Genomic DNA, 57,671 nt, shown 5'->3' with positions numbered 1-57,671 from the left:
CCACAAAACAGATGGGTTGCTAAAGCACAAAAAGAATTGCTAACTTTACTGGAACAAAATGAATTTAATAACGCTGCCAGTAGCATATTAAATGCCCATTATACAGAACCAAAAATCATCCGTAGTATTTGGGAAATGCTATCGCGCATAGGATTTACAGGAGGCAGAATCTTAGAACCAGCTTGCGGTACTGGTTTATTCTTTGGATTAATGCCAGAAGATATACGCTGCAACTCAAAACTATTTGGAATTGAATTAGATAAAACACCCGCTACTATAGCCAAACATTTATATCCCGAAGCTCAAATCTATAATCAGGGATTTGAAGAAGTCAGCTTCCCAGAAGGATATTTTGATTTGGTATGTGGGAATTTTCCCTTTGGTGACTATGGAGTAAATGATTCAAAATATAACTTTCTGGGAGTCAGCATTCATAACTATTTTCTGGCCAAATCTGCCGACTTAGTGAGAGAAGGAGGGTTAATTGCAGTCATTACTTCTACGTACACTTTAGATGCTCCAAGTTCTCAAAAGTTCCGGGCTTGGTTAGGACAAAAACTAGAACTGGTAACAGCCGTAAGACTTCCTAGTGGAGTATTTAACACCATAGCTAGAACTCAAGTTAGTCCCATTCTACTAATCTTTCAAAGAGTCAAAAATCCTCGTCATGCTAATACATCAAAATGGATAAATACTCAAGAAGTGCAAATTGTTCCTCAAGATTGGGGTAATGAAGGTGACAAAACTAAAGCTCATCTCAACGAATATTTTCTAAGTGAATTTCAAGGCAGAAGTTTTGATAAATATTATCAAGACCAACTGCAAAAATCTCCCCAATACACACATTTACAACAGAGAATCTATCCTCATGTACATCACTTACTAGGTACACCAAGCATTAATAAACTGTACGGTGAAGGTTTTGCTCTATTAGATGACGGCAGAGATTTATCTGAATCCCTGTGCAAAATACCTCTCAATGTAAACTACTCTCCTAGAAAGGAAACTGAAGAGCTTCTGTTAGTTCCCCCTGAACTGCAACATATTAAAGAAATGGCTTTTTGTATTCATGAAAACCAAATTTATCAAAGAGCGAAAAGCCATTTAGTTTTAGTAGAAACTGTAGAGAGAAATCGAATTGAAGATTTTTGGCAACTACGTAGTTGTTTAATAAAAGTTATCAATGCCCAACAAACAGTAAATGATGAGGAATTAATACAACTCCAACAAGAACTTAAAAACAGCTACAACTCATTCATTCGCAAATGGGGGAGAATCAATAGTAAATACAACCTAATACATCTGGGAAAAGATCCCAACTATTATTTAGTCAGAACTCTAGAAAAGAGCAATTACAAATTAGCTGATATTTTCTCTAAACGAGTCTGTCGTTCATATTCTGCTCCCACAAAAGTTAATTCAGCCCAAGATGCTTTAACACATTCTCTGAATATCAAAGGTTGCCTAGATTTGGATTATATCTCAGAAATTAGCAACCTGAGTCAAGAGGAAATTATTCAAGAACTCGATGCTGATAATCTCATCTTTTATAATCCAATTCACCAGAAATGGGAACTCGCTGCTCAATATTTATCTGGTAACGTCTACAGAAAACTGCAAGAAGCGATTGCAGCTAATTTAGCCAAAAACATAGAAGCACTCAAAGCAGTTCAACCGTTACCAATGCTTCCAGATGCTACAGAAGATATCAAACTTGCTTGTCTAGAAACATCAAATATTGATTGGAATTCTCTCACAGATTCCCAAAAAGATAAAATCTTGAACAAGAAAATTCACATAATGCTGGGTACAAACTGGATTAAACCAGAAATTTACCAGCAGTTTGCGAAGGAGATATTGAAAATCAAAGTAACGATATCTCACATTACTTCATCTAGTACATCTTTTTGGACAATAGGAGGGAATTCTGACGACCTTACAGAATATGGCACAAGTTATATAGATAGTGCCAAACTTTTGGAAAAAGGATTAAATCGTCAAGACCCCAGAATCATTATTTACGAAAGCAAGGATACCATTAATACTTTAGCATCTAATGAAGCAACAGAAGAAGCCAGAGCTAAATTAGAAGTGATCAAATTTGCTTTTAGAAATTGGATTTGGGAGAATCAACAAAGATGTGTGGAACTGTATACATATTACAACACACAAATTAATGTTTTCTCTGCTCGAAAATATAATGGTAATTACCTCCAACTTCCGGGTAGTAATCCTCATGTGCAATTAAACTATTGGCAATTAGATGGTGTTTCTAGAATCCTTGAAGAAAATGCCACTTTTCTAGCCCATGATGTAGGACTTGGTAAAACATATACCATGATTGCATCTATCATGGAATGTCGGAGATTAGGATTAGCTAACAAGCCAATGTTAGTTGTGTTGAATGGCACTGAAAAACAAATTGAAGAGAGTTTTAGATATCTCTATCCAATGGCAAACTTATTAGTTCCTGAAAAGCTAGATGCCGAAGGTAGAAAAATTTTCACTGCTGCCATTCAAACAGGGGATTTTGATTGCACTATCATTACTCATTCTCAATTCTTTAGTTTAGCATTATCGGAGGATTATCAATTAGCGTTCCACAATCAAGAAAAAGAAATTCTCCAAGCTTTCTTGAGAAACGAGTCAAATGACAGAATCACCTCTAAACAATTGAAAAAGGCGTTAAAAAGCTTAGAATATAAAATCAACAAGGTAACAGAATCAACAAGAAAAGACAATCACATCGACTTTGATAATTTGACAGATATGTTGGTGATAGATGAGGTTCATGAATTTAAGAATCTCTCGATTATTACCAAGATGTACAACATCAGAGGTATTCCCAAAAATTGGAGTCAACGTGCTAGTGATACCTACATGAAGATTCTGCATATTCTGGGAGATATGCTCACAGAAACTTGTTCCCAATTTACAGGAAAGGTAATTGGTGCAACGGGTACAATTCTGTCCAATACTATGGCAGAATTATTTAACTGGATGCGGATGTTTCAACTTCCTAAATTACGAGAATTGGGAATAGAAACTTTCGATGAATGGGCTAGTCAATTTGCCGAACCTACTTCTTCGGCTGAAGTTACTGCTAGTGGTAAATATAAAGTAGTGACTCGGTTTAAGAGTTTCTGCAATATCCAAGCTCTCCGAGGGCTGATGGATCAGTTTGTTGACCTCCGCACAAATGATAACATTGGTGATGTTTTAAAACGTCCCAAACCTAAGTTTATTGATGTTGTTGTAGACCCATCTCCAGCACAGTTACAATTTCTTAGGGATGCTCTCAAAAGGTCTGAGAAAATTTACACTCGGCAAGTTGCACCCAGCATTGATAATATGCTGAAGGTAACAACGGATCTCACAAAAGCTGCTTTAACTATGCGCTTATTGGGAGAAACTAAAGAAGCAGATATCAGTAAGTTGCATGAATGTGTTTGGAATAGTTGGCAAGTTTGGAAGCTAACGAATACTGTCAAGGGAACTCAATTGATATTCTGTGATGCTAGTATTCCTAAAACAGATAAATACAGTACCTATTTGTATTTGAAAATGCTGTTTATAGCATTAGGAATTCCAGAATCACAAATTGCGTTTGTTCATGATTTTAATAAATCCAAACGAACTAAACTGTTTGAGTTAATTGATTCTGGTGCGGTGCGTATTTTATTGGGAAGCACGAAGAAATTAGGTACTGGTTGCAATGTCCACCGTCGCGGATTATGGGCTATACACCACCTAGATGCCCCTTGGCGACCTTCTGACTTAACTCAAAGGGAGGGAAGAGGTATCAGGCAGGGAAATGGGGAATTTATGGGTTTTACCCTACCTTTTGTATGGATATTTAGGTATATTACTGAACGTCTAGATGCTCTCAGATGGCAGACTTTGCAATGGAAGCAGGAAATGACTGCTAAATTCCTCAATGGTGAGGATTTGGATAATGTTGAAGATTGTGATCAGGGGGTTTATTCCTATGCTCAAATTAAGTCAATGGCTACAGGAAATTCTCTGTTAATTGAGGAGTCTAATTTGCGTAGTGAGTTGAATTCTCTACTCATTCAACAAAGGAGTCATCAAAGACAACAATTTAGTTTGGGCTGGAATATAGATAACTGGAATCGCAAAATTCAAGACTTAGAACGCAAGATTGACTGGCTTCAGGAAGATTTGAAAATAATCAAGCCAGTTTTCAAGCAAATAAAAGCAGCGCAAATTTCTAAACGAATATCTCTGGAGTGCAAAGAGATTTTCCAGAATCAAAATACTTCGACAAGAAAGGTTGCTAATTACCGAGGTTTTGATGTGTATGCTTATTATCGTCCTGGTAATAGTAAGTTAGGTGTTTACATCAAATGTTGTGGAAATGAGTATTATTTCCCCTGGGTTATTGACAACAAAAAAGGAAGTATTGAGTTTCAACGTTCTCATCCTTTAATCAGTCTTGATACTATGATAGATTCATTACCGGAATATCTACCAAGATTGCAGGAAGAATTGGAAAATGCAAAGGTTGAAAAAGCAAGATTAGAATCTCTTGTAGGACAATCTTTTCCACATTCAGAGAGGATTGATGATGTCTCCAAACGATTGCAGGAAATTGATGCTATTTTACAAGAAGATGAAGCTGCTTTGGATACATCAGAATTATCTTCTAATGATGAGAATGGTGAAGACAGTGATGATGATTTCTGGCTAAATGATGAAAGGTGTATTCAAGAATGCCATATTCACCCAGGAATAGTAGATAAATTGTTTAGTCGCAGCACGGAAGATATTGAATGGATTAGTGATATTTCTCAAGTTGTCAAGACTATCAAACCTATTGATTATCAAGCTTCTGTATCTAGCACAATTAGCAAAATTCATGATTTTCCTAGCAGTATAAAGAAGGTAGCAGGTGTTCAACTTAGTCTGTTTTGAAATTACTGCTAGAGTTTTTGATTACTTTAAAACTGGGTATTGGGGAAGTAGTTTCCTAATACCTATTTTTTATTTTTTAAGTTAGATAATGAATACTTCAAAAACATTACATACAGCATTTCCAGGTAAATTGGGATGCTCTCAATTTTGAAAAAATAAATGCAGCCACACCAAAAACTCTCTAAAACTCTCTTCCCTTTGTGTATTTTGCGGTTCAATCATATCCAGTATGGGATAATTTTCTGTTGTTATACCATTTCTTTATGAGGCTGCGCCGAATTTTTCAACCTTGTATTTTCTTTCTCCGTGTCCTCTGCGTCTCTGCGGTTCGCTAATCTTTAAATTGAGCGCATCTTTATACAGAATTGGTATTAAACAAAAATAAACTTACGCATTTTTCATTTATTTCTCACATCAACTTTTATCGAGTCTTAAATCAATACTTATCGGTTAAGCTCAAAAAATGAAATCATGTAGTGATGGCTACGCCCGCCGCAGGCATCACTTAACATTCAAGACGGTCGTTACAAAAATCAACCGGACAGTATTGAGTCTTACATATACATCAAAAAAACTTAAATAACGACATATAAATCTTGCTTTAATACAGTGAAAATATTGATATATCGCTACGCGAAACATTTGTGAAAATCATGAAAACCAAAAATCACTGTGTTTTAGGAGAAAATTATGCAATCTATACTTACTTTAATGATTGAAGCTATTGTTGTTACTTTCTTTGTAGCGATGTTTATAGATTTTGTTACTGGGATTTTTCAATTAATACAAGCTACAACATCAGTTACACCAGACAACACATCAATATCAATATCAATTCCTAAAGTCAATAAACCAGTTATTTATCAAATATTATCTGATCCTTGGACAATGGAATTAGAAAATGATATTTCATCTTACGAAACAATGAAAAGTAAAACTATTCCTTTTCCTCTTCCTGTTCCTACACTAAAACTTTTACCACCTGCAAAAGAAATTAAATCAGAACCAAAACGTCGAGGAAGGCCAAAAAAGAATAATACAACTCCTACTCCAAAAACTACTTCTACACGCAAACGCAAATCACCTCAAAAAGCTGCTGCGTGAACAAATAAAGATAATCACTCACTGTCTAAATCATGTTCGGATAATATGTAAAAAATCCAAAAACCTAAATCATGGCATTTTTAAATCTTAACCGATGGTTTAGGTATCAATCATGATCAGGTTTTACTATTACAGGGAAAGAAAAAAGAGAATAAAAATTTAACCTTTAATCTTTCCCTCAATAACTGAATACTTCCAAGCTAATTAAGCAAGCGGTAATAGTTGTTTTCATTGACGAATAGTATTTGTTCTGTTTATACTAGGAAATATTAGATTCGCGTATTCAAGAATTAAAGTCACTCCAGGGATAAAATCATACAGCTTGAATAAATTTATAGCATTATCAAATCTGGTTCATATCATTTAATGATTGAAAACCAGTATAAAAAATACAATTTATCAAAATACAAACTGCTGTAAATAACATCTGGATAACTATGCTAATTATTTGCCCTAAATGCCAAAGTGATAACTCTCGTAAATTATCCCTAATTTATCAAGAAAATGTCACTCATAGCACTAGCACAGTCAGAGGTTCTATAGGTTCAAAATCTGCTGCTGCTTATAAAAATCAAACTAATACTACACCACTAGGCAAGATAGCAGCACCACCAGAAAAACCAAAATCAAATATTATATTAATTCTTAAAACCATTTTTATTACCTGGATAGGTATTATAGTATTCACAGTTTTTAAAGCCTTAGCTATGATTGAATTGTTAATGTTTGTAGTTTTCCCAATCTATCTATTCTGGGCATTAAGAAAAAACATTTTATACTCACGTAAATACCCTAGACTTTATAAAAAATGGGATAATTCTTTTATGTGCCAGCGTTGTGGAACAATCTTCGATAGTCTTGAAAGTTAAAGCATTTTTCAAATCATATTTATTGTAAAAAAATTATAAATAGAGCAAAATCTGTATATAATATTTTTTTTAATCATGCTCATCTACTAAAAAAATGACTGAATTAACAGCTAACTATGATGAATCATGGAAAGAAGCATTAAATGAATATTTTGAAAGCTTCTTATTCTTTTTCTTTCCTCAAATCCATGAATTAATTGATTGGAAAGAATCCCCTCAACCCCTAGACAAAGAACTTCAAGAGATTACAGCTTCATCAGAAACAGAAAAACGGATTGCGGATAAACTTTATAAAGTTTGGTTGTTAGATAAACAACAGGTATGGATTTTGATTCACGTTGAAGTTCAAAGTCATTATGAAGTTGACTTTGCAGAAAGAATGTTTATCTACCACTACCGCGCTTTTGATCTTTACCACAACAAGGTACTTAGCCTAGCAATTTTAGGTGATAATAGACCAAATTGGCGACCTGATTGTTATCATTATTCTATTGGAAATGGTGAAACTCACCTTAAATTTCCCATTGCTAAACTCCTTGATTACGAATCGCGTTGGAATGAGCTAGAATCTAGTAACAATCCCTTTGCTATCATCACGATAGCGCACTTGAAGACTAAAGCCACAACCAGTAATCTTACTGAACGGGAAGCATGGAAATGGAAGTTAATTCGAGAACTTTACGAGCGAGGGTTAACGAAAGAACAAATCGTTAAGCTATTCAAAATCATTGATACAATGATGACTTTACCTAAGCATTTGCAAGAAGAATTAATCACTAAAATTAAACGTTTGGAGGAGGAAAGAAAAATGCCCTTAGTTAGCCCAACAGAAAAACTGGCTATGGAACGCGGTGAACTAATAGGTGAAGAACGATTAGTTATACGACAACTTAGTCGGCGATTTGGTGTAATTGCATCCACCTTAATTGAGCAAATTCATCAACTATCTGTTGAACAGTTAGAATTACTGGGGGAAGCACTTTTAGATTTCTCAACGATAGCTGATCTAGAACAATGGTTACAAAATAGACCAAATTCCGTAGAGGAATAACAGAAAAAAGGGAGGAGTTGTCTCAGGCGATTGCGCGTAGCACACTGCCAAAGGCAATCGCCTCTCTTAATTTTTAAAGGTTTAATCATCACAATAAACTACCAGCTACAAAAATTCGACTTCATTAACAAATTTAAAGTCTATCTGGCATTTCCAAAAAGCCCTTTGGCTTTGGTGAAGGCAGGTTAACAACCTTGTTCCCTGAAACAGTAGAACCAGAATTATTAGTTGTAGTATTACTATTTTTAGTAGTTAAATTCGTACTACCAAACAATACTTGATACAAAGCCCATACATCTGCTAATCGCATACCCATTCCTACTTTATCGAGTGCTGGGGGAATTTCTACACCACCATTCCAAATCAATTTCACATTACTGTAATATGCCTCTAATTCTGATCTAAGATACTCCGCAGTACCACCACATAAAATCAGTTCATCAATATCACGGGGTATTTCTTGCAATAACCAGCGTACTAATGCTCGAAAATATTCATCCCGACTAAGTTTGAGAGCAAAAGATATATCTTGTCCTTCTGCTAAAATCTCAGCTTCACTTTTACGTCGTGATAAAGTAGATAAAACTTCTGGTTTACATTCAGATCCTGCTGCTACCACCGCAGCTATCAGATGTGGATCATCTTTCGATAAACCACTACAACGTCTAACAAAATCATCCAACATCCATGACATCCCAAAGGTATTTGATACCCCTGGAGTTACTGCACCTTTGTTAGATATCTGTACAGAAGCATTGCGATATCCCAACATTACTACCGCAAGATTACAATTCCTAATGTTTGTTCCCAAAATAGTGCGTCTATGGAGATAAATACCAACTCCTTCGGGAACAACATTCAAGTCTATCAACTTGACTCTGATTTCACCAGTAGGTGTATTAAAACGTTTTAGTGCCTGTTTTAATTTAGATTCAAGACGCTCCTTATCTTGATATTCTGAAGGTGGTAATAAAACAGCAAGTGAAACTGTGAATTTGTTCATCAGTTTCAATTTTTGACTAACCACCCACAAAACACCACAAATTTTTTGTACTGCATTTTCTTCTTTCAACTGCTTGAGTAAGGAGTTACCACCATATTTTTTTCTCGCTAGGAAACCAATAGCATAATATTCCTCACCAATACCCACCCAACAGGTATTCTCTGGATCTGTTTCACCTGATTTAGTTTTTTCATAGTTTTCTACTGATGCAACTGATACATCTGCTATTTCTGGTTCCATACACAGCAAAATGGGAAAGTCATTTTTATGAGATACACTTCCAATTGCTTTAGTTTGAGAACCACCTAAATCTATAGCCAGCATTAAATCCGGGGTTACACTATTTGCAGTTTTAGTCATTTTATTACTCACTTTTTCACCAATTAACTAAAATATATTTTTTGTGATTGAATTTTGTTAAGTATGAATTCAGGAAGTAGCTAAAGTATTTAGTTATAGTATTTATCCAAATAATGAACGAATATCCTGTCTAACAGCCTTTTGTTCATCGGTTAATTCCATCTGTACCTCTACATCTTCATCCCAAAAATCATCATCTAGCTCAGTTTCTGGAGATTGGGGAACTGTCGTGTTATTAGTAACTATTTGTTCTATTGGGTTTTGATAACTAGCATAATTCTGTTTTATTACAGAATCGTTTGTAATCAAAGCGGTACTAAAACTGTCCATACTTTGAAGAATTATTTGAGATAAGGGTAAATTAAAATTTAACTTTATTTGAATATAATTCCAATGGTTTAAACAATCAAATAATGATGATAAAGTTATTTCCTTCAATAAATTATCATCAACTCCATTTACGTTGATATAAGCTAATGGCATAAAATATATTCGAGCTGCTTGCCATACTAATTCATCAAAATTCTTATGGGGATAATTAACCAAATAATTCAACAATATTCCATCTGGTGTATTTTCTCGAAATTGAAATCTAAGTCTCTTGGTTATAAGTTTTTGCTCTGCCATAATAGTCATTCCATTTATCTTTTATGATTTTTAAACCCTAATATCCAATAGGTAAGGTATCTGGTATCACAAAATCTAATAAATAATAAAAACTATATTGCAGCATTCAGGTATGAATATAAAACTAACAAAAAGTATAAAACAGATATAATTTTTGATATAACTTGATTACTATTTATATGCAAACACGCTTAAAAACAAATAAAATAAATAAAGCACAAAAAATTTCACACCCTAATGGAAAACTATTAGGTTAGAAAAGTATTATTGTGTACTTCCGTTGTTATAAGTAATAATACTCATTTTAGTAAGTCTAGCCAATCCCAACCAATCCTAGCCAATCCTAGCCAATCCCAGCCACTTGATGGATAATTTAATAGTACAAATTAACTAAATAAACTTTTTAGGTGGCAAAAAAGCAACCAATCCTAGCCAATCCTAGCCAATTTCCAGTAAGGACTATACATTTGTATATTAATTTACATACTAAGTAAATAGCCTTGAAATACCTACAGTAGAAAGGTTTGAAAGGTATAATCATACGTTATAAATTATACCTTAATCGTGTTTGCCTTAATTCCCGGTGAGACGCAAGCCATGTTTTGTGCATGCGTTATACTCGGACTCAACCACTCAAAATCGTATTTTCACTGCATTTTTTAGCTGAACAAGTTTTTTTGGAAATAATCATCATGCCAAAAAAAACTCAGAGAACAGATGGAGTTATCAGAACAATTAGGCTTTCAGTTCGTTTTGCTGCTGATGAGTACGAGCAACTTAAACAGAAAGCAAAAGAAGGCAGAGTGAGTATCACAGAATTTATTCGACGTGCTGCATTTCGACGGCGTGTTGTAGAATTGCCCCCTCCCCCTGAATTAAATTGGAAGTTGTACACAGAACTGAATGCTATTGGGGTGAATCTTAACCAGATAGCTACAGCAGCAACTCACGCATCGAAAACAGGACAAGCCGTCAATTTTGATGTTGAGCAGCTAGAAAACTTAGTAGAATCCCTGCGTACATCCATCAAGGAAACACAAATGCAACTACTGGAGTGTGGGGTGACAGTTGATGAACCAGAAGAGATTATTTGATTAGTCAAAGACATGATGAAGGCGAACTGCTTGCAGCAGCGCTAGTTCCCTCCGGGACGCTCCGCGTAGCTTGCTTCTCCGTAGGGGTACGCTATCGCTCTAAAATTCACCACATTTTCCAAAATCATTATCTCAACAAAGTATTCAGCCAACCCCTACATAACCCGTCGTAGAAAGTGCTGAAAGGAGTTCCATTGATTGGCAAACAGTTTAAAAATCACAGCTTTCGCTCTACCCTAGAATATGTGCTGGGTAAGGAGAAAGCCACCATGATCGAGAGCAATATGGGTGGAAATACACCCATACAACTAACTAAAGAGTTTGGTGCAGCCAGAAGATTTCGCCCCAATCTCCAACGTGCTTGCGCTCATGTCATTCTCTCTATTCCTCACCGCGATGTATCCCATAACAAAGGGGAATACCATGAACATTTGGAGGATGAGCAATACACAGAAATTGCCCAGCATTGGCTCAAGGCCATGAAATTCTTGGGAGAGGAATTAAATCAAAGCCAGTACGTTGTTGCCCGTCACCATGACACCAACCACGAACACATTCATATCATTGCTTCGCGTATCCGCATGAATGGCTCAGTTGTGCCAGATTCCTGGGATTATCGCCGCAGTGAGGTGATATTACGACAATTGGAGAAAGAGTACGGTTTGGAAGAGGTGTCTTGTAGCAGTGATAGGGTGGCTAAAACAGTGGAGAAAATTGGAATTGAAACAACTATTAGCGATCGCCATTCTCAAACCCAAAAACAAAAACACCACTCTTCCAATCAACCCCCTATTACCCAACTGTTGGCTGACATCATTGATGCAGCCACGAAAGACCAGCCAACTGTTACCCAATTGATACACAGACTTCAGCAACAAAGTGTTGTGGTTCATCCCCAATTTAGTACCGGGGGGTTGTTTAAAGAGGCGATCGCTTTCGAGTTGAATGGTGTCAAAGTCGGTGGGTATAAATTAGGGTCAGCATACAGCTTTCCAGGACTTCAGAAAAAACGAGGTGTATCTTATAACCCTGAGCGAGATTTACCAGCAATATATTCTTGTCAGGGTAAAAAACAGGTAGAAATGCCAACACCTGCTATAGAAACAACGGTAACAATATTGTCTTCGGAGGAAGCAATACCATTAACCAATAAAACTACGCATAAACAAGAAACTACTTCAGGAATTAGTGCGGCGCGGAATTCTGCACCAGAACTACCGGAAGTAATCACTTCCCTCACCGCAGACATATCACAATCAGAATTACATCAAGCTATTACTACACCATTAGCTAAAAATAATACAAATGAGGGTAGTCAAGCACTAATCGAAGTTGAGGAGGCGATGGCGGAACGTCAAGTTATGGCGAAACACCCACCTCTGGAGATCGCTCAAAATGCAGTAACGAAGATAATAACAGAACGCCAAGTTATGGCGAAACACCCATCGGCGGCAAACGACTTGCAGCAGCACTTGGCGATTGCGCGGAGCGCACTACCGGAGGCGAACTGCTTGCAGCAGCGCTTCGCTATCGCTTCTAGTAAACCTGCAAAAAATACTCTGGACACTGAGAATAGAAGCAAGGTTTCTGTAGACAACCCAGCTTCCGGTCAGGGGAGTAATGCAATACCTTCCAACATTACACCTTTGTTGAGCGCACACCAATCGGTTAATAGTTCAAAAAATCACACTAACAACATCAGCCCAATTATCAGATTTTTTTGGCAACAAGCAGGACAACCAGAAACATATTCAGGAAAATACTACGATCTTCAACTAGAGAAAGACATTCTCAAACTAAAACGCAAAAATGGGGAAGAAATTGCAGAAATTTCTCTCTATGATGACGCTGAAAGTAAAGATAAAGGGTTGACAGATGAAGATTTGATGATATTGGAAAGACTGAAAATGCTACTGTTAACCCACAACCGACAAAAAGAAAAAGAAAACAGCGGAGAATTGGAGTAAAGACAGTTATATCAAAAATGGGTTTGATTTATATCAAACGATATAAAGCGACAAACAAAAATTACCTCCAATTCTACTTTTTTTTACTAGCACCATCACTGAAATAACTTTTAGAATCAAATCTGAGGAAACTATTAGTAGTTATAGCGATCGCCCATGTTAAGTAGGTAGGCGTTGAAATTTATCGTTGTGGCAAGGCAGGAGGCAGAAGGCATTTTACATTTTGTTACATAACTTGTTTTTTTCGTGCCGACTTACTTAGGACATCAATTGATGATAAAACCCAGATAACAAAAGACTTTTCACACTGTCACCTGTCACCTATTCCTTGTGACCTCCTGTAACAGTGATGTATAAATTACCAAATTGGCAAATTTCAATACCGTGTTTCTGGTTCAAAAGGCAAGGTATCAACATCTTCAAAATTACGCAAATCTATTTCCATCTGCTTCCTTCTTTGTAAATAAGTTTTGTTGTTTGAAATAATTGCTTGCATTTGCTGTTCACCAAAATTTATGCCCTGTTCCGCATATCGAGCCGACAATTCATTGTAATTATCAACTTCAATTTTTTTACGACGTTCCATTTCTGCTAATGATTCAGCACTGATACCAATACTATGAGCATATTTCACATACTCTGGTTTCAAAGAACCATCAACATTAAATTGCTGCTTCTCTTCTTCTGTAAAGAAATCGTAGGCAGTGTAATTGATCCACGGTTCAGGGTCAGTTTCATCTAATTTTTTTAACTGATCATAATTTTTCTTCAATGTCATAGCGTGTTGTTCAATAAGATGGGAAGGCATCCCCTCATCAATTAATTGTTGATAATACTTTTGTTTCAAATATCCATCTTGGTTGACTTTATTTTGATTGATATTTAGCCAGCGTTTTAATCTTGACATATTAAACCTCACAAAAATCTATTATTCATTAAAACTCAAATACTACTCATGACTCTAGAATTTAAACATTTTGATACTAGACTAAAGCAGTGGATTCATACAGATGGTAATGCCAAAAATGCTGATTCAATTTTAACTGAAAAACTAGATAATACACTTTTAGAATTCTTCTTACCAGAGAGGGATTTTTCCTTTGGACAAATGGATGAACACTGCACCGCAGAAGACTTAAAAAACCATCCAAATGGTGATGTGTTACTGTTTTCATCCAAAACTAGGCTACTCTATGGTTCACCAGAATGTTTAGAGGTCATTGAAAAACTCTGTCCAGATCGAAAAGACCGTGGTGCTTACGGTTCGATTTTTTTAGGCTCATGCAAAAACGCCATCCATGAAAAACTCAATATTTTAGTGGTAGATGATGCCACCGGAGAAAACGGAGGATTTCTTAAAAACGAAGATGCCTGGAAATTAGTAGGTGACTGCTACGGGCAAATTTCAACCGAGCTATACAATAAATTAACTAATAAAAACGAACTAAAAGATAAAAACTTTTGTGTAATTCAGCACCGATTTGGATGGAGAGAAAATGATGGAGAGGATACCAAATACAGATTTGGTAAAGGAACGTTGCGTCCGCAGCGTATCGAGGAACTTTCTTGGCGAAAAGATTCACCCAAAATTGACCTCATTATCCCCATATCTAGCTTTAAAGGAACGGATAAAGATAACCCATCCACACCAATTAAACCCCAAATCAAACCAGGTTTATATAATCAAACTATTTGGTTAGGTGAAAAATCACAGTCTCAAAAGGGTAAAACTGCCATTTCTCAACTACTAGCTTCTTTCCCCCAAGGTATAAAAGACTTTGCGGAAGAATTAGAAAAGCAAGCACAAGAACTTGCAGAAATTCAGAAAGACCCTAGAAAAGTCGCACAGCTATATTGCGAAAAATACGAAAAACGCAAAGCATTTATTGGACAGCAAAAACCAGAGCAATTAGAGAATGAAACACCAGATAAACCAGTAGAGTTATATAACGATAATCCTAATTTAGATGATTTACAAGAAGATAGTGAATCTGAACAAGATGACTTGTTAATGTACAAAATTATCAAAGCAGACTTACTTGGCCATAACCAACTGTTAGAAACTGAGAAAGTTAAACAAGAACTTACACGATTTGTACAAAATGAATGGCGGGATATTGCCCTTGGTCGTGTCCTCACATTTGACAGGGAAATGATTATTCCCTCCAAAGAACTTAAAAATGGTGAAATTTGTGTACCTTGGATGATAGAAGGTGAAAAAATCCTGAATTTTCGCTCACCTTTTTTAAATGCTAATGGTTTATGTGTTTCTATCAACAAACATATTGAAGATTACTTAGGACCAGATGGCAACCCCTTGGCAGGAATTATTATCGTCAACGATGAAGACCATAAGCGCATTCAAGCTAGGATTGAAGCCCTAAAAGCACAAGGTATTGAAACCGAAGAATTAGACCCCATAGAAACCGAATCAGAACGTCAAGGTCGAGACTTTGATGGTGACTGTATTGGTGTGGAATTAGCCAGTAAATATCCAAATTTTACCGCCGAAGCTGAATACAGAAACCTGCCTGAAAATGCTTATGCTCCCACAGTCAAACTGAAAAAGCAATCTTTTTACAGAGAAGATGGTACACAACCTGAATTTGAAGAAATCGCTATTCACATGAGTGATGGTATCAGCGTTGGTATTATCAATAATCATGTGACAGCACTGGAAGCTTTAGAGTCAGAAATTGAAACTTTAATAACTTATGGAAATTCTCAACAACAAACAGAATATTTAGACCAAGTTGGTAGTCATTATAAAAAATTAGTCAATTTAGAAAATAATCAAAACCATCCTCAAGCCATAAGGGAAGAATACAGAGAACAGATGCAGGAATTTCTCAAACTTGCATCTGTTCAAGATAGAAATTCTCAAGTGATAGAACAAGCAATGGCAATTAATCGGAATATGTACCGACAAATGATTGAAGCAGCTTGTTTCCAAAATCAAATTGCAGTGGATTTATTTAAAAGTGCCAAAAAACCTGATATGGAGGTAATAGCTGAAAACAAACGCTATCTTTATCGAGATGTTAATTATATAAAAGATAAAAAATCTTCATCTGCTTACTTAAAGGAAGGTATTAACACTACTGGCTATTCACCAGTGGAATTACTAATTAACCAAGTTAATAAATACTTTGAAGCATCTCATTTAGAATCACGTCCTATTATCCAATTCCAAGATTTATTTAAAGGTGTAGAATTTACTCCTCAACAAAAATTTCAGGCTATTTTAACTAAACAAGAATTTGATGATAAATTCAATGTAGCTACCAGATTGAATAAACGTCGAGAAACTGAACAAGGACCTTATGCTGTTGTCAAAACCAGCAATGGTACAGAAATTACCATCACTAATCTCACTCGCTACGAACACCCAGGAATTTGGAAAGGTTCTACACTCAACATCCGTTTAGAAGAAATTCCAGAAAAATATCGGTCTTTGCAACGTCCCCATACTTTATTAGCAATAGCACAAATTGATGGAGAAACGGAAAATGGAGAACCTAAATATTCAAAACTGGGAACAGTTAGTCAACAATCTGTAATTGACTATAAACTCAAACCAGGAATGATAACTCAGGGTGCAACATTAGTTGAACTGAAACCTGAACTGAGAGAAAGTCAAATCAAATTACTGTTTCAAGAAGCTTATGCTGTTGCTGAAAATTTCTATAATTTAATTCCTGAAGACCAAAAATTAGCAGTTGCAGCCGCAACATGGAATATATCAGCTTCTCGACAAGATGAATTAGAACAAGGAGATAATTCAAGTTTCAACTCTCGTAAGAAAGTTTCTAACTTTGTATTTGCAACTTTTGGTAAGGAAATAGTTAGCCAATTAGATGAATTACAATTTTTACAACTCAAAGTATTAGGAATTGGTAAGGAAGGAGATAATTTTGTTGGTAGGGAATGGAATCCGCAAGAAAAATATTCGATAGAAATACAAGCCTGTCGCTATCCTCCAGGACATGAAAGACATAATTCTAGATTGGTATTTGTCAAAGATAATGATGAAGAATACAAAGAATTTGCTGTTTTGGAACAAAGAACAGGCCAATTAGCAATTGGTACTCAGGCACAAGCATATATTAAATCAGGTGAAACTTATACAGCTACGGCAACTATTAATTTACCATCGCAACCACCAATCAACATTACTATCAGAGAAATTAGTAAATTTTCTCATGCAGGTAAGACTTTCAATAATGAACAAGTCACACTCACTATTGGTAATGTAGCAGTTCCTGTTGACACAGCTAAAATTAAATTGGATGGTCAAACATTAGGAGAACTGGATACTGATTCAATTCAAGAATTAAGAAAAATAAATTATTTAGCTAATGGTAATCCGCTACAACTTAAATTAAAATCTATTGGTGATAGTCAACATGAAGGTGGTTTTATTATTGCTGAATCACCTCATGGGAATTTGTTGAAAATTAATAAGATTAATGTTTATGATTTTAAAGGTCAAGTTTTTACGGGAGAAGAATATAAAAGCGTTAGTTTAGAAGTACCAACCAGTAAAAATAGGGATGCTGTTTTTCTCAATGGAGAATTATTAGGAGTTCTCCACTATAAAAAAGATAAGGAAGCACTACAAAATTTGGGAGTGCTTAAACATGGTCAACAAAGTTCTGTGAATTGTACATTACAAAGTAATTTTTCTCACACTTTTATTAATATTGAACCCAATACAGTACAATATCCGCAAACTTGGACAAAGGAAGCTCAAGCTTTTCAAGATAATTCCCAATTAAATACGGTAACAAAGCAAGAGGTGATGGTTGAAAAAAGTTGGCTATTGCTGGAGAAGATCAAAGAACGTCCGACAATATTATTCACTAGTCAGGAAGATAAGGTACTGGGATTAATAGGAATAGCAGTGGACAACCATAAAACAGAATTAGTTCAGAATTGGTTTAAATCTAAGAATATTGAATTTAATGTTTTACCGCCACAAGATTTACCACTAGAAACAAAAAAAGGTCTTTCTGTAATTTACTTGGTTAGTAGTACAATTCCATCTGATGATTTTGATGCTTTAAAGGCAAAGTTTGGAGAACCATTAAGTGCTGACGGAAAAAATAGTGCTTACAATCAATATCTTAATTCCCTTCCCAATAGACCACATATAATAGGGGAAAGACTCGATAAAGTTCAGGAATTAGCTACAACTACAATACCTGTTATAGTTACACCCAATTTATCAAATAACAATCCACCACAACAAACAATTGTAGTTCCTGAAAATCTGCAAACTATATCCGCAGTAACTCAGGTATTACCTGCTAATAGCACCATTGTCTCCAAACCTGAAGAGAAGGATGTTGTGATTTCGGGTAAACCTGTGCAAATGGTGTTTCCTCTGAAAATGCACGGTGAACCCAACGCTTTACCCGTCAGCACTACTATTGATGCTATGCGCGGATATGGTAGATGTCATACAACCAGGACTTATGAACCGTACAAAGCTTATGGGTTTAAAGAGGGAGATATTGCGATTGCCTCCGGCAGTGCGCGAAGCGCAATCGCTGAAAGCGGGCGTTCCGCCATCGCCGTGTCCAGTTCCCAACAAGTTGCCTTTCGAGTAGGTAAACAATACCGCATCACCCCAGAAATGATTGCAGATGCAGCATATCAGCAACAATGGGGCGCAATGGAAAAACACAGCAGTCGAGAACTCACTACCTTTAAGGATAAACCGGAAGTGTGGGGACTGAACATGGAACCGCTGGGAGATTATGTCAACGGAAAAATTGTACCTTTCCCCAGCCCCAACCTTGAGAAGTCGTTAATTACACCTGCTATACCACCACCTTTATCTACAGCCATACCTCTGGCATCTATTATTACTTCTCCAGTAAATATCGGTTCGAGAAGTTCTGACCCTCTAGGTGCGGCTATGACTAATCCTACTGTTAAAGCCAAGGAATTAGGCAAAATCCAAGGAGAATATCCTGTATCTTTCCGTGATAACGCCGCAGTACCCGCTGGTAAATATGGACCAGAAACTTATGCCCAAGATAAACCTGCTGGAGTCCCTTTTGTCTCTGCTGAACAAGCTTACCAACACTACAAAACAACAGTACCTTTGGGAGAACCACGAATACAGTTAATGGCAGAAATTATTCAAGCTAAGTTAGAACAACACCCCAAGTTGTTTGCAGCTATAACCCAAAGGGGAGGTGTGGAATGGCTGGAAAACTGTACTCACTATGTCACTTCTGCCAGAGATAACTACTGGGAAGGCAAGGGTAAAGAATCTCCGTTTATCCGCGCTTTGATTGAGGGATATTCTAAAGTGTTGGAAAATTCTCAGACTATTCAAGCATCCTCAGAATTGATACCGAAGGATTCTGTACAAACAATTATAACCCTGTCCACACCTCAACCTCAAGATTCTGTCCAAGAAATTATTAGTTCTCCCAACAGTTCCAACCCACTTGCTAATCTCCAACCCCTGAATGCTGCTGTAGCACCGCATATGCAAAAGGATGTGGCAATGGCTGAAATAGCTACTCAATTCATTGGTATGTCATCTGCACCACCTGAAACACCCTCTAGCACCCGTAATTATCAACAAGCTTGGGGGGAAAGGGCAAATACAGGTGTGTACTCAGCCAATGACACGATTATGGTTTCAGGTTCAGGTCCTTGGAGGGGTGTTACTCAAAAACAAATTTTGGACACCTTCAATAATCATTATGTACCACTAATTGATAGAGCGATCGCTTCCAAAAGTTCCTTTGTAGTGGGTAATGCTGCTGGTACTGACCAACTGGTAAAACAATATTTAGAAGTACAGGGGTATAAGCTAGAATCTGTCAATGATGGGTACACACGCGCAGTCAAGCTAGAACAAGATACTACGCTTACTAACCAACAACCACAATCGGCTTTAGAAGTATCTTCCCCAGTACCTACACAGCCATCATCTGTAATGTCATCTCATGGGCTAAAGTTGCCTAACTCTACACCCATTTCCTCATCCAACATTGTTCAAAAGGAGGTAGTTGCTAATAAAAGTATTCAGGATCAAGAAACAACATTAGAAAAATTAAGAACTTGGTATTTGACTGCACAAAAGTTGGGTAAGTCAGCAGAATATATTCAGCGAATTGCAGAGGTTGGTAGTGAATTTAAATCAGGTGCAGAGTTAACAGAAAAAGCAGTCGTAGCAATGAATAATGATTTTCAAGAACTACATTCTATCAATCGTCTTACCCAAATTTCTCAACGAATGGGGGATGTATTTGGCATTCTTCAAGAAAATGGAGAAGTTATAGTACAAGGTAAAGAATACTTGATTTCAATCAATAACTCTCATAAAGATTTAACGATTATAAAAAAAGATGGAACTGTTTTCCTGGATATTAAATTAGGACAAATTAATCAGAGTCAAGTGTCGGCTGAAGTTATTGATATATTTGAGGAAATCAACAATAATATCAATCAATCTTTGGCATTCGCCAAAAATCAGCATCTTCAAGTTTAATATTTAATCAATTTAGTTTTTATTCAATTGATTGGCATAAATTTATGACAACTAATCCTTTAACTATACTCACTGAAGAATCAAGTAAAATATCCCCTGATATTTCCTCTGCTAAAACTGCTTATATGTTCAGCCAACTTCTCGAATATGTTGGTTACGATGAATTAGAATCTATTCCATCAACAGAAATAGTAAGTATTGAAGAACAAAATGATGCTATAAAAACCCTGGCATCTATTATTGCTAGTCTCAATTCTGGAAAAACAGTAGAAGAATCTATTTTAATAGAATTTGAACCAGATGATATCCAGTTAGAACATCGAGAGTTTATTCCTGAATCAGCAGTAATGTTCATAGATGATTTAAATGTAAATAAAACAACGGAAGATCAACAAAATAATTCCACTCAAATCAATTATGATTCGATTATAGTTTTGGAAGATGAACAAGAAGAAAACAAAACAAAAATATATGAGGAAGACATTATGTTATATGTTATTCCTCTCATAATGGCAAGGTTAATGAGCGAAGAAAGTTTAATAGAAGATAGTAAAGATGGAGAGATTAGGGTTTATCAATCAGATGAATTTACTGCTTCATTACTAGTTACAGCGACAGAGGAGCAAATTTTAATCTTGAAAAGAAAACAATATTTATATTCTGAAACCGAGGTTGCTTTAAATGCTGTGAGAAAAACAAATTATGCACAGTTTCAAGTTACTACAAATCAATTAACAGAGGCGGAAATAGAAAAGTTTAAACTGATAGCGTTAATGGAGTATAATCAAAGTAATCAATTACTTAAAAAGGAACAAGAGTTAGGAGAGTAATAGAATTTATGACTTAATCAATAAATCCAAAACCTTGATTAATAAAGAGTTTCAAAAATTTACAATGTATTTGGGTCAATTCCCCTTGCTTGTAATCTAGCTAGAAGAGTTTGCAATTCTTCCTCTTGGGTAGAATATCTGTTACTATTTTCGTCATACCAATATAACCATTCCCTGGTTCTACCTTGATAAGTTCCCTGTTCCTTACTAATACCTAAACCTACCTCTGGCATCCAAATTTTATCCCCTGGTTGAAGGATGTATTCACCATTGACTAAGCGGTAAACTTCTAAACGTTGACGTTTTCGACGTAGGCGTGTAGGGGCATAAATGACATAATATAAAATGCCTAATTCTGCATAGTCTAATTTCTTTTGCTCATATTCGTAATTGTAAGTTTGAGAAACAATTTCTAAAGCTAAAATTGGGGGAATACCATCTTCTTCCCAAAGTACATAACTAGAACGCCCATTTTCACCAACAAAGCGTTCTACTCCCAAACTTAAAAAGGCATCTGGGACTATGGCAGGTTTACTTCCTGCATAATAAACTCCCATATTAATACCAAAAAACCAGTCATCTCGCTTTTGCCAAATATTAACTAGGATGGCTAATAATAAGTTGGGAATTAAAATTTGTAGTTCGTTATCCACTGGGGTATCGTCTGAATCTGGTAATTCTGCTGAAGAAGGTAAACAATGTAATGTATTGTAATTTAACATATAGGACTCCTATTTAATTTTTGCGAAACTAGGTACATCTTGATTCCTTCTTTCCTATTCCCTATTCCTTGTTTCCTGTCTTCACGAAAATTATGGCTTACACCACAGTCCACGAACGTGAACACTATCAGGAATCAAACTGAATTCCTATAAATATTTAACTGTTAACAGTTCATTAAAAAAATGACTCATATCATTTCTATTTGTGAGTTTCACTACTCGTTAGAGATACACTTATTATATCTGTTCGGTTAAGAAACAGAGAACGGGAGCATCCCAATTTTGAGAAAAATAAACGTAGCCACACCAAAAACTCTCTGGAATTCTCTCGCCTTAGTTTACTACAGCCCTATGCCTAACAGCAGGCTTACAACAACGGGCAAAAGCTTGTATCACGCCGCGTGTAAAGCCTGCGGCATACAAGAAAAGCAGAGCTTATGCCTACGGCAGAATACGTAAACGCTTTAGCGATACGCGCGGTCATTATTTGCGGTTTAATTATATGCAAGTATTCAGCTATCAGCAATCAGTAAATGGCGTAGCGATTGGCTGACGGTTGAATGCTTACGATAAAAATAAACTTACACATTTCGGATGCTACCCAGGAAACAGAGAATCAACTTCTATCAATTCCTGAACCCAACACTTAGGCAAGATTGAAAGTAAAGAAGCGATAACTTTAGACTGCGATTTTATTGGCATTTTATCTAAAAAATACTGCCAATCTGTATCATCTAAATGTTTCTCTATCGCAAACACTTTTTTAACTATTTCCTGATTAGATTTCATCTCTAAATCTTGCAGACTAAAATCTATATTTATCATTTCCAATTCCTCTTTTAAAATATCGCTTATATCTTCCAAATTATTCCTTTTGCTATTATTACTATTTAATAGAGAAAGGAATATTTTTAACCATTGTTTCCAACCTCCTCCAAACTCAGTTGCTAACTTAGAAATATAACCCTGACTAATACCAGAAACTGCGGCTACAACTGGTTGAGTAATCTTTTGTCCCTGCAACCAAAGTTCTTTAACTGCGGTTTCAATTTTCCACCAAGATTTCTCATCCTTACAACCAGCTTCAATCGTAATTTCTGCTGCTTGCACACATTTGAATTCATATTCTAAAAAGCTTAAATCGTAATCAGCACAGAAGTAAAAATAAAGTTCTGATTCTGGACGATTATTTACTCTTAATCTGCCGATAGCTTGGATAATTTCAGATTGTGTAACCCAGTCAATAAAATTTTGTAACTCTTGATTTATTTCTGAGTGTTCTAACAAGTTATTACTACTGTTAGCATTTATTTCCAAATCATCTAATTGATATTCACTTTTGTTATGACTGGATTTTAAAGTTAGATATAATGTTTCTAAATGACCAATATTTTGATAGGGAATTCCAAAAGTCGCTAAGGCTGTAATTTCCTGGAAATCGTTAGAACCGCGACTGTCTCTAAACCAACCACCATCTTCAGTTTCACAGCATTTCACAAAGTCAATAAATTTGATATCACTATGACGAGACAATAATTCTTGTCGCAGTGCGCTGACTCTTTCTTGACAGTAGGAAGAACGATTTTTAGAAACTTGTCCTAATCCGGTGATTTGGATAATTTGTAAATTGTTGGTTTTAGTTATTTCTTGCTCTACAGTTAAAATTTCTTGTGGGTTAATATCAAACCACCAAGCTATGTACTCAGGTTTGGTAGTAGCATCTAAGTAAACATTCCATTTTGTTGATTGACTAATCGCACTATGACGTGAGTTACGAGTTGTAATATTTAGCTTTCCATATTCAATGCGAATTGTACCAGGAATCTGTTTACCCCAAAGTTGTAAAAACGGTATAAACCAGTTAACTATTATTTCTAATTGAATTTTCTCCACTAATTCAGAGATGGGATTACCAAATTGTTTTCGCATCTTCTTTGGTAAATCACTTAAATCTATTCCATACTTACTGGTGGAGTTAAAGATTGGTAATAAATCTGGTTGTAAAACTTCTATCGCTTTTGTGATAATTGCATTTAAATTTTCAGGTGGTTTACCCAACATTCTTCGGACATCAGCATCATTCCAACCGTAGTAAGGTTGTTGAATATCTCCTGTGATACATTGTCTTAAAATTGCCCACATTGGTTGTAATTGCAGACTGATTTCAGGAGAATTAGTCATTAACTCTGCCATTACTCGGTCAATGTCGCGTAAATTGGTAGTGATAGTATTAATTGGTTGTACTGTTTGCATAACTTCATCCCAGAAAATACCGCTAGTTGACCAGTCGAAATCTTCTGGTTTGGGTGCGCTATCGGGATGGGAACGAATGCGATCGCTCTTGAAAGTCTCTTTTCTCAAATACCGATGTCCAAAACCCGCTCCAGCAACACCACGACAAGCTTCTAATAAGTGACAAGTAGCACAGATAGGATTTTCTGCACCTTCAATAGAGTCTAAATTCTTGCTGCGTAAAACATTAAAAATTTGACTGCGATGACAATTACCTTTTGTATCTGGTGTTTCTCCCTGCTTAGGCCATCTTAGGTAACGTTTACCGTTTGGGGTAGTATCCCAAACCATACCTGAATTACGTACATCCAGATATTCATAATTGCGCTCAATGGTTTCTGTACTGACATTGCGAGCATGACTGGTAAAGTACCATAACTTTTCTACTCCCAATGCTTTTGGTAAAGCTGTTCCTGCATCATGGCTTTTAAATGTACCAGTGGGACTTTTATCTAAAATGTGTTTCCAACCTGCTGCAATAGCTTCAGTGTACACTTGCAAACGCTGGCCTTTTTTGAAGATAATTTTTGGTGGCTGTTGTAAATTGCCATATTTGGGGAACTTCCCAGGTTTGTACTCAATCACCTTGCACGGTGCAATGGGTGAGGATAAACTTTGACCATCTTCCGAAAGTAGTTGTTTATTATCAGGTTGTGATATTGGGTTCGATTGATTTTTGATAACTCCCTCATGGGAAAGTAGCTGTCTTTCCTCTTGTGGTATTAAGTCTGGTTGATTCTTAATAACTTCTCCATCTGTGGAAACTTCTGTTTTTCCATCTTCCCTATACTCTGTTCCCCTATTTGTGGTTCTGCTAAAACCATCATGATCTGCATTTAACTCAGGGGATGAGACAGAAAAATCACTCTTGACAACACCATCACATTGTGAAGCTGCGTCAAACCTCTCAACCTTATCTTTTTTCTCTCCGTGTTCTCTGTGTCTCTGAGGTTCGTTTAACCCACCGGATACTCCCGAATTTTGTTGACCAAAACCTTTCTTGGGACGATAACGCTCCACCATCCGCCCAAACCATAGCTTCAGCTTGTAGAGCATTCCCCATTCTCGGTCTATTTGAGCTAGGGACTCTTGTACTTGTTCTGAACAACCAGCAAAAAACTCTTCTGGTGTTATGGTTGCGCTGACCGTTTGCGGAGCGTTTTCAAGAGAAAGCATCGCTTCATTATGCCAACTCACCACTACCTGATATCCACCTTTACGGCAGTATTCAACGCCTTTTGCATATTGGTGAATTAAATCTATGTTGTCTGTAGAGTTGGTAGCGGGTTTTAGCGTAATCAACTTATCCTGCACCAACTGGAATGAACCTTGTTTGAGTAGTTTTCTGATTTGCTGATGGATATGATGGCGATTCAGGTAAGCAGCAGTGCTAATTAGTTTAATCTCATCTTGCCGACCTACGGATAGTAATTCGTCAATGTCTAATTGCTCTTTAGTTTCCAGTTGTCCCCAGTCACCCACAGATAGAGAATATCTCAATTTACGGCACTGTTGCAGAGTATCTTCATTGGCTTTGGCAATGTGGGGATTGAGTATTGCACCAGCATCAGGCATCAGCTGAATTTCTTGGGGACGCAACCGCTTCAGGTAATCTTTGAGGGTTTGTTGACCATAGCGGGCGGCAGATGCTGTACCAATGACGGCAATATCAGTTTGCCCAGAACGCCACAAAGACACGGCGGTGAGTAGAGATTTGAGTGCGCCTTCGCAGAGAATTACTACTTTCACCTTTTTGGCGTTTGGATGTTTCCAGCAAAACAGAGGTAGTTCGCCATTTGGTAATTGGGGTCCGCTTCCTCCCTGGTAGGAACTACTCAACCAAATGTATTTGGGTTGTGTTCGCAGGGTGGCAATTTGAAAGCCGGTGATTTGAAAATTGGGGTCAAGGGCTGCGATCGCTATTCCTTCTCTCCCCAATAGTTTACCTTCAGGTGAAATACCCGTAAGAGACGATGTTACACCCGCAGGGGAATAAGCTCCAGGTTCCCAGCTTCTCACCCAGCCTAAGTCTTTGAGCCAGTTAATTTCTTGAGTAGTCAACTGTCGTTGTTCTTGGAGATGGGAGAAATGTTGAGTACCCAAACTACTCACTGTGGAGTTTAAAAGTAATCGGTTTTGGCGATCGCGCTCCTCAATACTCAACCCCTTGTTTGTTTGTCTACTGTCAGCCCGTTTTTGAGGCGAATACAGAGGCTTATCCTGGTTTTGGGCATTTTGGTCATCTGGAACAAATAAACCGCCCATATCGTTACGCAAGGGTTTGATAAAGCGATAACCAGCCGGGGCATCATGTTGGCTGAAACTCCGTAGGCACTCAATTAGATTATCTGGGCGAATAGCGCAACCGTGATGGTTGCCACAGATAGGACAAGGATTGCGTTTGGTGGTGTATTGACGTTTCATGGCAGCGCACTCAAAACCAGGTGAGTAGTCCCCGCAGGGCTGGAATAGATGTTCTGACTAGCATACAACCCCGTTTTGAGTAGTTTTTTTTCGGCCATATCTATATAATGTGCAATTTTTAGGTGATTTTGGTGGTTAGGGGGTTAAAGCTTTATTGAGTAAGGGTTTCATGAAAATCAATTATCACAAGGGGGGGAGTTAATTATCACAAGTGGGGGAGATAATGAGTAGTCGAAAATTGCCCTTTTTTATTCTCAATAAGGGTGAGTGGTTTTTATTTTTGAACGTAATATTAATAGTTGTGAGCTTTATTGTTGTCAGTAAGCTGGATGTTTATCACGAGTGGGGGATTTAGCGATCGCTCCTTATGGTGGTGTTGGGGGCGATGGCAGAACGCCCGCCCGCCGGAGGCGATCACTTGAGGGGGACTGTGACTTAAAGGAAAAGATTGCGTGCGGCTCGTTGAGGTAGCCGGGTCAGGAGGGTGACTTGCCTGCTTAGGTTAACCGAAAATTAAAGGATAAAGTTGCCGTGAGTCCATGACTAAATAAGAGTTTTGAGCTTTGCGATAAGCGTTCGCGTAGCGTCTCTTAGAGAAGCTTAAGCCTTTAGCTATCGCGCTATGACAAAGACAGAAGCTAGTTAGGCTTTGGGTTCGGAAAGCTTATCCTTTAAGTCGCACCGTGATTCGGCTACCAACGAATCGCACCTCATTCTATGTAAATATAGCGTCGCAGACATTAGGTGGATGCCTAAGCCTAAGTCCCTCTATCCAAATAATTTTTTACCAGCACTTGACATCCGGTATATCAAATTTGTAAAATACATCGTTATTACATATATCATCCACTAGCAAATAATTCATGGCTAAAAAAAATGAAGAGTTAATCACCCTGTCAGCTCTTGAAGAAGACCTGCTGACAGTGTTGCGTGGCAAAGAACTATACGGACTGCAAGTTATGAACGCCATTAACGAAGCTAGTGATGGTAAGCGCCAGATAGGATTTGGTAGCCTGTACCCCACACTCCATCGGATGGAAAAAAAAGGTTTAGTTAAATCTCGTTGGGGTGAAGAAACAGACCCAGAATCAGGTGGTGCGCGACGCAAATATTACGAAATTACTGGTTTAGGGGAACAGGTACTTAGAGAAACTCAGGAATACCGCGCCCATCTTGCTGGATGGAAACCAGTTTTTATTGAACAATTGAATTTTGTACAACTACTACCTAATCAATTGGGAGTAGAGGGGGTGTAGTATGGAATACTTGAATAATTTTTTGAAACAAGTCCCCAAACTCCCAATAATATTTCAAATAGTGCTGTTACCAGTATTATTCATACTGTGGCTCATACTATGGGTCTTTCCAAGATTATTACTAATAATCTTGTTTGTAATTGGATTGTGTTGCAAACAACAAATCAAACCTTTTATAGAAAGATTTGTAGAGCAGAAAAACCAAGGTATTAATCAAGCTTTAAACAAGATAGAAAAAATCTATGAGATACAACTTCAGGTTGCGTTCAATAATGATTGTAAAGATATTGATGGCAGCATTCTTTTACAAACTCAGCAGGATATAAAAAAAGCTATCAAAATTTTCCAGGATTCAAGAGAAAGTTTACAAAATGCCAACGTTGAATTTGATGAAGCAATCAAGGATTTTTTTAGCGAGAATCAATCATCTACAAGAAAACTTAAATTACCTGTTTGGATTGGAAAAAAACTTCCAGAAGACTGGCGCAGTGACCTAGAAGAGTTACAGAGAAATTGGATAAAATCTGGATGTTCAGGATTAGTTTTTCATCTCAGAACCACTCGGTGTTTGCTAGGAATGGGTTGGGCTAAATTAAGAATTAGGTGGGAAGATTACAGGGATGGTAATACAACCAAAAAAGTTGGTGATAAATAGATGTATATCTATTTAAAGTGACTAAATTGCTTCCAACTCAATAATTCACAATTTTTGAGTGAATTATATATGTTTAACGGTTTGATTGTCTTCTGGAACAGTGAATTAGTTGATTCCCGTTCCTCTAGCAGATGTCAACGGTACATAAATAATTAGAGCAAGTCGGGGAGCCTGAAAAACGGATAGACTCGCTCTCTATTTCTACATAAATTATGAAGTAACAATATGACAGATAAAGCCAATTCGATTGTTAACATTCAGTCTCATGATAAGGTAATGAACAAACCTGTTGCAAATGCCTACAGCATTTTGGGTAAAACTTACGCTCAAGCTTTACCTATCATTGCTACTGGAGGAATCGTAGCTCTATTCGCAATATGGGTAATTGCAGCATCCAGTTGCGGAGGGTCAGTTAACTTTAAGCTAATCCCTTTAGAATTTCAATTGATGAAGGGAAATTGCAGTATTCCGGCTGATGTAGGGAAGAAATAATTTCTTTAGGGCAGAATTGTACATGATTCTTTACTCAATTCCATGAGTGCAAATTTTGATACTTTTGCCCTAATATCTCACCTGTGAGTTAATAATTATTAATGAAATGAGATACCAAAAGCTTTGGATAACATTGACTTCTCCAGACCTTTTATTGAATCCTTCGTGACTTTGTTAATGTCTTCTAGTTCGTTATGGTCATAAATATCTGGTACTGAGATAGTTAGTGGGCCACGAAGTGTAATTGATAAAATAGAGGCAAAGCCAGAGGATACTGTTGCGGGTATTGGTAAACATTTACCTTGGTGCATTTCATCCCATACAAACTGTAATAGAGATCTGTAAAACTTGAGAAGCACAACATCTCCTTTGTTTTGAATATCTAAAAGAGGTTGCTTGAGTAGGTCATCTAAAATCTGTTTAATAAAAAGCAACATCTCTCTTGTAGTGATAATTTGACTCTCAATGGGGATTTTAGCTTGAAGTAATTCATAACTAGGAACTAAATTTTGCGCTATCTCATAAATGGATTGGCACGAGTTAGCGAGTTTTTGAACTGCATAGTATTCAGTTGCATTTGGATTAATAGGGCCAGAAGTAACTGGGCGCAAAAAGTAACCAATCTCCCTAATTAACCGCCTATTGCAAATTTCATCCAGAAAGCTGCTGTTATATGCCCACACCTCAAACCATTCTTGGTACTTTCTTAAAATCCCTTCACGATAGTCTAATGGGACTTCTTTATAAAGGAACTGGAGTAGGGGAGCTGTATTACTACAGAAACTGTACAATTCACCTAATTCTACAGACCTAATAAGATTCTCTTGATTGTCCTCTTCCATTTGTAATCCCTTTCTAGTTGACATAGTATCTAAAGCCAATATCGTTTTTGCATACAGACCAGTACACTTTCTCTGTCCGGTCTCCCATCTAGCAACAGTTACTGCATCCACTTCTAATCGAGATGCAAACTGCGCCTGAGTCTCTCCAAGTGAACGTCGGATACGTCTCACTTCCTCTGGTTTCAGGTGATAATTCGATGACATCCCAAGTATCCTCTTGAGCTTTGGTTATTATCATAACCGATATATAACCATTGGTAAAGTGATTTAACTAACAAAGTGCTAACAGTAAGGTTTATCCCCTCACCTTGGGGAGAAAGTGGCGAGCGTGACATCGTAAGTGAAGGATTTAGCGATCGCCTATGGCTTACGCCACGCTGCGCTATCAGCACTGCGCTCCGCGAAATCGCCTTTCAATGTGGTGTTAGTGGTAATTCCTTGAGGGGGAGTTAGTGAGTAGTCGAAAATTACCCTTTTTTATTCTCAGTAAGCGGGAAGTGTTATTTTTCTTAAACGTAATATCAACTGTTTTGGGCTGTGTTATTGTCAACCCTCAACACCTTGACACAAAATACCTAAAATCTTGTTTAACTCCTTAATATAATAATTGTTCAAATCAATAAATATTTCTGCCCCTACCAACTTTAAAAACTTCCAAATATCTCCAGTTGTCACAGCACCATAAACAGTTTTAATTTCATTACCTTCCTGTTCATTAAACAACTGTGCTGCTAACATTGCTGCTGCACATTGACCCAAACTACCCTTAATATTTTCATTTTTAGCTTCTACAATAATTACTATAGGAGCATTAATTGTTAACTGTTCCTTAGAACGACTGATAACAAAATCACAATAACCATTTAAACCCTTCTCAATATCAACATTAAAATCTGTACCAGAAAATAAACTAATTTGATAATTAGCTTTACGCCTAACTTCTAACAAAATTGGCGCAATAATCATTTCTGAGCGTGCTTTTTCCGTATTTATTGCTAATGCGAGTTCTGTAGTTTCTTCCAAAGTGCTGGTTAACTTTTCACTGAGTTCTATAGGTTCTACAGCAGCAAATAAATCAATTTCTTCCTTAATTGTAATATGAAAATTATTCCTAAACTTAGTTAAGCTAAAATCGCTATAAGCCATTGCTATTACCTCATGATTCTCAACAGCTTATCTAAAATTTAAAACCTCTTTAATTATAGCAGTATACTTTTCAGGAATAGGTGCATCTTTACCCTTGGTCTCAATATCCCTGACCCAGCTTTGACTCATACCTACAGCATTAGCAAAATCTCTTTGACTCATTTTTTTAGCTGTTCTCATTTGTTTAACCAAGTTGCCAGTTATTTCCTTGATAACAGGTATATTCCTAATTGTTACTTTACCATTACTTACTCCCGAAGTTTTAGCTATGCTAGAATTATTTATGACAACATCAACCTGACTTTGTGTTTTTACACCAGCTTTATTAGATTTTGTGTAAAATTTTGTATTTTTTTGATTTTTTACTGATTTATTATTATTTATCTGTGAAGAAGGTAACTTAAAACTTAACTTAGCAGGTAATAAAATATTTTGAATATAATTATCTGGTAACTTTTTCTTTCCCAGTAACTTTTGATTTCTTTCTTGAGGCGATAAATGAGCTAGTTCTTCTGGTATTGCCCACAAAGGTCTTAACCACATTGGGTAGGTTTGATCATCAAACTCAATCATCATATTAACTTTATCTTTTAATAGCAGAAAAGCTTCTTCTAAATCTTCTCTCAATCGCCAACCATACCGATAATCACTGACTGCTTTTTCAATTTGAGAACCTGGTAAGATATTACTCAATAAATTATGAATTGTGTAAGTACCATTTTTATGAGCGCGATTATTTTGAATAATATATAAAGCAAGTTCAAAAGCTAGTTTATGTTTATGTGCATCTAAATCAAAGACTTGCTTAGGCATAAACCCACATTGATAGAGTGCAGTTTTTGATTTTTCTCCTTCAGCATTGAGAAAATTATAAGTCCAAAGTCCAGGCTGTACACGAATGATAACTTCTAATAAATCTTCTGGTTCTTGAAATAAATTCGGTTGACTATATTCCTGTACACTGACCATCCACAGTAAACAACGTTCTTTAATACTAAGATTTAAATCGCCTTCGTACCATTGAATTACCGCTCCTAAAGTACCAACTACCATAGCCAAATCTGCTATAGCTTTGAGTTTTTGTGATTTACTGAGTTTTTTACTTTTATATATTTGCAGTGTCTTAATTAGTTCTGAACCACGCAGGATAAAAGGCTGTTTCCAAGGTTCTTTTTGTTGTGTGGCATAAGTAGCAAATACTGCGTGTAATCTAGCAGCCATTACACCGTACTTTTCCAGAATTTGATGTTCCGCACCATCCAAGATATATTGTGGTTGATGTGCTTGTTGGTGAAGTATGTAGAACTCAATATAACGACCTTTACCAAATTCTTTTGAGAAGTAAAGCTTGCCATCAGTATACTTATTCCAATCAGGTTGTTTAAGGTATGCTTGGGTAGCACTAATAATTGGCGCACTTGTTGCTGTCATCTCGTAGTTGTTGTTTATAAATAGCGGTTGTTCTGTGAAAGGAAGGTTTTTAGGTTTTCTGAGTTGCTTAGTAGTTGTTGGTATTTGTGGATTAGCAATAGTGCCAGTTCCAGTTTTGCGTGTAGCATCTGCTGGGTAAGGTATTGCTAATTGATAGCCTGATAATTCAGGTTTTGGATATCTTCTATTATTCTCTCTTACTGACACCAAAACTGTCCTCCCCCAAATTACCAAATGTTGACCTGATTAGAAGTTTCATTTCGCTGTAGATACTGTTAAAACTCAGAAATGTTGATTTTCATAAGCACAAGATTTATAGGCATATAAAGTAAACCTATATACCTTTAAATTTGTTATTTATTAATAAATGGCTACTTTTTAAAAAGTGATACTTAAAAGCCTTTTGCAACAACTAATGTTGATTGATCTTGGTTAAGCTATGGCTACACTATTCAAGCTATCAAGAGTTTTTATTTTGATTTTCTACTGCTATCTGCCTCAGATATTGTCTCTTGGCTTAAAACCCTGAATATTAAGCAACTTCTGAAACTCCAGTACCTACGAAATTTTCATCAATATCTGTATTTTGCTTTTTATTCTCGTGTGAAAGCTTTTCTTCTACCAGTTTTGTCAACCAGTCCATAATAGTTAAACCTGAATCTTTAGCAGCATCTTGGAGCATAGGTTGTAACTGTGCTGGAAGTTGTAAAGTCAGGTTAAAAGTTTCTCGTAATGGGATTACATTTTTTCTGACTTGAGAAGATTCTCCAAAACGGTAAGTCCAGTATTCGCATTCTGCACCCCGTTGGTTGCCGTCTTTCTCAACAAAGCTTAATTTACCCAGGCGATCGCAATAAAAACTTTGGTGATCATCTTTTATCAACTCTTGACTAGAATGACGGCAATTCCAGCAACTACGGTTTAATGATTGCTCAGAATTATCAGTTGATTGGTGTTGTTGTTCAAAAGAATGCTTTTGCCTAGATTTATTTGCTGAGTTCTCTCGGTGGTACTCTCTTGCTACTTGGGCAACGTGAGCAGCTGTGACTTTACTATTGGGGGCTGTAGAAACTGCTTTAGCCCAAGCTTCGCGTTGTTTTTCTGGGGGTAGTGTTACTAAGGGTCTGATTTGGCGTTCGTTCGTAGGCAGAATTTGATTTTGTGATCCATGGGTCACATTTACAAAACTTCGTGATCCACAAGTTAGAGTTTCAGGATTTTGTGATCCATGGATCACATTTACAAAACTTTGTGATCCACGGGTCACATTTTCATAAACCAATGCAGCTTGTATCAAGCGATAAGCAGACCGTCGGGACATTTCCCAACGGTTCAGGCAATATTCATCAAAGGTTTTGTAACTTTGCCGATAAAGCTGTTTATCTCGAATTTGACCCAAAGATTGTCCGATGTCCCAAAAAGCTCTTAAACCCTTTTCAATTCTGTCCTCTAATCTACCTAGTTCGACTGTTATGGCTTCGCCACGCAGGCTATCACCTTCATTTAGATGATCCGCGCTGTTTGATAGGTATTGATTAGCTGCCTGATTTTGTTCAGAGTTCGTCTCTAACCCTATTGGCTCAATATCTTCGGCAACAGTAAGATTTTGTGTATCCAAAAAAGTGGTAGAATTAGAAGATAACCCTGCTTGGTTCTCTCCTCCATTCATAGAGACTCGATTTAAGTCTGTTGTGTACGTCATAACTTTAGATTTGAGAGTGATGACACTTTGTTTATTGATAGATGCTTTCTCAAGTAGATTTTGTTACTTGCCCCCTGCAATATTAATAATCTTGCACAGCGCAATATAAGTTGCATCTAAATTTATAATTTCTTAACAATTGATGTTGACTAAGATGGCACTAGGTCTCCCACTAAAACAGATGCAATAACCATTTCTAGTCGATGCAGTTCAAGTTTTCATATAGCGGACTGGAGTTTTATAAAATATGCTTATATATACTATAATATTTACTGAGAAAGGCTTTGTCTTTATTCACTCAATCGCACACTGCCATAATCCTCTTTTATCAACATTAGATAAATTAATGAAGTTGCGTTATTTTAGCCAACGAAGAATTAAGGTTTTACCCTACTTTGACCGAAGAGGGATAAGTACGTAAAGTATGGAAAATTTCGTAATTGCTCAATAATTTAGGGCAAAAATGATTGTTCACTCCCCCCTCTAAAATTGTTGAACCCCTTGATTTATTGTTGAAGATAGGTGAAGAGAGCGAGCTAATGGGTAAATAGCTCAAGAAAAACCTCAAAAGACGCAAAATCGTTACCGATACGGTAGTTCTTCCCTAATTATTGAGCTAATACAAAATTTTAACTTCTTACCTAATAAGGGTGATAAAATGTATTTCTTAGGAACAGCCCAACTAGAATTGAGTAGTTAGGCACAATTTAATAAAAAACCTCTCTTCAAACCTTTATCTTGTGATATAAGGAGCTTTCACTTCCTTTTCAAGGAGTCGGAGGGTTAGGTTTGTCATATTTTTTATCGCTTATTTACTTACAACACCTGTTAGGGATGAAAGAAACATATCGTGTTCTTATAATGATTTACCTGTTACCTGTTTGATTAGAACATTATTTGTCTTCACCAATCCTATCAATTAAGTAAAACGTGCGATAAAAATAAACTGTTGTACTTGTTGAAAAAGCAAAAGTAAATTTTATAACTGGTAGAACCAGGTTTTCTACTATGCAAAAACGTCATAAACGATTAGTCGAGTTAATTGAACATTTATTAAAAGAAGGCTGGACTCAAACAACTTTATCTGTAGAAATCGGTGTTGATTTTTCAACTGTATATAGATGGTTGAAAGGTAAAGCTATTCCCGAAACTGACTCTAAAAATTTCTTGCGTTTAGCAAAATTGAGTGGTGGTGATAGTGAAACTCTGGAACAATACTTAGAAGGTTATATATCTCTATCTACTTACCTTCAAAATTTTGATTTGGACAAAAACTCATTAAATACTGTTACAACCAGCAATAAATATCCTGTTGAACAAATTAAGAAGGAAGTCATGGCACGAATTTATACCCTAGATCCAGTAGATATTGCTGATATAATCAACACAAGTGTAAAATTTTTAGCAGAAAGTAGCAAACCAGCTATAAGAGCATAAGCTAATTATTAATAGTATAGCTTGTGCTGTTAATTGTACCACTACCAAAAGATATAAAAAAGGTATAAAAATTTTATAACCCGGAATTTGATGTCAAGTTCCATTTGCTAAGTTGTGGTTTTATATTGGTATGTCCAGTATTGTAAAATACCCAAAATAACTTGGCTGTATTTTATCCTGTTCTGCCCAGGTAAAGGTACAAAGATTGATTTTTATTAGGTAATTTCTCTCTAATCTTTATATAAATGCCATTCAAAAAAATAGCACCCAAGATATAGAGGGCTAATCTAGCCCTTACCTAGAGAAATTTAATAAAATTCAATCTTTTGGATGTTGTTTTTCTATCTTTATTTTGATATGGAAATTATTTAAATTTTTTCTTTCTGATAATTATTAAATACACCATAGAGTTTACTCTATGGGTAAATCTTAAGAAAATATTAAATTAATATATTTGTCATCTATCTAACTTAATAGATAAGTTAGCATTTCTAAATATCATCATTAATACTGCCAAATCAGAAGAAACCGCAAACATAGTAGGTGAACAACATGATAAAAACAGTAATTATCGATGACCATGAGTTGAGTAGATATGGTATCAATGTGTTACTTACGGCTGCTCATGATATCGAGATTTGTGGGGAAGCTGAAACAGCATCAGAAGGACTCAAACTAATAAAAACTTATACTCCACACATAGCTCTTGTTAATCTGCATCTTCAAGATGATAGTGGTATTGAAGTCGTAAAACGAATTAAACAAGTATCATCAATCACTAAAATAGTGATTTTTAATGCTCAAGCTATGGAAGACTCTGTTAGAGAAGCTTTCGCAGCAGGTACAGATTCATATTGCACAAGGACGATAGCTAAAGAAAAGTTAGCAGAAGCTATTTATGTGACACACAAAGGAGGAAATTGGTTAGATTCTGCGATCGCTAAAATATTAATTCAAAATTTGCAACTTCAACAATTAGTAGTTACTCCCAGTCTGAAAATAAAACGAGTGTGCCGGCAATATTCGCTTAGTTCTAGGGAATTAGAGATTTTGCAAATGATTGCTATTGGTGATAGAAATAATCAAATTGCCAACAAACTTTTTTTGAGTGTAGGTACTGTGAGGTCTCATGTCCATCGCATTCTAACTAAACTCGATTGTCAAAACCGCGCTCAAGCTGCTACAAAAGCAATTGTAGAGGGACTGATAGATAGTCCAGAAACAAATCAAATCAGTTTAACGGCTTGATTTTGATTTTTGATTTAATTGATCTAGATAACGTTGTCGCTCGTCATTATTCACAACCCAAATCATACATCTGCCTTTTAATTGAGCTTTTTTGGCTCGACAAACACTCAAATCAAAATCGTTCCATTTCATAATTTGACGAGCAAATTCTCCGTCTTTTGACTTAGCCCAATTCAAAGTTTCTTGTTCTTCTCCAGTTAAGCGAACTGGTTCTGTTAACCCTTTACCTCTCCAAATAAAAAATATATTACCAGCCAGCATAACAACACCAAACATACCAAATAATACCAGACCAGTGGCTATTAAAGGACTAAAGACGGATCTAGATTTTTTTTGCTCGGTTTTACTCAACAAGGTTGATGCTGCTTTGGCGATCGCACTTTTTTGTTGAACAATGGCTACACTTGATGCTTTATCAAGTTTGTCATCTATTTCCGTTGTCCAACCTTCGACTACTGTATTAAGTTTACCGGGAATGTCTTCCATTAAGACCTCAAATTTACCCAGGGAACTTAATACCAAAAACAATGGGTCTTTAGGATTGATACCAGAACGTCTCACTACATCGAGAACTTTCTGTTTAAAATGATCTGATTGTCCTGCTAATGTTGTATCTAAAGAAGCTTCTACAGGGGTGTTCATAAGTTCATGTTCCTTTTTTTATGTTTCTTGATGGAGATGATATAGTAATCAAACCTGATTCCTATATGTCAGTTTTTTATTGTGCTGGAATTTTCTAACATGATTTCATTCTGAGTTTTAATTAAAAAGTAAGAATTCAGGAGTTAGAAACTAGAACTTTTGAAAAGTAATAAGTCACTAATATAGAAAAGTTGGTTTTTTCAAAAAAAATGAAAGATAACTCTAATACCAATTTTGGGCGAGGTTGAACACAATGGGAAATACATTAATTCATTGATCTTTATCTGTGTTTATCGGTGGCCAGTTATTCTTGAATTTTTGTTCTATTCAGCTTCATATTAATTGGGTAGAAATCCTAAAATCGTTCTAAATTATGATTTTTATACGCATAATCTTATTCCCAATTATCCCCGATTTTGAATACAGTAATTTTCTCAACTATCTCGTACACAAATAAATCACAAATAAATTCTATAACCCTTTGTCCATAAGCTTTTGGTGATTTAGGTGTGGTACTTTAAAAAGAAAAGTGCTGTATTTAGAACAAAACTTAAAAATCGCTATTTAATTGATTTTGTAAATCTACTGTTGATGTAATGTTCAATAAACCCAATAATTCCCTAATATGTTTATTATTCTTAATTTGTTCACTAAATTCTTCCATCCAGTTAAAGACACGAGAACGGTTCATAAAATCTATTTCAGAGTTTTGGATGGCATAGTTATAAGGTGAATCCAGAGATTCTAATAATTCATAAGTATCTCTCCATAACTTTCCCAAATATAATTCATTGTTTCCACTTGCTTGGATACCCTGTTGAATATTAGAACCATCATAGTAAGGAAATTCGTCACCAAAATACAGATTTTTGATAATGATGTAGTCTGCTTTATTTTCATAACAATTAAAAAGTTCTTGTAGATAATCTGTACAATCTCTCCGATAAGAAATTGGATGTACAAAGGTGATACGATAACCTAATTGAGCAATTGCATCCCACAGCATGACTTCTTCCGCAAATTGTCGGAATTCTTCAAAACTTTGTCCGGGTAAATCACTCAGAGCTACTTGCACATCAGAAAAAGTCTCTAAATCAATTAATAATTGGTCTGCACCACCTTGGGTTAAGGGCAATTGAGCAATAGGTAATAACAGCTGATAAGCATACAATTTATTGCGATTACCACTGTAGTAAACTCTGAAATTTAGTTTTGATTCTAGATAAAGTTCAATCAACAATCGTGCTATAGTTGACTTACCTACCCTAGCATCACCAACTGTCATTACTAGTCGTTTAGGATTAGGGATAATTCCTGGATTATTTTGGCTATGCGGCTTGATCTGTGATGACTGCATTTTCTTTTATCCCCAATAATTCATTAGCATTCAACACGCTTTGCTCAAATTCTTTCAACCAAGCTGAAACACGAGATTTAATGACAATGTTGGCTTGTTTATCTTCTAAGACTTCACTAAAAGTCAAGTTTTTTTCATCAATATAGTCATAGGGTTTGAAAAACAAATCTGGCATTTTAATTTCTACCGCACCATCTGCCAAAAGTGTGGTGCGAGTATCGGAATTGTCATAGCGTTCAAACTTATCAGCTTCACCGTGAAACAGATTTTTTACAACTACATAATCAACGCGATCGCCACAGTATTTGTGAAGAATTCGTAATATATTCACTGAGTCTTTTACCCTTGATAGTACACTTACCATAGTGACTTTGTATCCTAAGCCTTTGACAGCATCAAATACACCCAAGTCTTTCTCAAAATTCTCAAAAAACAGACCTGACTGAGCAGGTAAATCTACTAATACCAATGGGGGAAGTTCTTTTTCTAAATCTATTAGTAAGTCATCTGCACCACCTCTTGTAAAAATATCAAGTAGCTTGACTCCCGGTTGTGCGGAGTCGTAGTGTCTATATAATTGGGCATTGCGATGATCTGAATCATAAGCCAAATATTTTAGCTGTTTGTTGATATATAAATGTAGTAGTCCTCTTGCAAATGTGGATTTACCTACACCTCCTTTATCACCGGTGATAATTACTATTCTTCCTGTTTTCTGAGTGGTATTTTCTACTGTTTGTTCATCTATTTCGACCTGCTTATTCTCACTCATTGTCTTTTTATTCCTTTTCTTAGTCATAAACCATGAATTGAAGTCAGCTATAGAAAAAAGCAAATAGCATATAATTAAATAACAAGATTTACTATTTGTCTACTTTAAATCCTCATCAAATCCATCAAACTCTGTTTTTGTTATCCTATTTATTTTCTATGTTCTATTCTTACATCTCATCCTTCAAACAACAAACCATTATTTGATGTAAGATAATACACATTTTGATATATTTTTAATTGTAATCACAGGCGTTCGAGTAGCATCCATGTAAGAACTGACTTGTCCTAATTATGAAGTATCGGTTTATAACGTCCGACAAGAACAGGAGAAAGCCCAGAGTATGGAATTGGAGTCCTGCTACGTAGAGCTACTGGGTTCTCAGTTTTAGATAATTGAGTTTCTATACTGACAAATTTTGTTTTTGGCTCAGCTTGCACTGTGGCTGTAGAATCAATTGTGGATGTCCCGTCAACTACTTCGCCATCAACGGGAATTTTCTCGCCAGGACGAACCAGTATCACATCTCCAATCTGTACTTCTTCAATCGGTACATCTATTTCTCGTCCATTCCGAATTAACCTTGCAGTTTTCGCTTGCAAACCAATCAACTTACGGATAGCTTCTGAAGTTTGTCCTTTAGCGCGATTTTCAAATAGTCTGCCTAGTAAAATCAGGGTAATGACAACAGCAGCAGTTTCATAATATACATCTGGTGTTAACCCCTGATTGATGAAAAAGCTAGGAAATAATGTGGGAAATAGCGAATAAAAATATGCTGCACTTGTACCCAAAGCGATTAGGGTATCCATTGTGGCAGCATGACGTTTTAAAGCTTTCCATCCATTAGTGTAGAAGGAGTAACCACACCAGAATTGTACTGGGGTAGTAAGTATCAACTGTACCCAAGGATTATGTAGCCATACTGGGATAAAGGGTAAGTGCAACCCTGTCATCATAGGCAGTGAACCTATAACCAACACAGTGCTAATGATGCCTCCTACCGCCACCTTTCGCATTAAATCGCGGGATTCCCTTAAGCGATGTCTTTTCTCCACATCGTCTTCTCCCGTCATCAGGTTTTGTTCTTGGAGTGGGTAAGCAGAGTAACCTGCTGCATCTACCGCTTCTTGAATAGCTTCTAAATCAGTTCTTCTAGGGTCATATTTAACTGTTGCCTGTTCTGCTCCAAAATTCACAATACATTCATCGATTTCTTCACCCTCTTGAATTTTTCGGATTTACTAAAGGCGTTATTGCCTTTGGACTTACCTTAAAAATTTGCGGGTGCGATTCCGTCATTCCAATGAGGTAATAAATATTTCTACCTACTGAGGTATAGGGATTTCATGCAGATTTCATATTTATGTGCATTCGTATATCTGTACGACTAGCGCCAACCCTTGATTTCATCCTGATTTCATATTCGGCTGTCAAACTATATAGTAAGTGCCGCAGTCGCTTGGTGAATAACTAGCTATCTGGGCAACTTTATTACCCAAGCAAAAGATAGATCACCTAAATGATCGACTCTCCAGCTAACTAGAGATTTTAGACTGTAATTAGGAAATATTTAGATGATCCCTATGCAATTACTTACTCTGAAAAACAGCTTTTTGACATTTGCTTTGGTAGCGATCGCTTCTTTTTCCAGCAGCGTTTTGACAGCCTGTTCTACACCCACTTCCCAAAACCAAAGCCAAGCACCAAACCCTACTAACACTGCTATCGATACTAGCGATAAGCAACCGATGAACCATGACGGCATGATGAATCAGGGTAGTGGCATGATGAACCACAGCATGGCAATGGATTTGGGACCAGCCGATGCTAACTATGATTTGCGCTTTATTGATGCGATGATTCCGCACCATCAGGGAGCAACGGTAATGGCGAATGTTGCACAGCAAAAATCGAAACGCCCACAGATCAAAAAGCTAGCAGACGAAATTATCAAAGCACAAAACCAAGAAATTACGCAGATGAAACAGTGGCGTACAACCTGGTATCCCAAAGCGGGAGATAAACCAATGGCTTATGATACCAAAATGGGTCACATGATGGAGATGTCACCTGATCAAATGCAAGCCATGATGATGAACATGGACTTGGGTGCAGGTGATGCAGAATTTGACCTGCGTTTTATTAACGCGATGATTCCTCACCATGAATCAGCTGTAGTTATGGCGAAAGATGCCTTGCAAAAGTCTCAGCGTCCTGAAATCAAAAACTTGGCTCAAGAAATTATCAAAGCCCAAGAATTAGAGATTAATCAAATGAAACAGTGGCGCAAAGCTTGGTATAACAAGTAGTTTCAAGTTTCAATGTATATTGAGAAACGGGTGCAAAGTTTGCCGACGCAATTGAGAATTCTGGATGTCAAAGAAAGCTAGTTTCTCAGTTTTAAATGGCAAAGTACCAAAAGCAGTTTTTGAGCAATGATGGTTGCTACAGGAACATCACAGCTATAACTAAAAAACACTACACTCCTTCGAGAAAACAGCGGAGTGGTGAAAATGGTCTTGGCAAGGCAATTTTCTGGCTTTGAGAAATATGCCCCCTCCCCCCATTTCTGTTAAAATCTTGATATAAAAGACTTGTGTAACTATGCCTCCTGATAAATGAATACCTTGACATTTTTCCGCAGCTTGAGAAATCCGGTATTTGCAAGGCTGTACACTGCTCAAACTACTAGTTTATTGGGCGATGCACTCACTTGGGTGGGTTTAGCCCTTCTGGCCTTTGAGTTAGCTGGAAAGAATGCAGCAGTTGTGCTTTCAGTAGCTTTAACTCTGCGTGTCACTGCTTTTGTGTTGCTATCTCCCCTTGCAGGTGCGATCGCAGACCGCCTCGACCGTAAGAAAATCATGGTTGTTACCCACATATTCAGAATGTTAATTGTGGGTATGTTGCCTTTTGTGACGCAAATTTGGCAAGTTTACGTATTAATATTTGCGCTTAACGTTTTTAATGCTTTCTTCACCCCAACTTATCAAGCCACAATTCCATTAGTCACAGGTGAGAATGACTATCCCCAAGCGATCGCTCTTTCGGCTGCTACTTTTCAATTGCTTGGTGTACTTGGCCCTGGTATCGCTGGAAGTGTCGCCGCCTTCATTGGTGCAAGACAAGTCTTCTTCTTGGATGCTCTCAGTTTTGCGATCGCGGCAGTCTTAATCTTCACATTACCAGGTCAGCTTGTCATTGCACAAAATCAACAGCCTTCTAGGACAACACACCGAACATGGGGAGACATTAAAGACGGTACAACTCGCCTGCTTATAGATGCACCTATTCGTTACGCGCTAGCAATGCAGTTAGTCGCATCAATTGCCGGAGCGCAAATCTTAGTAAATACTGTTGGTTATGTCCAAGGTACACTTAACTTGGGAGAAGTGCAGTACGGCTGGGTGATGGCAGCTTTTGGGATTGGTGCAACCCTCTGTGCAGTTATTTATGGTACTTTCAATAGAAGTTTGCCGCGTACAACGTTTGTTTTTATTGGTGCAACTTTGATCACCTTGGCTTTGTTACCTGTCAACTACGCAAATTTAGCACCACTGATGCTGTTATGGTTTGTGGCGGGTGCAGGGCAAAGTTTAGTGAACTTACCCACCCAGACATTAATTGCAGACCGCATCCCAGCTGGTGTGCAAGGGCGAGTTTATGGCGCACACTTTGCCTGGAGTCATCTTTGGTGGGCAATCTCCTACCCTCTTGCCGGTTGGTTGGGAAGTAACTTTGCTGAACGCGAGTTTCTTTACGGTAGCTTAGTGGGCTTGATGCTGCTAGTGGTAGTGCAAGTTACCCTCTCACCTCAACTGCATGAACACGAACATCTCCACTATCTCAGTGAGCATGAACACAAACACATCCACGATGAACACCATCAGCATGAGCATAATCAGGGGATGGCTGTAGGCGAACCTCACAACCATCGTCACGAACATACGGTGATTATCAATCATAGCCACCCTCACACAAGGGACATTCACCATCGCCATAGTCATTGAACTGTTGTTGATAATCTTTGCTAAAGAGATTATTTGATAATGGCAGCTTTCAACTACCTCACAACACTGACGATAACGTTGTTCGAGTTCTTCAACCTTCATGTGAGGTTGAATTTTTACAAGTTTCGGCATTGGCGATCGCACCTGGTAAACGCACACTTAGTTTATTAAACACTCTGAACTCATTAACTTCTTAGTAATCGCAATCCGCTCAACGTCACTACAACCGTAGAGCCTTCATGCCCCAAAACTCCAAATGGAAGTGTGATGTTGCCAGTAAAGTTTAGAATTAGCAAAACCCCCACAAAACTGAGGGCAAACACGATATTTTGCTTGACAATGCCTTGAGCGCGACGACCCAGACGAATCGCGTGTTCTAATCGCTCCAAGCGATCTGCCATCAACACGATATCTGCGGTTTCCAGAGCAACATCACTGCCTGCGGCTCCCATCGCAATTCCGACCGATGCCTGGGCTAAGGCGGGTGCATCATTGATACCATCCCCAACCATTGCTACAGTTTGGTATTGCTTTTGCAACTGTCGAATCACACCGACTTTATCTTCTGGTAAGAGTTCTGCGTAAACTTGGTCTACCCCAACCTGTTGAGCAATGCTGTGAGCAGTGCGCGAGTTATCCCCTGTCAGCATGACAATCCGTTCAATTCCCAGACGTTTCAATCGGGCGATCGCTTGCGCTGCCGCAGGTCGCACGGTATCGGCAACGGCAATGATGCCTAGAACCTCTCCCGCATAGGCAACCCATACTACTGTTTTTCCTTCTGCTTCCCACTGCTGGCTTTGCTCAGTCAATGCTCTTGAAACAGGCTTCGCTTGTGCCTGGACAAAAGTAGCTTTTCCAACCACAGCTATCTGATGCTCAATTTTTCCAGTAATTCCTCGCCCGGCTTGTGCTTGACCGTTGACCGCTTCCACCCAGGTCAGATTCTCTTGACGAGCAGACTGCACGATCGCTTCACCAATGGGATGCTCAGACAAACTCTCTAATGCCGCCGCTACTTGAAGTAATCGGTCGGTGGATCGCTGGTTTGACAGAACATCAACTACTTGAAGCTTGCCAGTCGTCAGCGTTCCGGTTTTATCAAAGGCGATCGCCCTCACTTGCCCGATCCGTTCTAATTGCGCCCCATTCTTGAACAAGATTCCATGCCGCGCCCCATTGGCAATCCCCGATAGCACAGTTGGCATAATAGATGCCATCAACGCGCAGGGCGACGCAACGACAAGAAAAATTAAGGCTCGATAAATTGTATCTTCCCAGTTCCAGCCCAATAGGAAAGGAGGCAAAGTTCCTAGCAAGATCCCTGCAATGACAATAACCTTCGCATAGCCTCGCTCAAATCGTTCGATAAATTGCTGCGAGGGTGGTGCTTCGTTTTGAGCTTGCTGGACGAGACGGATGACTCGCTGAATCAAGCTACTTTCGGGCGGTTGATGAATCTTGAGCCGCAGCGCACCACTGCCATTGATCGTACCTGCAAAAACCTCATCACCAACGGTTTTCTCTACAGGAATCGATTCTCCTGTGATTGAAGCCTGGTTCAATGTACTGAATCCTTCCATGACCAAACCATCGGTCGGCACTAATTCTCCCGGTTTGACCAAGACTTGATCGCCAATCCTTAGCTCAGAAATCGGTATAGTTCGTTCCTGCCCGTTCCGCATCACTCGCGCTGTATCGGTGGTTAAACTCATCAACCCCTGAATACTCCGCTCCGTTCGCTGCATGGCATATCCTTCAAGTGCGCCACTAATCGCAAAAATCAGGATGAGGACAGCACCATCCACAATCATGTAATATTCCCGCCGCCATAGTCCCAGACCTGCCGCTCCCAGGGCTGCCACAATCATCAGCAAGTCTACATCGAGTTCTTTTTCTTTAAATAGGGTTGTCAAGCCTTCACGCGCACTCTCAAACCCACCAATCACGTAAGCAGCGGTCAGAATGAACAGGGCAACTCCAATCCAGCCAAAATTGAGCGTTTGCCAGCCCAGGAAAACCAGAACTGCACAAGAGATCGCCGCGACTGCATCGGGGTGTTTCTTCAGGAGGTTAGGAAAGTGAACGCGGAAAGCAGAAGTAGAAACCATTTGTAAAAATGTCCAAATTGATATCCTTCCACCTTACACATTGACATTAATGTCAATGTCAATGTTTCGAGTAAACTGAGGGTATGAAAATTGAACACCTGACGATTAAAGAACTGACGGATGCGGTTGGGGGTGGCGTTACCCCTCGGATGGTGCGGCACTATCATACGCTAGGCTTGCTACCACCCGTACAACGCTCAGAAGGCAACTACCGCCTTTATACCCAACAAGATGTACAACGACTGCAACGGGTAATAGCACTGAAACAACAAGGGTTTCAGTTGTCCCACATTCACCAGCTATTAGACAGCCATTCAGAGGAAACGATTGATCCGAATTTGATGGCTAAATTGCAGCAGCAATATCGTTCCGTTATTCAGCAGATTACCCGGTTGCGCCAAACCGCATCCGCATTGGAGGGATTACTGGGGCAAGATCGCAATTGTCAAATCACACAAGCCGAAGCTCTGGCACAACTAAAGCAATTGGAAGTTGATACTCAGGAGGGGTTGGGGAAGCTAGATCAACTTTGGATAAACCTAGATGCGGAGACAACCACGCACCCCGAAGCGTTTCAAGAATCTTTGCAGCGGCTACTCCCCGATTTATCTCATTATTCTGAAATCACGGTGCATCTGTTGCATCAACTTGTGCTGGCGTGTGGAGATGTCAGCTTAGTCAATTTCGTTCGGTTGAGTCGAGATGCGATCGCTGCTGTATGGGATGCTCTCAAATTCGGGTGTTCGGTAGTGACAGATGTACCTGCCGTAGCTGCCATGCTCGATCACACGCGGTTGGCTCATTTAGGATGTTCCGTTGAAGCACTGATTGATGACCCTCACATCACAGGGGCAAGTGAGGCAGAACAGGCTTTTTGGGATCATCACCTCTGGCAGGAACGACTACAACAAATTCCAAAGGGGTGTGTACTCGTGATTGGATACGCCCCTTCGGTACTCCTGAGTGCCTGTAAGTTGATTGAGCAGCAGCAAGTTCAACCAGCTTTTGTAATTGGAATGCCGATCGGATTTAGTCATGCCCCAGCAGCAAAGCGACGATTAATGGAAACACAAATTCCTTACATCACGATTCAAGGCAGTCTCGGTGGTGGACTTTTAGCTGCGATGACGTTAAACGCATTGGTTGAAACATTTATTGAAAAGCCAGATTGCCACTGCTATCTCACTCGTCCGTAGTATCAGAAAAATTTAGTATGAACAACAGAAATCATCCAATCATCTCCTCAAACCAATGAACGTTAGGAGGTGTTTTGTGGCAAACAATCAGTCCAAAAGCAACTTTCATCGCTGGAAGTATTTTCGCTTTGAGTGCGATAGCGAAGCGCTCCGTAGGAATCGCATTACTGCTGGTATTTGAAGACAGAAGACGGAAATCAGTGGGTAGAGAGTAAAAATCTTCATTGCCAGCCATATCTTTCCAAGTTCTTGACTTTTTCTCTCTACGATGAATCTGCAAGTTCAGATAACGTGTTGGTAGTCCAGCAGCAAATAGGAGCAATAATGAACAAAGTTGCAAAAGTCACAATTTTCTTTTGGATTATGAAGATCATTGCCACGACGCTGGGCGAGACGGCAGGTGACTTCATCTCAATGTCTCTTGGGCTGGGGTATTACGTAGCCTTTGCCATAACTTTTGCCATTCTAGCTATTCTCCTGTTTTTTCAAATTCAATCCGACAGATATCGTCCAGCCCTTTACTGGTTGGCCATCATTGCGACAACCACAGCCGGAACTGAAGTTTCAGACCTGATGGATCGATCGCTTGGGCTAGGCTACGCAATGGGATCGCTGATCCTAGTAGCCTGTCTCTTGAGCGTTCTTGCCATCTGGTATTACCGGGATCGAGATTTGAGTGTTTATCCAATCGTGAGGAAAGACGCAGAGACAACGTATTGGCTGGCGATTGTGTTCTCCAACAGTTTGGGAACAGCCTTTGGTGATTTTCTGACAAGCAACTTAGGACTGAGCTATATCCAGGGCGCATTGGTAACAGCCAGCGTCATTGGTGTTGTCATTGCCCTTCACTACATAACAAAGTTGAGCGATGTTCTCCTATTCTGGCTTGCATTCATCTTCACGCGACCCTTCGGAGCTACCTTCGGGGATTTTCTTACCAAACCGATAAAAAATGGCGGTTTATCACTGCCAAGGGGCTATGCTTCAGCGATCGCCTTTATCCTGCTGGCGATTGTCCTATTCTTTTCCGTGCGAAAGGAGAAAAAAGTGCGTTACCCAATTGAGTGATGCGTTTAAGCAGATAGATGACTATTTTTTGTTAAATACAAAATAAATAGTACAGAAATATGAGAATTTTAATAGTTGAAGATGACGATCGCATTGCTAAACCCTTAGCCGAAGATTTAAAACATCAGCATCATGCTGTTGATATTGCTGGTGATGGAATTGAAGGTTGGGAATACGCCCAAGCAGGTAATTATGATTTAATTTTATTAGATTTAATGTTGCCGCGCTTAGATGGAATCACTCTCTGTAAACGGCTACGTGCTTCTAATTGTAACGCTTTTATTTTGATGTTGACAGCACGAGATACAACCCCAGATAAAATAATTGGACTTGATGCTGGTGCAGATGATTATTTAGTTAAACCATTTGAACTAGAAGAATTAGCAGCACGAATTCGAGCTTTATCTCGAAGGAGTCCAGAAACTCGCCAATTAATTTTAATTCATGGTGAGCTACAACTAGATCCTAGTAATTGTCATGTCACCTATGCAGATAAGCCTTTATCATTAACACATAAAGAATACATGATATTGGAATGTTTTTTGAAAAATCCTACTCAAATTTTGACTCGCTCGGCAATTTTAGATAAATTGTGGGAGTTTGATAAATTATCTGGAGAGGAAACCGTTAAAACTCACATTACAAATTTAAGAAAGAAACTCAGAGCAGTAGGAAGTTCAGAAGATTTTATCGAAACTGTCTACGGTGTTGGTTATCGTCTGTGTCCTAAGTGAAGGCAAATTTAGCTTATGTTTGAAAAAATTCGCCGTCGTTTACTGTTGTCTTATTTAATCGTATTGTCACTAATCTTAGGTGGATTTGCAGTTGCTGTTCGGATTGTCTTTACCCATAGCCTCCATAAACAACAAACAGAGAAACTTGCTGCATTAGCACAAGTTGCTGCTGCTAATGCAGAGTTTGATAACGGGAGAATTAAAATTGAAAATGACTTACCTCAAGATAAATTATTTGAAAATCATCAAGGATTAAACTGGTTTGATACTAAAGGTAATCTAATCGAAAAACAGGGACAAGATATTTTAAGTTTACCTGTTCATGTAATAGAAGGAGAACAAATTAATACAGTTGGTAAAAATCGTGTCCAGTCTGTCACTTTACCAATTATTAGTAGTGACGATAAACAATTCATTGGGTATGTAAGAGCCAGTCAATCTTTAGAAGAATTTGATGAAACTTTAAATAAATTAGATTTGGGACTAGGTGGTGGAATAGTTGTAGCTTTGATTATTAGTAGTGTTGGTGGAGTTTGGCTGACTCGTCAAGCGATGCAACCAATTGAAGAAAGCTTTGAACGGTTAAAACAGTTTACTGCTGATGCTTCCCATGAACTCCGCAGTCCTTTAATGGCGATTAAAAGTAATGCAGGGGTAGCACTAAAGTATCCAGAAGGAATACGAGAAACTGATGCAGAAAAATTTCAAGCTATTTCTAGTGCTACTAATCAAATGACTCGACTTACAGAAGACTTACTATTTTTAGCTCGTCAAGATAATCTTCCTAGCCGGAGTAAAGAAACTGTTAATCTCAGTTCAGTTTTAAATAACTTAGTACAACTATATCAACCGCAAGCGATCGCTAAACAAATTAATCTGAAAAACCAATTAACTGAAAAGCTTTATTTATTAGGTGATACAAATCAAATAACACGATTATTTACTAATTTAATTCAAAATGCTATACATTACACACCGTCAGAAGGGATAGTAGAAATCACAGCTAATCGTTCTGCTTCAGATATAGTAGTTAATGTTCAAGATACAGGTGTAGGAATTGCACCAAAAGATTTAGGAAATATTTTTGAACGTTTTTGGCGAGCAGATAAATCACGTTCTTATAATTCTGGTGGTTCTGGTTTAGGGTTGGCTATTGCTCAAGCTATTGCTCAAAATCACGGTGGATTAATTAACGTCACAAGTCAATTGGGAATTGGAAGTTGTTTTACAGTGCGTTTACCAGCAAGTTCTCTTAATTAATGTTTATAAAAGTGTTTAACCAAGTACGATAGTACAGCTAGATTAACTATAAAGACTAAAAATTTGAAAATCGTTACCCCTTTAATTAACTCATAGATTTCGGGAGGTATACTAATACCAACTAATCCAATCACTAATATCTTTGCCCAAGTTTTTTCATACCATAAACCGATAGCTTCAATAGCTGTGACAACTGCATATATTGCAGTGGCAATTCCACTAAATTTTAAAGTTTGTGGTTTGATATTAATAATTTTTTCCAGTAACCACTCAATAACTTCGCGTTTCCCTTCCAGTATGTAAGATTCGGAAAAGACCACAAGAGTATCATGTTTTTTTAAAGCTAACAGTAGAACAATAGATGTAGCTGTAAGCAGTAAAGCAACAAAGCCTTTATAAATAACAATTGCTATTAATCCTGGAGGATGCTTCTTAATCATTTAACTTTCCTTACTTGTTACTCCATCGTTTGAGGAATATAAATAAAGGAGATTGTTGAAAATAGATCATTCAACAATCTCGAATTTAGTTATTTATATCTAAACATCACTTAAAACTAGTGATAAATTGCTCTATTTACTGCCTTCATTTGTTTCCTGTTCGTTATTATTCTCTGTAACTTGAATGCTACTCTTGGGACGAGAAGCTTCATTTTCATCACTTTCCTGGTTAGCATTCTCAGTGTAGAGAACCTTACCATTACCAGCGTCAACTTTCACTTCTTTCTGAGCAATTTCTACAGCATAAACTAAGTTACCATCCTCATTTTCGAGTTTTACACTACTAGCTTTAGTACCGACAGAGGTTTCAGCAGCTTGTTTAGCTTGTTCTGCTGTAATTTTAGCTAAAGCTTGTAATTTTTTGTCCTCTTGCTGTTCTTGTTGATCATCATTAGTTTCACCGTCACTTGCTTGAGCTATTTTAGTGTTATGAACACCATTATTCTTAATTTCAGGAGCTTCTGTAGCGTCATTAGCTTCGCCATCTCCGTCACTAGTCTGAGCTACTTGTATACTGTTTTGAAAAGGGGAGGCACTTACGGTTTTTACCACTGCACCAACACCTAAAATACTCATTAAAGCAGTTGCTAAAGCGATTTTTGTTGAAGTTTTCATGTGTGTCAATCTCCATAATTTTTGTTTGTTGAGCAATCCAAAATAATTATGATTATTTGTGTTATTCACACCTGTTTTTGAGTTGCTACAGTTTTACTTTAAATATAAAAAGTCAAGAACTTGGAAAGATTGATTAAGATTATAAAAAATTAGTTTGATAACTGTATCTAACTCTACAAATTAACCACAGTTACCTATTGTAATCATACCGCAGCATCACTTCAATGATTATTAGTAAGGATAAAGATGTGAAAATCAATGAAAAATAAACAAACTCAAAAACTGTATAGTGGTAGCCCTAGTAAGGGAAGATTCAAGAGATAGATTACTAGATTACTTTAAACTAGGTGATTAGAAGCCTAGTTTGAGCAAAGTAACTAAATTTTGTGAAAACCATGAATATAGCCTAAATACAATAGTTGTTCCTAATAACAATCGCCACTAAAAATTTCACCCAAATTTCATGTTGATATGAAACACTAGAAGAAGAGTACTATTAAAACTCCTTAAACTTCTCACGAAAGCAATGTAACTAGCTAAAAAAAGCTTTAGTCCAAATTTGCACATTAAATGCCAACATCCAAAGGCGATTCTGCTTTCTCACTAACTTAGGATACAACAAGCGATGGGAATCTCTAATTTGTTTCAATGTTCTGCGCCACTGCGTTATATTTCGTTGACAATGTTGAGTTTGTTACTACTAAATACTCCTACTACTGTTTTGGCTGGTGCTGGACACGACCATACTGGTGCAAGTTCATTTCAGGGTGGTGAAAGCAAAACAACTGGTTCTGTCGAAGTTGATACCGAAACCGCAAAACTGCTAGGAGTTAAGGTCGAACCAGTGCAGCGCCAACGATTAGCCGTCGGCATTAAAACCACTGGACAAATTGAAATCTTACCTAGCCAGAAAGTGGAAGTCACAACCCCAATTGAAGGGGTAAAAGTAGTTGAACTATTGGTGGAACCCGGTGCATCAGTAAAGAAAGGTCAACCTGTCGCCGTTGTAACCAGTCCAGGTTTAGTGACATTGCGCGTGGAATCTCAGGACAAATTAGCACAAGGTCAAGCTGATTTACAACAAGCTCAAGCTGACTTGAGGCTGGCTCAACAAAATTATGATCGCTATCAACAAATAGCCGCCGCCGAAATCGCCCAAGCCCAAAGCCAAGTAGCATTTGCTCAAGAAAAGTATCAGAAAGATCAAGTGTTAGCAACTGAAGGTGCTTTGGCACGTCGTAACGCCCTTGAATCTCAAACCCAACTTGCAGAAGCTAAAGCTAAACTAACCACAGCTAATAGTCACCGCGATGTTATCCAGGCTGAAAATCAACTCAAACGCGCTCAAGTATCAGTTCAACTAGCAAAATCCAATATTAATCGCAGCAGCGCTATTTATGAAACGCGGCTGCTACAACTAGGAAACCGCGCTAATGCTAAGGGACTAATAATAGTAACTGCTCCAATTTCCGGTAAGGTTACTGACAGGGAAGTTACTATCGGTCAATCATTTCAGGACGCGGGTGGTAAATTAATGACGATTGTGAATGATAGTCGGGTTTTTGCCACAGCAAATATTTATGAAAAAGATTTAGATAAAGTGAGGACAGGTCAACAGGTCAGGATGAAAGTTGCTAGTGTACCTAATCAAACCTTTACAGGAAGGATTACACGAATTGGCTCAGTGGTAGAAGGAGAAACGCGAGTAGTACCAGTACAAGCCGAAGTCAATAATGCTAGAGGGCAGCTTAAACCTGGAATGTTTGCCGAATTTGAAGTTGTAACCGACCAGACATCTACAGCTACTTTGGCAATTCCCCAGTCTGCTGTAGTGGATGCAAATAATAAGAAATTGATCTATGTCCAAAACGGCAATGCCTTCCAATCTGTTGAAGTTGAGTTAGGACAAACCTCTGGAGATTTAATTGAGATTAAAAGTGGTTTATTCGAGGGAGATTCAGTCGTTACCCAACGTGCGCCACAACTTTATGCACAATCATTGAAGGGTGGTGGTGAATCCAACGAACCAGAAGGAAAAGAACAAGAACAAGCACATTCAGAGGACACTAAGACTAACAGCTTACCAGTACCTCTGTGGTTATTTGGAGCAGGAGGAGTGACCCTTGCTACTTTGGCTTTTGTAGCAGGTAGTTTCTGGTCTAACCGTCGTAACCGTTCCCGTCTAATACCAGTAAGTGACGGTTTTAATTATGAAACCGAGGTTTATATCGACAACCACAAACAACCAACCCCCACCACTTCTGTTGAGGAAAATGACAAGCATCCTCATTCTAATTAATAATAAAAAATTTGCGGTGCTGATTAAAAATATGAATTCATCGGGCTACGCCCCCCTAACGCTAACACGCAGAGGCGCAGAGAGTAGGAGTTTGAAATCCTTGATTCTTTTATTATCAGGACTTACGCACAAGTCATGGAATATCGTATGCCTTACGGCTCCCGTAAGGCATACCGCAGAGGACACAGAGAAATAATAGTTTGAGGTTTTTTTGCGTAAGTCCTAATTACTTCATACTTCAATATGGCTACGCCACGCAAGCTATCAGCAACGCCAAAAAAATTAGTAATGCGGAATTTGAAATTATCCCTCCTAAACTTGGGGATTTGAAATAATTAACAACTAATAACCAACCAATAACAATTAACAACTAAATAGATAATGATTAGTACAGTTGCTAAATGGGTAATTTCTCGACGCTGGTTAGTAGTAATTGCGGCACTTATTTCCACAATAATCATATTATTTAATACCATCCCGCAAATGCCGTTGGATGTTTTCCCCAACTTTGCACCTCCCCAAGTCGAAATTGAAACAGAAGCTCCCGGACTCGCTCCTGAAGAAATAGAGTCTCTGGTGACATTACCAATTGAAAGCTCAATCAACGGCACCCCAGGAATCAGCGCAGTTCGTTCTTCCTCCTCAGCAGGACTTTCTGTAGTCAGAGTCGTTTTTGGCTGGGGAACAGATATCTATCAAGCCCGCCAGTTAGTACAAGAACGACTGCAACAAGTAGTGAGTAAGCTACCTCAAGGAATTGAAACACCAAAACTCGCTCCTATCAGTTCACCTATCGGCACTGTATTAAAATATGCTTTCACAGTGGAAGAGGAGGGGCAGAAAGGAGAAACATCCACCCAAAACCCAACATCCAAAATCGACTTGATGGAAGTACGCCGAATCGTTGATTGGCAAGTTACAAATCGCCTTTTAGCAGTTCCTGGCGTTAGTCAAGTGCTAGTGTATGGCGGTGATGTACGTCAGTATCAAGTATTAGTAGATCCGAATAAACTTAGAGCTTTTAATGTATCCTTACAGCAAGTATCTGAGGCAGTACAGGGAGCAAATGTCAATGCTCCTGGTGGCTTTTTAATCAGCCCTGACAAGCAAACTCTGATTCGGGGAATTGGCCGAATTGAATCCTTGGATGATTTAAAACAATCTGTAATTTTTGCCCGTCAAGGAACGCCTGTGCGCTTGGGAGATGTTGCCGAAATTCAAATTGGCGGTGCGATTAAGATAGGCGATGGCAGCTTAAATGGCAAAGATGCTGTAGTAGTGATGGTGAATAAGCAACCTCTAGCTGATACTCCCACCGTCACCCGTGCGATTGAAGCCGCAATATCTGAGCTAGAAGCAGGTTTACCGAAAGGAATTAAAGTAAATGCAACCTTCCGTCAAGCTGATTATATTGATGCTTCAGTAGAAAATGTTAGATCAGCTTTGGTGGAAGGTAGTATTATTGCCGCACTTATCCTCATTCCCTTTTTGATGAATTGGCGGACTCTATCACTTTGCTTGTTAGATTTTGTTTTGACTTTTGTGTTCTCCTTACAAATATTATCCTGGCTAGGCTTGGGGCTAAACACTATGACTTTAGGCGGATTAGCGATCGCCATTGGGACAGCAATTGATGATGCCATTGTCTATGCAGAAAATACTTATCGCAACCTCCGCCAAAATAAACATTCTGCCAATCCGCGTCCGGTACTAGAAGTCATTTTTGAAGGGGGACAAGAAGTCCGAGAATCTCTCCTTGGTGCAACTTTAATTACTATTGTCGTCTTTTCTCCAATATTTGCCCTCGCAGGTGTAGAAGGCCGAATTTTTGGACCAATGGGAATGACTTATTTAGTGGTGGTTATGGTTTCTAGTTTAGAATCATTACTATTGAGTCCGGCTTTGTGTGCAATCTTACTTCCACACGGAAAAATGCCCTTAAAGGAACCATTAATACCCCGAATTTTCAAGCGGTTGTATTATCCTTGTTTAAATTTTGCTATCCACAGTCCCATGATCATTATCTCCGTGGCTGTGGCGGGGATGATAGCGGCAATGGTGATTTTTCCAGCTTTGGGACGGGCTTTTTTACCAGAATTTCAAGAATCAACTTTGGTCAATACTTTAGCTCTTTATCCAGGTTCATCTTTAGAAGCTACTAACAGTGCTGCCTTTGTGCTGGAGAATAAACTCAAAGATGATCCCAGGTTAAAATATGTGCAGTTACGGGCAGGACGCGCCCCTAGTGATCCAGATGCAGCACCCGTAAATCTTGGTCATCTTGATATTGGTCTGAGTGACAAAGGAATGGAAAAGCGTAAAGAAACAGTAGAATGGTTGCGGGAAGAATTTAATAAAGTACCTGGTGCTGCTGCAAATATTGGTGGATTTATTTCTCACAGAATTGATGAAATATTATCTGGAGTCAGAAGTCAAATTGCTGTGAAAATATTTGGAGCAGATTTAGAAGAACTCCGCCAAATTGGTCAACAAGTTGAAAGTGCAATGTCATCTGTGTCTGGGCTTGTAGATTTACAATTAGAACCGCAAGTTCCTATCGAACAAATTCAAATAAAATTTGACCGTGTTGCCGCATCACGTTATGGTTTAACAGTTGGGCAACTATCTGAACTTGTCGAAACTGCGCTCAATGGTAAAGTAGTATCGCAAGTTTTGGATAAGCAACAAAGTTTTGATTTAATTGTCTGGTTACAGCCAGAATACCGTAATAATTTACAAACGATTGAAAATTTGTTAGTTGATACCTCTTCCCAAGGTGGAAATGAAGGGGAAAATAAAATTCCTTTAGCTAACGTGGCTAAAGTTGTCTATGGCACTGGACCAAATACTATTAACAGGGAAAATGTCTCCCGTCTAATTGTAGTATCTGCTAATGCTAAAGGCAAAGATTTGCGATCAGTAGTCAATGAAATTAAAAACAAAGTCAAGGCACAAGTGCAATTGCCCTCTGGATACTTTATTCAGTATGGCGGTCAATTTGAAGCCGAAGAAAGAGCCTCACAAAATATTTTAATTTTCAGTGCTATTTCCTTCGTAGTGATTACGGTATTAATGTATCTTTCTGTCAAATCCATTGCTTCTACAGCAATGATTATGATTAACTTGCCCATCGCTTTAGTCGGAGGTGTAATTGCTGTGGCACTAACAGGGGGCGTTGTTTCAGTCGCTTCTTTGGTAGGTTTTGTGACTTTATTTGGTGTAGCTACTCGCAACGGACTACTTTTAGTAGACAATTACACTACTAAATTTTCTAGCGGAATGTCGTTACAAGAAATTATTATAACCGGGTCAATGGAACGACTCAATGCTATTTTGATGACATCCTTTACATCAGCTTTGGGATTAGTACCGTTAGTAATTGCAGTGGGTCCAGGTAAGGAAGTTTTACAACCACTTTCGATAGTGGTTTTGGGTGGTTTATTTACTTCTACCGCGTTAACTTTGCTAGTTTTACCTGCTTTATATTCTAAGTTTGGTAAGTATTTGTTACCTAAGAGAAGTGCGGTTGTTGTAGAAAATGGAAAGGTAGCTGGGGTGGTGTTGGAGAATTAATTAGCATCACTAAGTTAAGCACAGATGTGACAGTAATTTTGCTAAAGTACAGCCAGTGATTTGTTTTACTGGCTGATAGTATAAGACTCGTATTTGATTTAAAATAAATCAGTATACTTGTCATCGTTTTTTCCCTGTTTCCTGTCACCTGTAACTTACCTACGCAAATAAGTTTATAAATCAAAGTAGACTCCTCTACAAGAAGTAATTTAGGATACACATAAACTTTCGACAGTGTGTGTTGCTGCTCAAAAGAAATACTCTGTAAAACATCACTTATATGAGATTTTTTGAAAAAATTGTAGGGAAAAAATATTTCAAGTTGTTCCATCACCTGCGATGGATTTTGTTAGGTTTAGTAATTAGTGTATTAGCAAAACCTTTAATAGCAACAACTTATATAGGTTTAATGACGAATGGCTCCCGCTACATTCAACCAGAATCAGTCCCAAAAGAACAGGTTGCAATAGTATTCGGTGCAGGAATTCTTCCCAATGGTAATCCCACACCCATGTTGTCAGACCGTGT

The 57,671-nt window shown here is 37.9% G+C and carries 40 protein-coding genes and 1 pseudogene (2 of these 41 running past the window's edge); 24 read left to right on the top strand and 17 right to left on the bottom strand.

Annotated features, from left to right (window positions below):
- The 4 genes from ACOWPH_RS29970 to ACOWPH_RS29955 all read left to right on the top strand — a co-directional run.
- On the top strand, positions 1–4,935 hold the 3' portion of the coding sequence (locus tag ACOWPH_RS29970; RefSeq protein WP_015364302.1) for a DEAD/DEAH box helicase family protein. It extends 183 nt beyond the left edge of the window; the window shows 4,935 of its 5,118 coding nt (coding positions 184–5,118); its start codon lies beyond the left edge, outside the window; its stop codon occupies positions 4,933–4,935.
- A 690-nt stretch (positions 4,936–5,625) separates the two neighbouring features.
- Positions 5,626–6,039, top strand: a complete 414-nt coding sequence (locus ACOWPH_RS29965) for a hypothetical protein (RefSeq protein ID WP_015364301.1) — start codon at positions 5,626–5,628, stop codon at positions 6,037–6,039.
- Positions 6,040–6,476: 437 nt separating this feature from the next.
- The gene (locus ACOWPH_RS29960) at positions 6,477–6,908 is read left to right on the top strand and encodes a hypothetical protein (RefSeq protein ID WP_015364300.1); all 432 of its coding nucleotides are present in this window, start codon (positions 6,477–6,479) and stop codon (positions 6,906–6,908) included.
- 94 nt (positions 6,909–7,002) lie between these two features.
- Positions 7,003–7,959, top strand: coding sequence for a DUF4351 domain-containing protein (locus ACOWPH_RS29955; RefSeq protein WP_015364299.1), 957 nt, complete (start codon positions 7,003–7,005; stop codon positions 7,957–7,959).
- Between the two features lie 133 nt (positions 7,960–8,092).
- Here ACOWPH_RS29955 and ACOWPH_RS29950 read toward each other — a convergent pair whose 3' ends face one another.
- Together ACOWPH_RS29950 and ACOWPH_RS29945 are read right to left on the bottom strand one after the other, a co-directional pair.
- Positions 8,093–9,322 carry a ParM/StbA family protein gene (locus tag ACOWPH_RS29950; RefSeq protein ID WP_015364298.1) on the bottom strand — a complete coding sequence of 410 codons (1,230 nt, stop codon included), beginning with the start codon at positions 9,320–9,322 and terminating at the stop codon, positions 8,093–8,095.
- Positions 9,323–9,424: 102 nt separating this feature from the next.
- On the bottom strand, positions 9,425–9,949 hold the full coding sequence (locus ACOWPH_RS29945) for a hypothetical protein (protein ID WP_015364297.1): 525 nt from the start codon (positions 9,947–9,949) through the stop codon (positions 9,425–9,427).
- A gap of 692 nt (positions 9,950–10,641) precedes the next feature.
- On the opposite strand from ACOWPH_RS29945, the gene ACOWPH_RS29940 reads away from it, so the two are divergent.
- On the top strand, positions 10,642–11,043 hold the full coding sequence (locus ACOWPH_RS29940) for a plasmid mobilization protein (RefSeq protein ID WP_042466388.1): 402 nt from the start codon (positions 10,642–10,644) through the stop codon (positions 11,041–11,043).
- A 176-nt stretch (positions 11,044–11,219) separates the two neighbouring features.
- Entirely contained in the window at positions 11,220–13,010 is a 1,791-nt protein-coding gene (locus tag ACOWPH_RS29935; RefSeq protein WP_244887775.1) for a relaxase/mobilization nuclease domain-containing protein, read from the top strand.
- Between the two features lie 376 nt (positions 13,011–13,386).
- Here the strand turns inward: ACOWPH_RS29935 and ACOWPH_RS29930 are convergent, their stop codons facing one another.
- The gene (locus ACOWPH_RS29930) at positions 13,387–13,917 is read right to left on the bottom strand and encodes a hypothetical protein (RefSeq protein ID WP_015364294.1); all 531 of its coding nucleotides are present in this window, start codon (positions 13,915–13,917) and stop codon (positions 13,387–13,389) included.
- Between the two features lie 48 nt (positions 13,918–13,965).
- Between ACOWPH_RS29930 and ACOWPH_RS29925 the strand changes: the two genes are divergently transcribed.
- Together ACOWPH_RS29925 and ACOWPH_RS29920 are read left to right on the top strand one after the other, a co-directional pair.
- The gene (locus ACOWPH_RS29925; RefSeq protein ID WP_015364293.1) at positions 13,966–20,526 is read left to right on the top strand and encodes a hypothetical protein; all 6,561 of its coding nucleotides are present in this window, start codon (positions 13,966–13,968) and stop codon (positions 20,524–20,526) included.
- Positions 20,527–20,570: 44 nt separating this feature from the next.
- Positions 20,571–21,356, top strand: a complete 786-nt coding sequence (locus ACOWPH_RS29920) for a hypothetical protein (RefSeq protein WP_015364292.1) — start codon at positions 20,571–20,573, stop codon at positions 21,354–21,356.
- A gap of 59 nt (positions 21,357–21,415) precedes the next feature.
- On the opposite strand, the gene ACOWPH_RS29915 is transcribed toward ACOWPH_RS29920, so the two are convergent.
- Together ACOWPH_RS29915 and ACOWPH_RS29910 are read right to left on the bottom strand one after the other, a co-directional pair.
- A complete protein-coding gene (locus ACOWPH_RS29915; RefSeq protein WP_015364291.1) occupies positions 21,416–22,078 on the bottom strand; it encodes a Uma2 family endonuclease in 663 nt (220 codons plus the stop codon).
- Positions 22,079–22,675: 597 nt separating this feature from the next.
- Positions 22,676–26,794 (bottom strand): hypothetical protein, encoded by a 4,119-nt coding sequence (locus ACOWPH_RS29910; protein ID WP_015364290.1) that lies wholly within the window; start codon positions 26,792–26,794, stop codon positions 22,676–22,678.
- A gap of 863 nt (positions 26,795–27,657) precedes the next feature.
- Between ACOWPH_RS29910 and ACOWPH_RS29905 the strand changes: the two genes are divergently transcribed.
- From ACOWPH_RS29905 to ACOWPH_RS29895, 3 genes are all read left to right on the top strand, one after another.
- Positions 27,658–28,050, top strand: coding sequence for a PadR family transcriptional regulator (locus ACOWPH_RS29905; RefSeq protein ID WP_015364289.1), 393 nt, complete (start codon positions 27,658–27,660; stop codon positions 28,048–28,050).
- A gap of 1 nt (position 28,051) precedes the next feature.
- Positions 28,052–28,705 (top strand): hypothetical protein, encoded by a 654-nt coding sequence (locus tag ACOWPH_RS29900; protein WP_015364288.1) that lies wholly within the window; start codon positions 28,052–28,054, stop codon positions 28,703–28,705.
- Between the two features lie 225 nt (positions 28,706–28,930).
- Entirely contained in the window at positions 28,931–29,197 is a 267-nt protein-coding gene (locus ACOWPH_RS29895) for a hypothetical protein (protein ID WP_015364287.1), read from the top strand.
- Between the two features lie 98 nt (positions 29,198–29,295).
- Here the strand turns inward: ACOWPH_RS29895 and ACOWPH_RS29890 are convergent, their stop codons facing one another.
- Complete coding sequence (locus ACOWPH_RS29890; RefSeq protein WP_015364286.1) at positions 29,296–30,243, bottom strand: helix-turn-helix domain-containing protein; 948 nt, start codon at positions 30,241–30,243, stop codon at positions 29,296–29,298.
- Positions 30,244–30,318: 75 nt separating this feature from the next.
- Between ACOWPH_RS29890 and ACOWPH_RS29885 the strand changes: the two genes are divergently transcribed.
- Complete coding sequence (locus tag ACOWPH_RS29885; RefSeq protein ID WP_250855179.1) at positions 30,319–30,492, top strand: hypothetical protein; 174 nt, start codon at positions 30,319–30,321, stop codon at positions 30,490–30,492.
- A gap of 93 nt (positions 30,493–30,585) precedes the next feature.
- Here ACOWPH_RS29885 and ACOWPH_RS29880 read toward each other — a convergent pair whose 3' ends face one another.
- The 3 genes from ACOWPH_RS29880 to ACOWPH_RS29870 form a co-directional block, all read right to left on the bottom strand.
- On the bottom strand, positions 30,586–31,185 hold the full coding sequence (locus ACOWPH_RS29880) for a hypothetical protein (RefSeq protein ID WP_015364285.1): 600 nt from the start codon (positions 31,183–31,185) through the stop codon (positions 30,586–30,588).
- 27 nt (positions 31,186–31,212) lie between these two features.
- The gene (locus ACOWPH_RS29875; protein ID WP_015364284.1) at positions 31,213–32,823 is read right to left on the bottom strand and encodes a helix-turn-helix domain-containing protein; all 1,611 of its coding nucleotides are present in this window, start codon (positions 32,821–32,823) and stop codon (positions 31,213–31,215) included.
- A gap of 325 nt (positions 32,824–33,148) precedes the next feature.
- Positions 33,149–34,318: a hypothetical protein gene (locus ACOWPH_RS29870; protein WP_015364283.1), complete on the bottom strand. Its 1,170-nt coding sequence runs from the start codon at positions 34,316–34,318 to the stop codon at positions 33,149–33,151.
- Between the two features lie 1,008 nt (positions 34,319–35,326).
- On the opposite strand from ACOWPH_RS29870, the gene ACOWPH_RS29865 reads away from it, so the two are divergent.
- A complete protein-coding gene (locus ACOWPH_RS29865) occupies positions 35,327–35,755 on the top strand; it encodes a helix-turn-helix domain-containing protein (protein ID WP_015364282.1) in 429 nt (142 codons plus the stop codon).
- A gap of 552 nt (positions 35,756–36,307) precedes the next feature.
- Positions 36,308–37,003 carry a LuxR C-terminal-related transcriptional regulator gene (locus ACOWPH_RS29860; RefSeq protein ID WP_015364281.1) on the top strand — a complete coding sequence of 232 codons (696 nt, stop codon included), beginning with the start codon at positions 36,308–36,310 and terminating at the stop codon, positions 37,001–37,003.
- Here ACOWPH_RS29860 and ACOWPH_RS29855 read toward each other — a convergent pair.
- The 4 genes and pseudogenes from ACOWPH_RS29855 to ACOWPH_RS29840 form a co-directional block, all read right to left on the bottom strand.
- Positions 36,992–37,645, bottom strand: a complete 654-nt coding sequence (locus ACOWPH_RS29855) for a DUF6753 family protein (RefSeq protein WP_015364280.1) — start codon at positions 37,643–37,645, stop codon at positions 36,992–36,994. The genes ACOWPH_RS29860 and ACOWPH_RS29855 overlap by 12 nt on opposite strands.
- A 550-nt stretch (positions 37,646–38,195) precedes the next feature.
- Positions 38,196–39,002 carry a hypothetical protein gene (locus ACOWPH_RS29850; protein WP_015364279.1) on the bottom strand — a complete coding sequence of 269 codons (807 nt, stop codon included), beginning with the start codon at positions 39,000–39,002 and terminating at the stop codon, positions 38,196–38,198.
- Complete coding sequence (locus tag ACOWPH_RS29845; RefSeq protein WP_015364278.1) at positions 38,974–39,774, bottom strand: AAA family ATPase; 801 nt, start codon at positions 39,772–39,774, stop codon at positions 38,974–38,976. The genes ACOWPH_RS29850 and ACOWPH_RS29845 overlap by 29 nt, the downstream gene beginning before the upstream one ends.
- 452 nt (positions 39,775–40,226) lie before the next feature.
- Positions 40,227–41,015, bottom strand: a pseudogene (locus tag ACOWPH_RS29840) (heavy metal translocating P-type ATPase); the annotation flags it as partial.
- Between the two features lie 336 nt (positions 41,016–41,351).
- Here ACOWPH_RS29840 and ACOWPH_RS29835 point away from each other — a divergent pair.
- The 3 genes from ACOWPH_RS29835 to ACOWPH_RS29825 all read left to right on the top strand — a co-directional run bounded on the left by ACOWPH_RS29835 (position 41,352) and on the right by ACOWPH_RS29825 (position 43,984).
- Entirely contained in the window at positions 41,352–42,086 is a 735-nt protein-coding gene (locus ACOWPH_RS29835; protein WP_015364277.1) for a DUF305 domain-containing protein, read from the top strand.
- Between the two features lie 309 nt (positions 42,087–42,395).
- The gene (locus tag ACOWPH_RS29830) at positions 42,396–43,787 is read left to right on the top strand and encodes an MFS transporter (RefSeq protein ID WP_015364276.1); all 1,392 of its coding nucleotides are present in this window, start codon (positions 42,396–42,398) and stop codon (positions 43,785–43,787) included.
- 17 nt (positions 43,788–43,804) lie between these two features.
- The gene (locus ACOWPH_RS29825; RefSeq protein ID WP_150111138.1) at positions 43,805–43,984 is read left to right on the top strand and encodes a hypothetical protein; all 180 of its coding nucleotides are present in this window, start codon (positions 43,805–43,807) and stop codon (positions 43,982–43,984) included.
- Here the strand turns inward: ACOWPH_RS29825 and ACOWPH_RS29820 are convergent.
- Complete coding sequence (locus tag ACOWPH_RS29820; protein WP_015364275.1) at positions 43,973–45,898, bottom strand: heavy metal translocating P-type ATPase; 1,926 nt, start codon at positions 45,896–45,898, stop codon at positions 43,973–43,975. The genes ACOWPH_RS29825 and ACOWPH_RS29820 overlap by 12 nt on opposite strands.
- A gap of 83 nt (positions 45,899–45,981) precedes the next feature.
- Here ACOWPH_RS29820 and ACOWPH_RS29815 point away from each other — a divergent pair, with 83 nt between their 5' ends.
- Complete coding sequence (locus ACOWPH_RS29815; RefSeq protein WP_015364274.1) at positions 45,982–47,094, top strand: precorrin-8X methylmutase; 1,113 nt, start codon at positions 45,982–45,984, stop codon at positions 47,092–47,094.
- Positions 47,095–47,125: 31 nt separating this feature from the next.
- On the opposite strand, the gene ACOWPH_RS29810 is transcribed toward ACOWPH_RS29815, so the two are convergent.
- Positions 47,126–47,434: a hypothetical protein gene (locus ACOWPH_RS29810; protein ID WP_150111137.1), complete on the bottom strand. Its 309-nt coding sequence runs from the start codon at positions 47,432–47,434 to the stop codon at positions 47,126–47,128.
- On the opposite strand from ACOWPH_RS29810, the gene ACOWPH_RS29805 reads away from it, so the two are divergent.
- The 3 genes from ACOWPH_RS29805 to ACOWPH_RS29795 are packed head-to-tail and all read left to right on the top strand — an operon-like array spanning position 47,419 to position 50,156.
- Positions 47,419–48,162: a DUF347 domain-containing protein gene (locus ACOWPH_RS29805; RefSeq protein WP_015364272.1), complete on the top strand. Its 744-nt coding sequence runs from the start codon at positions 47,419–47,421 to the stop codon at positions 48,160–48,162. The genes ACOWPH_RS29810 and ACOWPH_RS29805 overlap by 16 nt on opposite strands.
- Before the next feature lie 59 nt (positions 48,163–48,221).
- Positions 48,222–48,896 (top strand): response regulator transcription factor, encoded by a 675-nt coding sequence (locus ACOWPH_RS29800; RefSeq protein WP_015364271.1) that lies wholly within the window; start codon positions 48,222–48,224, stop codon positions 48,894–48,896.
- A gap of 15 nt (positions 48,897–48,911) precedes the next feature.
- Entirely contained in the window at positions 48,912–50,156 is a 1,245-nt protein-coding gene (locus tag ACOWPH_RS29795; RefSeq protein WP_015364270.1) for a sensor histidine kinase, read from the top strand.
- Here ACOWPH_RS29795 and ACOWPH_RS29790 read toward each other — a convergent pair.
- Together ACOWPH_RS29790 and ACOWPH_RS29785 are read right to left on the bottom strand one after the other, a co-directional pair.
- On the bottom strand, positions 50,153–50,596 hold the full coding sequence (locus ACOWPH_RS29790; protein ID WP_015364269.1) for a DUF2127 domain-containing protein: 444 nt from the start codon (positions 50,594–50,596) through the stop codon (positions 50,153–50,155). The two genes, ACOWPH_RS29795 and ACOWPH_RS29790, sit on opposite strands and share 4 nt — an antisense overlap.
- 132 nt (positions 50,597–50,728) lie before the next feature.
- Positions 50,729–51,271, bottom strand: a complete 543-nt coding sequence (locus ACOWPH_RS29785; RefSeq protein ID WP_015364268.1) for a PepSY domain-containing protein — start codon at positions 51,269–51,271, stop codon at positions 50,729–50,731.
- A 625-nt stretch (positions 51,272–51,896) separates the two neighbouring features.
- On the opposite strand from ACOWPH_RS29785, the gene ACOWPH_RS29780 reads away from it, so the two are divergent.
- The 3 genes from ACOWPH_RS29780 to ACOWPH_RS29770 form a co-directional block, all read left to right on the top strand.
- Positions 51,897–53,570, top strand: a complete 1,674-nt coding sequence (locus ACOWPH_RS29780; RefSeq protein ID WP_015364267.1) for an efflux RND transporter periplasmic adaptor subunit — start codon at positions 51,897–51,899, stop codon at positions 53,568–53,570.
- 381 nt (positions 53,571–53,951) lie between these two features.
- Complete coding sequence (locus tag ACOWPH_RS29775; protein ID WP_015364266.1) at positions 53,952–57,143, top strand: efflux RND transporter permease subunit; 3,192 nt, start codon at positions 53,952–53,954, stop codon at positions 57,141–57,143.
- Positions 57,144–57,423: 280 nt separating this feature from the next.
- Positions 57,424–57,671 carry the start of a SanA/YdcF family protein gene (locus ACOWPH_RS29770; RefSeq protein WP_015364265.1) on the top strand. 439 nt of this gene lie beyond the right edge of the window, so only the first 248 of its 687 coding nucleotides appear in the window; the start codon lies at positions 57,424–57,426; its stop codon lies beyond the right edge, outside the window.

The organism is Anabaena sp. PCC 7938, from assembly GCF_049315035.1.
GTDB lineage: Bacteria > Cyanobacteriota > Cyanobacteriia > Cyanobacteriales > Nostocaceae > Anabaena > Anabaena cylindrica.
Note: the sequence above shows the minus strand (reverse complement) of the source record. Positions and strands in the feature narration are given on the sequence as shown.

Bases quoted from the DNA above. Each gene is read 5' to 3' on its own strand.
- ACOWPH_RS29965 (WP_015364301.1), top strand. From the start codon at position 5,626: ATGCAATCTATACTTACTTTAATGATTGAAGCTATTGTTGTTACTTTC.
- ACOWPH_RS29960 (WP_015364300.1), top strand. From the start codon at position 6,477: ATGCTAATTATTTGCCCTAAATGCCAAAGTGATAACTCTCGTAAATTA.
- ACOWPH_RS29955 (WP_015364299.1), top strand. From the start codon at position 7,003: ATGACTGAATTAACAGCTAACTATGATGAATCATGGAAAGAAGCATTA.
- ACOWPH_RS29950 (WP_015364298.1), bottom strand. From the start codon at position 9,322: ATGACTAAAACTGCAAATAGTGTAACCCCGGATTTAATGCTGGCTATA.
- ACOWPH_RS29945 (WP_015364297.1), bottom strand. From the start codon at position 9,949: ATGGCAGAGCAAAAACTTATAACCAAGAGACTTAGATTTCAATTTCGA.
- ACOWPH_RS29940 (WP_042466388.1), top strand. From the start codon at position 10,642: ATGCCAAAAAAAACTCAGAGAACAGATGGAGTTATCAGAACAATTAGG.
- ACOWPH_RS29930 (WP_015364294.1), bottom strand. From the start codon at position 13,917: ATGTCAAGATTAAAACGCTGGCTAAATATCAATCAAAATAAAGTCAAC.
- ACOWPH_RS29925 (WP_015364293.1), top strand. From the start codon at position 13,966: ATGACTCTAGAATTTAAACATTTTGATACTAGACTAAAGCAGTGGATT.
- ACOWPH_RS29920 (WP_015364292.1), top strand. From the start codon at position 20,571: ATGACAACTAATCCTTTAACTATACTCACTGAAGAATCAAGTAAAATA.
- ACOWPH_RS29915 (WP_015364291.1), bottom strand. From the start codon at position 22,078: ATGTTAAATTACAATACATTACATTGTTTACCTTCTTCAGCAGAATTA.
- ACOWPH_RS29910 (WP_015364290.1), bottom strand. From the start codon at position 26,794: ATGAAACGTCAATACACCACCAAACGCAATCCTTGTCCTATCTGTGGC.
- ACOWPH_RS29905 (WP_015364289.1), top strand. From the start codon at position 27,658: ATGGCTAAAAAAAATGAAGAGTTAATCACCCTGTCAGCTCTTGAAGAA.
- ACOWPH_RS29900 (WP_015364288.1), top strand. From the start codon at position 28,052: ATGGAATACTTGAATAATTTTTTGAAACAAGTCCCCAAACTCCCAATA.
- ACOWPH_RS29895 (WP_015364287.1), top strand. From the start codon at position 28,931: ATGACAGATAAAGCCAATTCGATTGTTAACATTCAGTCTCATGATAAG.
- ACOWPH_RS29890 (WP_015364286.1), bottom strand. From the start codon at position 30,243: ATGTCATCGAATTATCACCTGAAACCAGAGGAAGTGAGACGTATCCGA.
- ACOWPH_RS29880 (WP_015364285.1), bottom strand. From the start codon at position 31,185: ATGGCTTATAGCGATTTTAGCTTAACTAAGTTTAGGAATAATTTTCAT.
- ACOWPH_RS29870 (WP_015364283.1), bottom strand. From the start codon at position 34,318: ATGACGTACACAACAGACTTAAATCGAGTCTCTATGAATGGAGGAGAG.
- ACOWPH_RS29865 (WP_015364282.1), top strand. From the start codon at position 35,327: ATGCAAAAACGTCATAAACGATTAGTCGAGTTAATTGAACATTTATTA.
- ACOWPH_RS29860 (WP_015364281.1), top strand. From the start codon at position 36,308: ATGATAAAAACAGTAATTATCGATGACCATGAGTTGAGTAGATATGGT.
- ACOWPH_RS29855 (WP_015364280.1), bottom strand. From the start codon at position 37,645: ATGAACACCCCTGTAGAAGCTTCTTTAGATACAACATTAGCAGGACAA.
- ACOWPH_RS29850 (WP_015364279.1), bottom strand. From the start codon at position 39,002: ATGCAGTCATCACAGATCAAGCCGCATAGCCAAAATAATCCAGGAATT.
- ACOWPH_RS29845 (WP_015364278.1), bottom strand. From the start codon at position 39,774: ATGAGTGAGAATAAGCAGGTCGAAATAGATGAACAAACAGTAGAAAAT.
- ACOWPH_RS29835 (WP_015364277.1), top strand. From the start codon at position 41,352: ATGATCCCTATGCAATTACTTACTCTGAAAAACAGCTTTTTGACATTT.
- ACOWPH_RS29830 (WP_015364276.1), top strand. From the start codon at position 42,396: ATGAATACCTTGACATTTTTCCGCAGCTTGAGAAATCCGGTATTTGCA.
- ACOWPH_RS29820 (WP_015364275.1), bottom strand. From the start codon at position 45,898: ATGGTTTCTACTTCTGCTTTCCGCGTTCACTTTCCTAACCTCCTGAAG.
- ACOWPH_RS29815 (WP_015364274.1), top strand. From the start codon at position 45,982: ATGAAAATTGAACACCTGACGATTAAAGAACTGACGGATGCGGTTGGG.
- ACOWPH_RS29805 (WP_015364272.1), top strand. From the start codon at position 47,419: ATGAACAAAGTTGCAAAAGTCACAATTTTCTTTTGGATTATGAAGATC.
- ACOWPH_RS29800 (WP_015364271.1), top strand. From the start codon at position 48,222: ATGAGAATTTTAATAGTTGAAGATGACGATCGCATTGCTAAACCCTTA.
- ACOWPH_RS29795 (WP_015364270.1), top strand. From the start codon at position 48,912: ATGTTTGAAAAAATTCGCCGTCGTTTACTGTTGTCTTATTTAATCGTA.
- ACOWPH_RS29790 (WP_015364269.1), bottom strand. From the start codon at position 50,596: ATGATTAAGAAGCATCCTCCAGGATTAATAGCAATTGTTATTTATAAA.
- ACOWPH_RS29785 (WP_015364268.1), bottom strand. From the start codon at position 51,271: ATGAAAACTTCAACAAAAATCGCTTTAGCAACTGCTTTAATGAGTATT.
- ACOWPH_RS29780 (WP_015364267.1), top strand. From the start codon at position 51,897: ATGGGAATCTCTAATTTGTTTCAATGTTCTGCGCCACTGCGTTATATT.
- ACOWPH_RS29775 (WP_015364266.1), top strand. From the start codon at position 53,952: ATGATTAGTACAGTTGCTAAATGGGTAATTTCTCGACGCTGGTTAGTA.